Source organism: Pseudomonas sp. KSR10 (genome assembly GCF_022355455.1).
In the GTDB taxonomy this organism is placed as follows: Bacteria; Pseudomonadota; Gammaproteobacteria; order Pseudomonadales; family Pseudomonadaceae; genus Stutzerimonas; species Stutzerimonas stutzeri_E.
The window spans coordinates 56438-113820 of record NZ_JAKOEN010000004.1 but is presented as its reverse complement, the minus strand read 5'-3'; the positions used below and the strand labels follow the sequence as shown (position 1 = coordinate 113820).

Annotated in this window: 49 protein-coding genes and 2 pseudogenes (1 of these 51 cut by a window edge); 21 read left to right on the top strand and 30 right to left on the bottom strand. The window is 60.5% G+C overall.

Features of this window, described 5'->3' with window-relative positions:
- Nucleotides 1–523: 523 nt before the first annotated feature.
- A complete protein-coding gene (locus MCB86_RS01340; protein WP_239609251.1) occupies nt 524–1786 on the top strand; it encodes an OprD family porin in 1263 nt (420 codons plus the stop codon).
- A 70-nt stretch (nt 1787–1856) separates the two neighbouring features.
- Here the strand turns inward: MCB86_RS01340 and pcaD are convergent, their stop codons facing one another.
- The 7 genes from pcaD to MCB86_RS01305 all read right to left on the bottom strand — a co-directional run bounded on the left by pcaD (nt 1857) and on the right by MCB86_RS01305 (nt 9999).
- A complete protein-coding gene (gene pcaD / locus MCB86_RS01335) occupies nt 1857–2645 on the bottom strand; it encodes a 3-oxoadipate enol-lactonase (RefSeq protein ID WP_239609249.1) in 789 nt (262 codons plus the stop codon).
- 313 nt (nt 2646–2958) lie between these two features.
- Complete coding sequence (pcaF, locus tag MCB86_RS01330) at nt 2959–4164, bottom strand: 3-oxoadipyl-CoA thiolase (RefSeq protein ID WP_239609247.1); 1206 nt, start codon at nt 4162–4164, stop codon at nt 2959–2961.
- Nucleotides 4161–4943: a CoA-transferase subunit beta gene (locus tag MCB86_RS01325; protein ID WP_239609245.1), complete on the bottom strand. Its 783-nt coding sequence runs from the start codon at nt 4941–4943 to the stop codon at nt 4161–4163. Before MCB86_RS01325 ends, pcaF begins: the two co-directional genes overlap by 4 nt.
- The gene (locus MCB86_RS01320; protein WP_239609243.1) at nt 4940–5797 is read right to left on the bottom strand and encodes a CoA transferase subunit A; all 858 of its coding nucleotides are present in this window, start codon (nt 5795–5797) and stop codon (nt 4940–4942) included. The genes MCB86_RS01325 and MCB86_RS01320 overlap by 4 nt, the downstream gene beginning before the upstream one ends.
- A 172-nt stretch (nt 5798–5969) precedes the next feature.
- Nucleotides 5970–6779, bottom strand: coding sequence for an IclR family transcriptional regulator C-terminal domain-containing protein (locus MCB86_RS01315; RefSeq protein WP_196298654.1), 810 nt, complete (start codon nt 6777–6779; stop codon nt 5970–5972).
- A 234-nt stretch (nt 6780–7013) separates the two neighbouring features.
- Entirely contained in the window at nt 7014–8945 is a 1932-nt protein-coding gene (locus tag MCB86_RS01310; RefSeq protein ID WP_045161874.1) for a PAS domain-containing sensor histidine kinase, read from the bottom strand.
- Nucleotides 8946–9090: 145 nt separating this feature from the next.
- Entirely contained in the window at nt 9091–9999 is a 909-nt protein-coding gene (locus MCB86_RS01305) for a LysR family transcriptional regulator (protein WP_239609241.1), read from the bottom strand.
- 102 nt (nt 10000–10101) lie between these two features.
- On the opposite strand from MCB86_RS01305, the gene MCB86_RS01300 reads away from it, so the two are divergent.
- Complete coding sequence (locus MCB86_RS01300; RefSeq protein WP_239609238.1) at nt 10102–11361, top strand: SGNH/GDSL hydrolase family protein; 1260 nt, start codon at nt 10102–10104, stop codon at nt 11359–11361.
- Between the two features lie 75 nt (nt 11362–11436).
- Here the strand turns inward: MCB86_RS01300 and MCB86_RS01295 are convergent, their stop codons facing one another.
- Nucleotides 11437–12336, bottom strand: coding sequence for a LysR family transcriptional regulator (locus MCB86_RS01295; protein ID WP_045161871.1), 900 nt, complete (start codon nt 12334–12336; stop codon nt 11437–11439).
- Between the two features lie 153 nt (nt 12337–12489).
- Between MCB86_RS01295 and MCB86_RS01290 the strand changes: the two genes are divergently transcribed.
- From MCB86_RS01290 to MCB86_RS01275, 4 genes are all read left to right on the top strand, one after another.
- The gene (locus MCB86_RS01290; RefSeq protein WP_239609236.1) at nt 12490–13188 is read left to right on the top strand and encodes a CoA transferase subunit A; all 699 of its coding nucleotides are present in this window, start codon (nt 12490–12492) and stop codon (nt 13186–13188) included.
- Between the two features lie 24 nt (nt 13189–13212).
- Complete coding sequence (locus MCB86_RS01285) at nt 13213–13872, top strand: CoA transferase subunit B (protein WP_045161869.1); 660 nt, start codon at nt 13213–13215, stop codon at nt 13870–13872.
- Nucleotides 13873–13948: 76 nt separating this feature from the next.
- Nucleotides 13949–15130 (top strand): acetyl-CoA C-acetyltransferase, encoded by a 1182-nt coding sequence (locus MCB86_RS01280; RefSeq protein WP_239609234.1) that lies wholly within the window; start codon nt 13949–13951, stop codon nt 15128–15130.
- A gap of 163 nt (nt 15131–15293) precedes the next feature.
- Entirely contained in the window at nt 15294–16634 is a 1341-nt protein-coding gene (locus MCB86_RS01275; RefSeq protein ID WP_239609232.1) for a short-chain fatty acid transporter, read from the top strand.
- Between the two features lie 401 nt (nt 16635–17035).
- Here MCB86_RS01275 and MCB86_RS01270 read toward each other — a convergent pair whose 3' ends face one another.
- Nucleotides 17036–18718 (bottom strand): methyl-accepting chemotaxis protein, encoded by a 1683-nt coding sequence (locus tag MCB86_RS01270; protein WP_239609229.1) that lies wholly within the window; start codon nt 18716–18718, stop codon nt 17036–17038.
- A 665-nt stretch (nt 18719–19383) separates the two neighbouring features.
- On the opposite strand from MCB86_RS01270, the gene MCB86_RS01265 reads away from it, so the two are divergent.
- The 4 genes from MCB86_RS01265 to MCB86_RS01250 are packed head-to-tail and all read left to right on the top strand — an operon-like array spanning nt 19384 to nt 24173.
- Nucleotides 19384–20922, top strand: coding sequence for an MBOAT family O-acyltransferase (locus MCB86_RS01265; protein WP_239609227.1), 1539 nt, complete (start codon nt 19384–19386; stop codon nt 20920–20922).
- Between the two features lie 22 nt (nt 20923–20944).
- Nucleotides 20945–22864 (top strand): HAD-IIIC family phosphatase, encoded by a 1920-nt coding sequence (locus MCB86_RS01260; RefSeq protein ID WP_239609225.1) that lies wholly within the window; start codon nt 20945–20947, stop codon nt 22862–22864.
- Nucleotides 22861–23109 carry an acyl carrier protein gene (locus MCB86_RS01255; RefSeq protein WP_045161863.1) on the top strand — a complete coding sequence of 83 codons (249 nt, stop codon included), beginning with the start codon at nt 22861–22863 and terminating at the stop codon, nt 23107–23109. The genes MCB86_RS01260 and MCB86_RS01255 overlap by 4 nt, the downstream gene beginning before the upstream one ends.
- Before the next feature lie 2 nt (nt 23110–23111).
- A complete protein-coding gene (locus MCB86_RS01250; protein ID WP_239609223.1) occupies nt 23112–24173 on the top strand; it encodes a hypothetical protein in 1062 nt (353 codons plus the stop codon).
- 60 nt (nt 24174–24233) lie between these two features.
- Here the strand turns inward: MCB86_RS01250 and fahA are convergent, their stop codons facing one another.
- Nucleotides 24234–25556 carry a fumarylacetoacetase gene (gene fahA / locus MCB86_RS01245; RefSeq protein WP_239609221.1) on the bottom strand — a complete coding sequence of 441 codons (1323 nt, stop codon included), beginning with the start codon at nt 25554–25556 and terminating at the stop codon, nt 24234–24236.
- A gap of 16 nt (nt 25557–25572) precedes the next feature.
- Nucleotides 25573–26877: a homogentisate 1,2-dioxygenase gene (gene hmgA / locus MCB86_RS01240; RefSeq protein WP_239609219.1), complete on the bottom strand. Its 1305-nt coding sequence runs from the start codon at nt 26875–26877 to the stop codon at nt 25573–25575.
- Between the two features lie 116 nt (nt 26878–26993).
- Between hmgA and MCB86_RS01235 the strand changes: the two genes are divergently transcribed.
- On the top strand, nt 26994–27794 hold the full coding sequence (locus MCB86_RS01235) for an IclR family transcriptional regulator (protein WP_045161860.1): 801 nt from the start codon (nt 26994–26996) through the stop codon (nt 27792–27794).
- Between the two features lie 168 nt (nt 27795–27962).
- Here MCB86_RS01235 and MCB86_RS01230 read toward each other — a convergent pair whose 3' ends face one another.
- Nucleotides 27963–28952 (bottom strand): zinc-dependent alcohol dehydrogenase family protein, encoded by a 990-nt coding sequence (locus MCB86_RS01230; protein WP_239609217.1) that lies wholly within the window; start codon nt 28950–28952, stop codon nt 27963–27965.
- A gap of 107 nt (nt 28953–29059) precedes the next feature.
- Here MCB86_RS01230 and MCB86_RS01225 point away from each other — a divergent pair, with 107 nt between their 5' ends.
- The 3 genes from MCB86_RS01225 to MCB86_RS01215 all read left to right on the top strand — a co-directional run bounded on the left by MCB86_RS01225 (nt 29060) and on the right by MCB86_RS01215 (nt 31722).
- The gene (locus tag MCB86_RS01225) at nt 29060–29977 is read left to right on the top strand and encodes a LysR family transcriptional regulator (protein ID WP_239609216.1); all 918 of its coding nucleotides are present in this window, start codon (nt 29060–29062) and stop codon (nt 29975–29977) included.
- A gap of 165 nt (nt 29978–30142) precedes the next feature.
- Nucleotides 30143–30688, top strand: coding sequence for a DUF4256 domain-containing protein (locus MCB86_RS01220; RefSeq protein WP_045161857.1), 546 nt, complete (start codon nt 30143–30145; stop codon nt 30686–30688).
- 119 nt (nt 30689–30807) lie between these two features.
- A complete protein-coding gene (locus tag MCB86_RS01215; protein ID WP_045162060.1) occupies nt 30808–31722 on the top strand; it encodes a LysR substrate-binding domain-containing protein in 915 nt (304 codons plus the stop codon).
- Between the two features lie 112 nt (nt 31723–31834).
- Here the strand turns inward: MCB86_RS01215 and leuD are convergent, their stop codons facing one another.
- The 9 genes and pseudogenes from leuD to MCB86_RS01170 all read right to left on the bottom strand — a co-directional run bounded on the left by leuD (nt 31835) and on the right by MCB86_RS01170 (nt 41553).
- On the bottom strand, nt 31835–32443 hold the full coding sequence (gene leuD / locus MCB86_RS01210) for a 3-isopropylmalate dehydratase small subunit (protein ID WP_239609214.1): 609 nt from the start codon (nt 32441–32443) through the stop codon (nt 31835–31837).
- Between the two features lies 1 nt (nt 32444).
- Nucleotides 32445–33866, bottom strand: a complete 1422-nt coding sequence (gene leuC, locus MCB86_RS01205; protein ID WP_239609212.1) for a 3-isopropylmalate dehydratase large subunit — start codon at nt 33864–33866, stop codon at nt 32445–32447.
- Nucleotides 33867–34453: 587 nt separating this feature from the next.
- Nucleotides 34454–35743: an MFS transporter gene (locus MCB86_RS01200; RefSeq protein WP_239609210.1), complete on the bottom strand. Its 1290-nt coding sequence runs from the start codon at nt 35741–35743 to the stop codon at nt 34454–34456.
- A gap of 74 nt (nt 35744–35817) precedes the next feature.
- Complete coding sequence (locus MCB86_RS01195; RefSeq protein WP_239609208.1) at nt 35818–36186, bottom strand: ethanolamine utilization protein EutQ; 369 nt, start codon at nt 36184–36186, stop codon at nt 35818–35820.
- Nucleotides 36183–37511 carry an FAD-binding oxidoreductase gene (locus MCB86_RS01190; protein WP_239609206.1) on the bottom strand — a complete coding sequence of 443 codons (1329 nt, stop codon included), beginning with the start codon at nt 37509–37511 and terminating at the stop codon, nt 36183–36185. The genes MCB86_RS01195 and MCB86_RS01190 overlap by 4 nt, the downstream gene beginning before the upstream one ends.
- Before the next feature lie 10 nt (nt 37512–37521).
- Nucleotides 37522–38748: an FAD-dependent oxidoreductase gene (locus MCB86_RS01185; RefSeq protein ID WP_239609470.1), complete on the bottom strand. Its 1227-nt coding sequence runs from the start codon at nt 38746–38748 to the stop codon at nt 37522–37524.
- Nucleotides 38737–38901: pseudogene (locus MCB86_RS01180) on the bottom strand (rubredoxin); the annotation flags it as partial. The gene MCB86_RS01185 and the pseudogene MCB86_RS01180, both read right to left, overlap by 12 nt.
- A gap of 5 nt (nt 38902–38906) precedes the next feature.
- The gene (locus tag MCB86_RS01175) at nt 38907–40352 is read right to left on the bottom strand and encodes an aldehyde dehydrogenase family protein (RefSeq protein WP_239609204.1); all 1446 of its coding nucleotides are present in this window, start codon (nt 40350–40352) and stop codon (nt 38907–38909) included.
- Nucleotides 40353–40362: 10 nt separating this feature from the next.
- Nucleotides 40363–41553: an aromatic ring-hydroxylating dioxygenase subunit alpha gene (locus MCB86_RS01170; protein ID WP_239609202.1), complete on the bottom strand. Its 1191-nt coding sequence runs from the start codon at nt 41551–41553 to the stop codon at nt 40363–40365.
- A gap of 409 nt (nt 41554–41962) precedes the next feature.
- On the opposite strand from MCB86_RS01170, the gene MCB86_RS01165 reads away from it, so the two are divergent.
- Nucleotides 41963–43669 carry a BCCT family transporter gene (locus tag MCB86_RS01165; RefSeq protein ID WP_239609467.1) on the top strand — a complete coding sequence of 569 codons (1707 nt, stop codon included), beginning with the start codon at nt 41963–41965 and terminating at the stop codon, nt 43667–43669.
- 74 nt (nt 43670–43743) lie between these two features.
- On the opposite strand, the gene MCB86_RS01160 is transcribed toward MCB86_RS01165, so the two are convergent.
- Nucleotides 43744–44652, bottom strand: coding sequence for a LysR substrate-binding domain-containing protein (locus MCB86_RS01160; protein ID WP_239609199.1), 909 nt, complete (start codon nt 44650–44652; stop codon nt 43744–43746).
- Between the two features lie 567 nt (nt 44653–45219).
- Nucleotides 45220–46589 (bottom strand): annotated as a pseudogene (locus MCB86_RS01155) (IS1182 family transposase).
- 366 nt (nt 46590–46955) lie between these two features.
- On the opposite strand from MCB86_RS01155, the gene MCB86_RS01150 reads away from it, so the two are divergent.
- The 4 genes from MCB86_RS01150 to tcyN all read left to right on the top strand — a co-directional run bounded on the left by MCB86_RS01150 (nt 46956) and on the right by tcyN (nt 50285).
- Entirely contained in the window at nt 46956–47954 is a 999-nt protein-coding gene (locus tag MCB86_RS01150) for a D-cysteine desulfhydrase (RefSeq protein ID WP_045161839.1), read from the top strand.
- A gap of 110 nt (nt 47955–48064) precedes the next feature.
- Nucleotides 48065–48862, top strand: a complete 798-nt coding sequence (gene tcyJ / locus MCB86_RS01145) for a cystine ABC transporter substrate-binding protein (RefSeq protein WP_045161838.1) — start codon at nt 48065–48067, stop codon at nt 48860–48862.
- Nucleotides 48859–49527 carry a cystine ABC transporter permease gene (tcyL, locus tag MCB86_RS01140; RefSeq protein WP_045161837.1) on the top strand — a complete coding sequence of 223 codons (669 nt, stop codon included), beginning with the start codon at nt 48859–48861 and terminating at the stop codon, nt 49525–49527. The genes tcyJ and tcyL overlap by 4 nt, the downstream gene beginning before the upstream one ends.
- The gene (gene tcyN, locus MCB86_RS01135) at nt 49527–50285 is read left to right on the top strand and encodes an L-cystine ABC transporter ATP-binding protein TcyN (protein ID WP_045161836.1); all 759 of its coding nucleotides are present in this window, start codon (nt 49527–49529) and stop codon (nt 50283–50285) included. The genes tcyL and tcyN overlap by 1 nt, the downstream gene beginning before the upstream one ends.
- 292 nt (nt 50286–50577) lie before the next feature.
- Here tcyN and MCB86_RS01130 read toward each other — a convergent pair whose 3' ends face one another.
- From MCB86_RS01130 to MCB86_RS01120, 3 genes are all read right to left on the bottom strand, one after another.
- Nucleotides 50578–51057, bottom strand: a complete 480-nt coding sequence (locus tag MCB86_RS01130) for a VOC family protein (protein WP_045161835.1) — start codon at nt 51055–51057, stop codon at nt 50578–50580.
- Between the two features lie 133 nt (nt 51058–51190).
- On the bottom strand, nt 51191–51850 hold the full coding sequence (locus MCB86_RS01125; RefSeq protein ID WP_045161834.1) for a glutathione S-transferase family protein: 660 nt from the start codon (nt 51848–51850) through the stop codon (nt 51191–51193).
- A gap of 413 nt (nt 51851–52263) precedes the next feature.
- A complete protein-coding gene (locus MCB86_RS01120) occupies nt 52264–52692 on the bottom strand; it encodes a DoxX family protein (protein ID WP_045161833.1) in 429 nt (142 codons plus the stop codon).
- A gap of 305 nt (nt 52693–52997) precedes the next feature.
- Here MCB86_RS01120 and MCB86_RS01115 point away from each other — a divergent pair, with 305 nt between their 5' ends.
- Nucleotides 52998–53660: a hypothetical protein gene (locus tag MCB86_RS01115; protein ID WP_155397614.1), complete on the top strand. Its 663-nt coding sequence runs from the start codon at nt 52998–53000 to the stop codon at nt 53658–53660.
- Between the two features lie 284 nt (nt 53661–53944).
- On the opposite strand, the gene MCB86_RS01110 is transcribed toward MCB86_RS01115, so the two are convergent.
- Both MCB86_RS01110 and MCB86_RS01105 read right to left on the bottom strand, forming a co-directional pair.
- Nucleotides 53945–54412 (bottom strand): GNAT family N-acetyltransferase, encoded by a 468-nt coding sequence (locus MCB86_RS01110; protein WP_045162058.1) that lies wholly within the window; start codon nt 54410–54412, stop codon nt 53945–53947.
- Between the two features lie 91 nt (nt 54413–54503).
- The gene (locus tag MCB86_RS01105; RefSeq protein ID WP_045161831.1) at nt 54504–55277 is read right to left on the bottom strand and encodes a helix-turn-helix transcriptional regulator; all 774 of its coding nucleotides are present in this window, start codon (nt 55275–55277) and stop codon (nt 54504–54506) included.
- A gap of 233 nt (nt 55278–55510) precedes the next feature.
- Here MCB86_RS01105 and MCB86_RS01100 point away from each other — a divergent pair, with 233 nt between their 5' ends.
- Nucleotides 55511–56722: an MFS transporter gene (locus MCB86_RS01100; protein ID WP_275589372.1), complete on the top strand. Its 1212-nt coding sequence runs from the start codon at nt 55511–55513 to the stop codon at nt 56720–56722.
- 23 nt (nt 56723–56745) lie between these two features.
- Here MCB86_RS01100 and MCB86_RS01095 read toward each other — a convergent pair whose 3' ends face one another.
- A complete protein-coding gene (locus MCB86_RS01095) occupies nt 56746–57342 on the bottom strand; it encodes a TetR/AcrR family transcriptional regulator (protein WP_239609197.1) in 597 nt (198 codons plus the stop codon).
- Between the two features lie 5 nt (nt 57343–57347).
- Nucleotides 57348–57383, bottom strand: partial view of a beta-ketoacyl-ACP synthase II gene (gene fabF / locus MCB86_RS01090; protein WP_239609195.1) — the 3' portion only. Its footprint extends 1254 nt past the window's final position; 36 of the gene's 1290 nt are visible here — the last part of the coding sequence; its start codon lies beyond the right edge, outside the window — the gene reads right to left on this strand; its stop codon occupies nt 57348–57350.

Genomic DNA, 57383 nt, shown 5'->3' with positions numbered 1-57383 from the left:
AGCTCGCCGCTGATGGATGCCTGTCCCGAACCCTATGCCGTGATCGTGCCATGGGCGATACGAGCGCGGCAGCACCGATCCGACGCGGGCTGCAGGCAGATCGCCGTGCCGTCCGTGATATTGGACAGCAATGAATCCGCCGTTCTGAGCATGCCCAATTCGTCGGACAACTTCAGCTGCCCAGAAGCCATGAAGCTGCTGTCCAGATTGACGGGGCACACCTCTCTGGCTCGCTCCTTTCAGGCACTACCTGATGCTTTTTTTTCTTGAGCCGTCAGTGCTGGCACGGCATTCGCTCTAACCCAATCCATCGAAACCAAGCGATCACTCTGCTGGCATAGAGGCCCTTCACGCGCGGCTGGCTATAGAACAAGAACAGAAAGGATCGCCCACCGCTTGCGATCCGCCCCACCCGCCTGCGCGCTCACGGTTGCCAGCACATCGGCACGGCGTCAGCGCCGTGGAAGAACTCCGTCGTTGATTCACCCGCAACGCTGCACCCATAACAACAAGAGGAAACACCATGCATCATGACCGCAAGACCATCTGCCAACTGCTGTGCGCAGGCGCCGCTCTGAGCATCGCCGGGCCAGCCAGCGCGGCCTTCATCGACGACAGCAAGGCGAGCGTCGAGCTGCGCAATTTCTACATGAACCGTGATTTCCGCCAAAGTGGCGCGTCCCAGTCCAAGGCCGACGAGTGGGCTCAGGGCTTCATCATGAAGATCGAGTCGGGCTACACCGATGGGCCGGTCGGCTTCGGCATCGATGCTCTCGGCCTGCTCGGCGTCAAGCTCGATTCAAGCCCGGATCGCTCCGGTACCGGCATCCTGCAGCGCGACCGGGAGACCAACCGCGCCCAGGACGACTACGGCTCGGCCGGTCTGACGGCCAAGGCCCGGATCTCCAACAGCACCTTGCACGTCGGCACGCTGCAACCGGTCGTCCCGGTATTGATGCGCAACGACAGCCGCCTGCTGCCCAATACCTATCGAGGAGCCTGGTTGCAGAGCAAGGAAGTCGACGGACTCACGCTCGATCTCGGCAAGCTCGACCGGATCAACTACCGTGACTCGTCCGATAATGAAGAAATGACCGTTTTCAACGGCGGCCGACGCAACATTACCTTTGGCAACAAGACCACCAGTGACGAGTTCCTGTTCGCCGGAGGCAGGTATCAGTTCAGCCCGGAACTGACCGGTAGTTATTACTACGGCGGGCTGGACGGCATCTACGATCAGCACAACTTCAATCTGGTGCATGTGCTACCGATCGGCGACAAGCAGAGCTTCAAGACCGACCTGCGCTACGTGCGCTCCACCGATGATGGCGGCAGCAATGTCGACAACAATGCCTTCGGCGCCCTCTTCACTTACCGGATCGGCGGACACGGCTTTACCGGTGGCTACCAGAAAATGAGCGGCGACACCGGTTTCGCCTACGTCAGCGGCGGCGACAACGCGCTGATAAACCTCCTACAGATCAATGACTTCGGCAACCAAGATGAGAAGTCATGGCAAGTTCGTTATGACTACGACTTCGCCGTACTGGGCGTTCCCGGCCTGAGCCTGATGACCCGCTACGTCACGGGCGACAACGTTGATCGCGGAGCTGGCCTGAGCGAAGGCAAAGAATGGGAGCGCGACACCGACATCGCCTATGTGGTCCAGAACGGTCCGCTGAAGAACTTCGGCATGAAGGTGCGCAACGCCACTGTGCGCAGCAACTTCGGCGCCGATCTGAACGAAACTCGCCTGATTCTCAGCTATACCCTGGCGCTCTGGTAGTCGAAGGGCGCACACCGCCCCCTCCCCGTTGACCTTTACCGGGCCGCCATGGCCCGGTTTTTCATTTGGATCAACTGCGGAGAAAGGCCAGTACACGCTGGGTGAAGTCGTCACCCGCCTCGACGCAGGACAAGTGCGCCGCCTCCAGTTCCACCAACTCGGCACCAGCGATACGGTCCTGCATGAAGTGTCCATGTTCGGGTGTGGTCACCGGATCCTGGTGGCCGCAGACGATCAGCGTGGGAATCTTGATCGCGCCAAGCTGCTCCCGATAATCGGCGTCGCGCACCGCCGCGCAGTTGGCCGCGTAGCCGGCCGGTGAGGTGTTGGCGATCATCTGGGTGAGACGATGGGTCTGAACCGGCTCGCGTCCGGCGAAGGTCGGCGTGAACCAGCGGGCGATCGAGGCATCACGCATGTCGCGCATAGCCTGTTCGCCGCCTTTCAGTACGGTGTCGATGCGCTCGTTCCACACCTCGTCGGTACCGATCTTCGCGCCGGTGTTGCAGATCACCAGCCGCGTCAGCCGCTCGCCCGCGTTGATCCCAAGCCACTGGCCGATCAGCCCCCCCATGGACAGGCCGCAGAAGGCGAAACGGTCGATCCCCAGGGCATCTACCAACCCCAGCACGTCACGGCCAAGCTGCTCGATGCTGTATGGCCCCGGCGTAGCGGCTGAACCGCCGTGCCCGCGGGTGTCATAGCGCAATACGCGAAAGTGCTCGCTGAAGGCCGGCACCTGCGCGTCCCACATTTCGAGCGTGGTCCCAAGCGAATTGGACAGTACCAGGACCGGCGCGTCGACCGGGCCATCGAGACGGTAATTCAGTTCGCCATCGGCGAGTTTTACGCTGGGCATCTGAAAGCCCTCCTCGAGTTGAGATGTAACGATAGCCGCGGAGCGAGACAGGCGCAGTGCCTGCAATCGAAGCGTAGTCATGGCGCGGCAAAAGCCCATCGATGCGGCGCAAGCCATGCTGGGCTAACGCCCACCCTAGGGAATTGGCGTTGCAGCCGTTGTAGGGTGGGCCGGACGGCGCTCCGCTTCAGCCCACCATAGGACCGTAGGATGGGTGCAACCCATCAACCTGATTCGTGCAGTGATCAAGCACAGGCCGGGCACATAGTCGTCCGCCAATCCAGGCACGCCTGATGAGTTCCCTGGGGGGTCGTCAGACCCTTTCCAGTGCCAGCGCTAGACCCTGTCCCACGCCGACACACATGGTCGCCAGGCCGAGCTTGCCATCGGTCTTCTCCAGCGCGTGCACCGTGGTCAGCACCAGCCGCGCACCGCTCATGCCCAGTGGGTGGCCGAGGGCGATGGCGCCGCCCTGCGGGTTTACCTTGGGGCTATCATCTTCCAGTCCCAAATCGCGGGTGACCGCCAACGCCTGTGCGGCGAAGGCTTCGTTGAGTTCGATCACGTCGAAATCGCTCACGGCTAGATTCAGCCGCTCGCACAGTTTGCGTACCGCCGGTACCGGCCCGTAGCCCATGACCCGCGGCGCCACGCCGGCACTGGCCATGCCGAGTACCTTGGCGCGCGGGGTGAGGCCGTACTTCTGCACCGCCTCGGCGCTGGCGAGAATCAGTGCTGCCGCCCCGTCGTTAACGCCTGAGGCATTGCCCGCCGTGACCGTCTTGTCCGGGCCGTTGACCGGCTTGAGTTTGGCCAGTGCCTCGGCTGTGGTATCCGGGCGGGGGTGCTCGTCGGTATCCACGACGGTGTCACCCTTGCGCCCCTGAATGACAACAGGAACGATCTCTTCAGCGAAAAACCCCGCAGCCTGCGCCCTGCCAGCGCGCTGTTGGCTGCGCAGGGCGAAGGCGTCCTGATCCTCACGGCTGATCTGGTGTTCTTCGGCGACGTTATCAGCGGTCTGCGGCATGGCATCGACGCCGTACATCTCTTTCATCTTCGGGTTGATGAAGCGCCATCCGATGGTGGTGTCCTCGATCTTCTGCGTGCGGCCGAACGCCGTATCAGCCTTGCCCATCACGTAGGGCGCGCGGGTCATGGATTCGACGCCACCGGCAATCGCCAGCTCCATTTCGCCGCAGGCGATGGCACGGAAAGCGCTGCCCACGGCATCCATGCCCGATGCACAGAGGCGGTTCAAGGTCACGCCCGGCACGGTTTCCGGCAACCCGGCCAGCAGCGCGGCCATGCGCGCCACATTGCGGTTATCTTCGCCGGCCTGGTTGGCACTGCCCATGAAGACCTCGTCGACCGCGGCCGGATCGAGCCCGGGATTGCGTTCGAGCAGCGCCTTGATCGGGGTTGCCGCCAAGTCGTCTGCACGTACCGCAGCCAGGGCGCCACCAAAGCGGCCGATGGGTGTACGTACCGCATCGCAGATAAAGACGTCGCGTGTCACTCGTCACCTCCAGATTGTCCGTGGGCGGCGGCGGTGCGGGCTTCCAGGGCGCGCAGAGCCTCCAGTTCAGTCTTGGTGGGCGGTGCTGTTTCGCTCAGGGTGTCAGCGAAACGGATGGCCCAGCCGGTGTTCTCGATCACCTGCTCGCGGGTCACGCCCGGGTGCAGCGAGGTCACCACGAATTCGTTGGACCCGGCTTCCGGCTCCATGATGCATAGGTCGGTGATGATGCCCACCGGCCCATCGCCTGGCAGGCCGAGCTGCTTGCGGTGGTCGCCGCCCTCGCCAAAACCGACCGAGGTAATAAACGCCAGCTTGTCGACGAAGGTGCGGTGCGACTGCTTGAGAATGATTAGCACCTGCTTGGCCGACCCCGCAATTTCCGGCGCTCCGCCCGCCCCTGGCAAGCGAACTTTCGGTTGGTGATAGTCACCGATCACCGTGGTGTTGATGTTGCCGTACTTGTCCACCTGCGCAGCACCGAGAAAACCGACATCGATACGCCCGCCCTGCAGCCAGTAGCGGAAGATTTCGGCGGTGGGCACCACGGTGTCGGCGGTCTCGGCCAGTTCGCCGTCGCCGATGGACAACGGCAGCACAGAGGGCTTGGCACCGATAGGGCCCGATTCGTAGATCAGCACGACGTCCGGTGCATGGGTCAGGCGCGCCAGATTGGCAGCCTTCGACGGCAGGCCGATACCGACGAAGCAGACGCTTCCATCGCCCAGGCGGCGGGAGGCGGCCACGGTCATCATTTCGTTGGTCGAATAGTCCATCACTTGGCCTCCTGCTGCGCGGCCAGCTTGGCCTGGAATGCTTCAAAGTTCTCGGTGCCGTGAATGAATTCGTCGACCCAGGCGGTGAAGGTCTCGCGGTGGCGAGCGATCGGATCCCACTGCTGATAGAAGCGGTTGTCGCGCTCGTAATAGCCATGCGCGTAGGACGGATGCGCTCCGCCCGGTACCTGGCAAACGGCGCTCAGCGCCCAGGTCGGCAGTACGCATGCGTTCATCGGCGCCTGCAAATCGTCGACGACTTCTTCGACAGTGACGATGCAGCGCTTGGCAGCCAGTGCTGCCTCCTTCTGCACACCGAGAATCCCGGCAATCAGCACGTTACCCTTGCGGTCGGCCTTCTGTGCGTGGATCACCGTGACATCCGGGCGCACGCTAGGCACGGCCGCGAGCTTTTCCCCGGTGAACGGACATTCGATGGACTTGATCATCGGGTTCACGTTTGGCAGGTCGGAACCCAGGTAGGCACGCAGCACGGCAAACGGCAAGCCGGACGCTCCGGCCACATAGGCGTTGGCCAGGTCGGCGTGGCTGTGTTCTTCGATTTCCAGCGGCTGCGGCCAGCCTTTTTCCACCGCGTCACGCAGGCGATGCAATGAGCCGACGCCAGGATTGCCGCCCCAGGAAAACACCAGCTTCTTCGCGCAACCCGCACCTATCAGCAAGTCATAGACCAGATCGGGCGTCATTCGGACCAGGGTCAGGTCCTTCTTGTTCTGACGGATGATCTCGTGCGCGGCAGCGGTGGGAATCAGATGGGTGAAACCTTCAAGGGCAACGGTGTCGCCGTTGCTGACGAAGCGATCGATTGCTTCGTTTAGGGATAGGAGTTCGGCCATGGTCATGTCTCGTATTGATGTCCTAATCACGAACGAATCCGTGTCTGAGGCAAACACTAAACATCGAGCCGGCACAGAACAATCCGATAATCGATTCACCGTTCGATTATCGAACAGAACATCTGATTACCCGAGCACGTTATTCCCCATTGAATTGTCGGCACGGGCTCGATCAATGGAACAGTCGGGTGCTCAGTTCCTTGCTCGCCTCCAGTAAGACCGGCAGGAAGCGCGTTTCCAGTTCCTGCTTGGTCACCCGGCTGGCATGAGTACCGACATTCAGCGCAGCCAGCACCTGACCGGCGGAATCCTTCAGCGGCACGGCCAGCGAACGCAGGCCGACTTCCAGTTCCTGGTCGATGATCACCCAACCCTGCTGGCGGATTTCCTCGATGGACGCTCGGATGGCCTCCGGCGTGTGTAGCGTGCGGCTGGTCTTGATCTGCAGATTGGCATGTTCCAGATAGTCTTCCAGCGCCGCGTCATCCAGCGCAGCCAGCAGAATCCGTCCCATGGAGGTGCAATAGGCCGGCAGTCGGCTGCCCACGCTGAGATCGACCGAAATCAAGCGTTGCGGCGTGGCCGAGCGTGCTACGTAGAGCACCTCGTCGCCCTCCAGGGTCGCCATGGAACAAGCCTCATGGAGCTGATCGCTGAGGCGGTCGAGGATCGGCTGTGCGGTGACCGCGAGAGGCGTTGAAGACAGATAGGCGTGGCCCAGCGTCAGCACCTTGGGCAGCAGCGAGTAGGTACGTCCATCAGTGGTGGCGTAGCCGAGCTTGATTAGCGTGTGCAGGCAACGCCGTACCGCCGCGCGGGGGATCTCGGTGCGATGGCTGATCTGGGCAATGGTCAGATGGCGCTTGCGCTCCTGAAACGCGTGAATCACCGCCAGTCCGCGTGCCAATGAGGTCATGAAGTTCGGGTCGCCGGTCAGCGCTTCGATTCGCTTGGCCGGCGACGCAATGATGGCCGGTGCCATCGGAACACTACGAGGACAGGATTCGTCGTTCATGGGCGGACAGCCTTGTCGGAATGCGGTGTTCGATTATCGTCCAGCTGATCGATAATCGCAAAATCAGCTCTAGATCAGCGCTCCGCCATAGCGGGCCGGGTTACGGCAGCTGCCAGCTGAAGTTGAAATTGAAGTTGAAGATCAGAGTGCCTTGACGCGCCGCAGAACGAGCCCCGATAGGTCTGGTTCGATGGGATGGCGTCAGATCTGGCTCATCGCCGAAGCGATGCTTTGCGCCAGCATGTCCTGGTTGAATGGTTTGTCGAGTCGGGGAAGACTACCGGCCAGGCCGCTCAGGTTGTCGGCGTAACCGGTGGCGAGAATTATCGGCAGCGCCGGATACCGCTGCCTGATGACTTCGGCCAATTGTGATCCGGTCATCTGAGGCATGGTCTGGTCGGTCAGCACCAGATCGACGACGTGCTGCGCCAGTACTTCCAGAGCAAACTCCGCTGAACTCGCCTCGTATACATTGCATTCGAGCTCTTCGAGCATCGCGGCGGTCGTCATCAGCACCAGTGGATCGTCATCTACCACCAGAACATTGAGCGCCACAGGCCGCCGTGGCTCAGACACGTCAAGTACGGCTCCTTCAAGCGGCATACCGGCGCTTGCCGCAAGCGGCAGCCACAACTCAGCAGTGGTGCCACGGCCCTTCTTGCTCTCGAGCACCAGCCGGCCACCCGATTGCGCGGCAAGACCGTGGACAATCGAGAGACCCAGCCCCGTACCCTTGCCGACATCCTTGGTGGTGAAGAAAGGCTCCATCGCCTGCGCCAGTGTCGCCTCGTCCATGCCTTCGCCCTCGTCCGTCACAGCCAGGCATAGATAGTTTCCCGACGCTAACGGCCCGTCAGTCGAATCGAGCCTGTGCTCCCGCGCGGAAATCGTAACGGTACCGCCTTCCGGCATCGCGTCCCGGGCGTTGACCGCCAGATTGAGCAGCGCCATTTCTAACTGATTGACATCCGCCAACACCGGTTTGAGCGAGAGAGGGAAACGGGTTTCGATTTGAATTCGCGGACCGAGCGATTGCCGAAGCAGGTCAGCCATACCCTGCACCAAAGCCGGCACCTCAACGGCTTCAAGGTGCAGTTCCTGGCGCCGCGCGAATGCCAACATACGCTGGGACAAGGCGATGCCGCGCTGAGCGCCATGAATGGTGTTATCGAGCAACGGGACGATCGTAGGGTCATCCGCAACCCGTCGACGCACGATTTCCAGCCCGCCCAGAACGGCCATAAGCAGGTTGTTGAAATCGTGGGCGATGCCGCCGGTAAGCCGGCCGAGCGACTCCATCTTCTGTGATTGAAACAGCGCCTCGCGCGCCTTCTCCAGTTCGCGCTGTGCCTCGACGCTTTCGGTGATATCGCGGGTAACCTTGGCGAAGCCAATCAGGGTACCGGTATCGCTGCGGATCGGGTCCACCGCCACGTTGGCCAAAAAGCGCGAGCCGTCCTTGCGCACACGCCAGCCCTGGCTCTCGAACCGCCCCTCCTGCAGCGCGGTTGCAAGGCCGCGCTGGGGGGCGCCGTTTTGTCGGTCCTCCTCAGTGAAGAACACCGAATAGTGCCGACCGATAATCTCCTCGGGCAGGTAGCCCTTGATACGTTGAGCCCCCTGATTCCAGTTGGTCACCACCCCTTCCGGGTCAAGCATGTAGATGGCGTAATCAGTGACGCTCTGAACCAGCAAGCGGAACTGCTGTTCGCTCTGTTTCAGCGACTCCTCAGCCAGCTTGCGCTCGGTCAGGTCCCGGGTGATCTTGGCAAAACCGAGCAAAGTACCGGTAGACGACCAGATCGGATCGACCACCACATGACACCAGAAGCGCGTACCGTCCTTGCGCACGCGCCAGCCTTCCCCTTCAAAGCGCCCTTCGGCCGTAGCGGTATCCAGCGTGCGCTGCGGCATTCCAGCAGCACGATCGTCGTCGGTGTAGAAGCGGGAGAAGTGTTGGCCGAGGATTTCAGCCTCTTCGTACCCCTTGAAGCGCTTCGCACCCGCGTTCCAACTGGCGACTCTGCCATCGGGGTCGAGCATGTAAATGGCGTAATCGGTCACTGCGTCGATCAGCAGACGGTATCGATCCTGCACGTCTATCGGCGCATTCGAAGATCCAACCTTATGCATGAAAAATATCCACAGCCGACTAATTCAGTCGGGATTATGACCAGCCCCATGGAGAAAAGAAAATTACAGGAGGTTCTCTAGGCCACAGGCTGGGTATCGAGAGGATCGTTTGTGCCCTTTCGCTGACGAATCATCCGCCACGCCACTAAACCCGCTCGAAGCCAGGCAGAAGCGGTACGCGCTGCTCAAGAAACTCCAGCAACAGACGCGCCCGCAAGGGCTGATAGCGTCGCTGGGGATAGATCAGAAATGCCTCATGGATTTGCCCTCGCCACTGGGGAAGCATCCGTACCAGCGCGCCCGACTCGATCAGATCACCCACCAGCCAGGCCGGCGCGAAGCCGACCCCGGCACCGAGCAACAGGCTTTCACGAATCGCCAATGAGCTATTCGCCGTATAGCGGCTCTGCGGGGTGATGCGAGCCGTCGCTCCATTTTCGTGCGTCAGCTCCAGCGTTTCGCCCGCCGCCAGCCAGGCGAACCGGAGATAGGGTAGCGCGAGAATATCCTCGGGCCGCTGTATGTCGGCGGCCGTTTCGAGAAGCTCCGGCGCGACCACCAGATACCTCGGTGACGTTGCCACCCGGCGCGCCACTGCATCGAGCGGAAGGTCGCCGCCCAGGCGCAACGCAACATCGATGGATTCCTCGGTTAGATCGACGAAACGGTCATTGAAGCTCAACTCGACATCGATTGCCGGATAGCGCCGCATGAACTCCACCATCAGCGCATTCAGACGGAGCACACCCAGACTGACGGGCACATTGACGCGCAGATGACCTTCCGGCCGCTCAGTCTGCCCCCTTACCTCCGCCACTGCCTCGTTGTATTCGTCGAGCACGCGTCTGGCTCGTTCGTAGAAGCGCTTACCCGCCTCAGTGGGCACAAGGTGGGTGGTAGTGCGATTCAGCAGGCGTGTACCTAGATGCCTTTCAAGCGACGCCACCGTCTTGCTGACGGTCGGCTGGGTCGTCCCGAGCTCACGCGCCGCCGCTGAAAGACTGCCCAGCTCCACGGCCCGAACGAACTGATGCATTGCGCCTAGTGTGTTCATGGCATTCCATTTTCGAATGATCGGCATGCCATTCTGCGCTCTACCGTAGCCAATCGGAATAACCCAACCTGACCGGACTTACCCCTGTCTCGGAGTCACCCGGTGAAGACACAGACGCTTCTTTCATCCGCTGTGATGTCGCTCGGCCTGCTTTGCATCACCGCGGCAGACGCCAACGCAACCTGGTACAGCACCTGGACCGCCGCGCCGCAGCCGATATGGCGCTCCAGTATTCCTCTGCCGACTGGATTGCCGGCCACACTCGAAAAACAGACCATTCGCCAGATCGTTCGTGTCAGTACGGGCGGCAATCGGGTCCGGGTCGTGCTTTCGAACCGGTACGGCACGGTACCGCTGACCATCGGCGCGGCATCCGTGGCGCTGACAGTAGAGGGTGCCCGCGTAAGTCCCGATTCTGCGCGGGCGCTGACCTTCGCCGGCCACAGCGCAGTGACGCTGCCGCCTGGCGCAAGCTGGACCAGTGACCCTGTCGAGCTTGCCGTACCGGCGTTAACCCGACTCTCGATCAGCTTGTACCTGCCGGAACCAACGCCCCCAGCCACAATGCACTGGGATGCCAGACAGACCGCCTACCTCGCTCCGGGCGATCGCGTCCAGGCAACGGATCTGCCATACGACTCGACATTTACGTCTGGGCTGCTGGTCACGGATGTGTTGCTCGAAACCCCGTCCCCAGTTCGTACGATTGCGGTGTTGGGCGACTCCATCACCGATGGCAACGGGGCCAGTCCGGATGCATTCAAGCGGTGGCCGGACTTTTTCGCGGAGCGTGTGGCCAACGACGGCATCGCCGTGCTGAACGCCGGTATCTCCGGGGCACGTCTGCTCGAAGATGGGATGGGTGACAACGCGCTGGCGCGCTTCGAACGCGACGTCCTGAGTAAGCCGCATATCGAAACGGCCGTGGTGTTGCTGGGAATAAACGATATCGCCTGGCCTGGCAGCACCTTCGCGCCGAATGCGCCCGCGCCCAGCTTCGAAGCGTTGATAGCCGGTTATCGGCAGTTGATCACGCAAGCGCATCTTCGCAACGTTCGCATCGTCGCGGGGACGCTGCTGCCATTCGAAGGTGCGCTACCGGACTCCCCCATCCACCACTATTACTCACCGGAGAAAGAGCGTCTGCGTCAGCAGGTCAATGAGTGGATTCGCACCAGTGGCAGTTTCGATGCGGTGCTGGACTTCGATGCCTGGCTACGTGACCCCACTCACCCGACACGGCTTCTCGCGCGGTACGACTCGGGCGACAGGCTTCATCCCGGCGATATCGGCAATCAGGCGATGGCCGAACGAATCGATTTGCAACTGCTGCTCGGCAAATCGCCACGCGACGCTCGATAGCGTGGCCATTGGCGGCCCCGCCTCAGCGTGCTTGCGCAGGCGCCGCAAACCGCGATTTCCGCAGCTTTGATCTCTTCAGCGCAAAAGACCTGGATACCCCTGTTCAGCGCGCAAGGTATCGGCAATGGCCTGGGCCGCCACCGACAGTTCGTGGCCGGGCTTGGTCAGAATACCGACCGGCTTTTCGATCACCGGATCACGTAGCGCCACGCAGCGCGCACCGAGTTCCAGCATTTGCGCACGGCACAGCGCCGGTACGGCACTGACTCCCAGACCGCTGGCGACCATGCGGCCGACCGTGGCCAACTGATGACTCTCGAACTGCACCGGCAGCTGGCGTCCGCGCTGGCGCAGGTGGTCTTCGAGCATGAAGCGCACGGTGGAAGGCCGCTGCAAGGTGATGAAGGGATATCCGAGCAAGGCGTCCCAGGCGATCTCGGGCTGAGACGCGAGCGACGATTCCGCCGGCACGACGGCAACGAATCGATCGGTGTATAGCGACGTGAAGGTCAAAGGTGCGCTCGGCTCAGGCTCGAACGCGATGCCCAGCTCCACCTGACGATCGCGGACCATTTCCATTACCTGTTCGTTGATCACGTCATGCACCGTAACGCTGATCGAGGGGTATTGATCGCTAAAGGTTCGTAGCACCGCTGGCAGCAGGTTACCGGCAAACGAAGGCATCGAGGCCAGCGCCACCCTGCCCTGTTTCAAGGTGAAGCGCTGGCGCAACTCATCCTCGGCGTTGTCCCAGTCGGCCAGTAGCCGTCGCGCTAGAGGCAACAATGCTTCGCCCTCCGGCGTGAGGCTGACGGCCCGCGTGGTTCGGCTGAACAAGCGGCCACCGAGCCCATCCTCCAACGCCTTGATGGTCAGGCTCAGAGCCGATTGCGAGAGATGCAGGCGCTCGCAAGCCTGGGCGAAGCTAAGCGTGTGAGCCACCGATAGAAAGGCGCGTAATTGTTTGACGGTCATGGAAGTGTCCGAGCGAATAGACGTACCAACGCCGTAGATTATTCTGTTTTTCCAATTAATAACGCTTAAAAATCAACTTAACAAATCATATCTCTGCAGGAACACTCGACGGCAACGACTCTCACGTCCTCCAACAACAAGAAGGAATGGTTTATGGCTGGTTTCGACAAGCGCGTGAATTCCTACGCCGAAGCCCTCGACGGTCTACAGGACGGCATGACCGTACTGGCCGGCGGTTTCGGCCTGTGCGGTATTCCAGAAAACCTGATCGCCGAGATCAAGCGCAAAGGCACTCGCGACCTGACAGTAGTCTCCAATAATTGCGGTGTCGATGGTTTCGGCCTCGGCGTGCTGCTGGAAGACCGGCAGATCCGCAAGATGATCGCCTCTTATGTCGGCGAGAACGCCTTGTTCGAAAAGCAGCTGCTCAATGGTGAGCTGGAAGTCGAGCTGACGCCTCAGGGCACGCTCGCCGAGAAGATGCGCGCTGGCGGTGCTGGCATTCCGGCCTTCTATACTGCGACCGGTTATGGCACCCCCATCGCCGAAGGCAAGGATGTACGCGAGTTCAATGGTCGCCCGCACATCCTCGAACACGCCATCACCGGCGACTTCGCCATCGTCAAAGGCTGGAAGGCCGACCGCTACGGCAACGTCATCTACCGCCACACAGCGCAAAACTTCAATCCGCTGGCCGCCGCCGCCGCGAAGATCACCGTGGTCGAGGTCGAGGAGATCGTCGAGCCCGGCGAGATCGACCCCACCCAGATCCACACGCCTGGCATCTACGTCGATCGCATCATCTGCGGCACCTTCGAAAAGCGCATCGAGAAGCGCACCGTCCGCGCCTGATCAAAAGAATAAGAGGAACAGACCATGGCACTTTCCCGCGAACAAATGGCCCAGCGCGTCGCCCGCGAACTGCAGGACGGCTACTACGTGAACCTCGGCATCGGTATCCCGACCCTGGTCGCCAACTACGTGCCCGAGGGCATGGAAGTAATGCTGCAGTCGGAAAACGGCCTGCTCGGCATGGGCCCCTTCCCCACCGAAGAAGAGCTCGACGCCGACATGATCAATGCCGGCAAGCAGACCGTCACCGCGCGCATCGGCGCCTCTATCTTCAACTCAGCGGAATCCTTCGCGATGATCCGCGGCGGGCATATCGATCTCACCGTGCTCGGTGCGTTCGAGGTCGACGTACAAGGCAACATCGCCTCCTGGATGATCCCTGGCAAACTGGTCAAAGGTATGGGCGGCGCGATGGATCTGGTCGCCGGTGCCGAGAACATCATCGTGCTGATGACGCACGCCTCCAAGGACGGCGAGTCCAAGCTGCTGCCCAAGTGCACCCTGCCGCTGACCGGGGCGGGCTGCATCAAGCGCGTACTGACCGATCTGGCCTATCTTGAGATCGAGAACGGTGCCTTCGTCCTCAAGGAACGCGCACCGGGCGTGAGCGTCGAGGAAATCATCGCAAAGACCGTCGGCGAATTGGTGGTACCGGACCATGTGCCGGAAATGACCTTCGGCTGATCCAGTGCCGATAAAGGCCTCGCGATGAGAAATCATGCGAGGCTTTTCCCGTTTATAAGATGAGAGGAAAAACGCCATGCAAGACGTCGTTATCGTTGCCGCCACCCGTACCGCCATCGGCTCGTTCCAGGGCGCATTGGCCAACATCGCCGCGCCGGATCTGGGCGCGGCCGTGATCAAGCGTCTGCTCGAACAGACCGGACTGAATCCCGCCGACGTCGATGAAGTCATCCTTGGCCAGGTATTGACGGCTGGTTCCGGTCAGAACCCCGCTCGTCAGGCTTCGATCAAAGCCGGCCTGCCTCACGCCGTGCCGTCCTTCACGCTGAACAAGGTTTGCGGTTCCGGCCTCAAGGCGCTGCATCTGGCCACCCAGGCCATCCGTTGCGGCGACGCCGAGGTGATCATCGCTGGCGGCCAGGAGAACATGAGCCTGGCGCCCTACGTCCTGCCGAAAGCCCGCACCGGCTTGCGCATGGGCCATGCTGAGTTGGTCGACTCGATGATCAGCGACGGCCTCTGGGATGCCTTCAACGACTTCCACATGGGCATCACCGCCGAGAACTTGGTCGACAAGTACCAGATCAGCCGCGAAGCCCAGGATGCCTTTGCCGCATCCTCGCAGCAAAAGGCCGTGGCCGCCATCGAGGCCGGGCGTTTCAAGGACGAAATCACGCCTATCGAGATTCCGCAGCGCAAAGGCGAGCCCCTGCGCTTCGACACCGACGAGCAGCCACGTGCCGGGACCACCACCGACGCCCTGGCGAAACTCAAACCGGCATTCAAGAAGGATGGCTCGGTCACCGCCGGCAATGCCTCCAGCCTTAACGATGGCGCCGCCGCGGTGCTGCTGATGAGTGCCGACAAAGCCAAGGCGCTCGGCCTGCCAGTGCTGGCGCGAATCAAGGCCTACGCCAACGCTGGCGTCGACCCGGCCATCATGGGCATCGCGCCGGTATCGGCGACCCGTCGCTGCCTGGACAAGGCCGGCTGGTCGTTGGACGAACTGGACCTGATCGAAGCCAACGAAGCCTTCGCCGCCCAGGCGCTGTCGGTGGGCCAGGAGCTGGGCTGGGATGCGAGCAAGGTCAACGTCAATGGCGGCGCGATCGCTCTGGGGCACCCCATCGGTGCATCGGGCTGCCGCGTGTTGGTCACCTTGCTGCACGAGATGATGCGCCGCGACGCAAAGAAGGGCCTCGCCACGCTGTGCATCGGCGGTGGCCAGGGCGTTGCGTTGGCGCTGGAACGGAGCTGAAGCGGCGCGGTTCAGATTCAAGCAGGCCTTCATCCCCGCTGTTCGGTCGCGTAGACGTCCGGGCAGCGGTAGTTACAGCAACGCGCTTCAGTAAGCGCCGCCAGGCTGCCGCGTTACTCCTGCGGCCGGCGATATCCAAAAGAAAAACAAACAGGATCCAACGATGCTCCACACCATCACAGCAATGAGCGTGAAACTGGTTCAGCGCTATCTTCCCTCACCGTTCGTATTCGCCATTCTGCTCAGCCTCATCGTGCTTGCCGCCAGCATGCTGGTCACCGGTCAGGGTTTGCCTGCCATGGCTAAGCACTGGGGTACGGGCTTCTGGAACCTGCTGACCTTCGCCATGCAAATGGCCCTGATCCTGGTCACAGGTCATGCCTTGGCCAGCGCGCCCTTGATTCATCGTCTTCTCGCCGGTTTGGCGCGAACCGCCAAGACACCTGGCCGCGCCGTGGTATTGGTCACCCTGATTGCACTGGCCGGCTCCTGGATCAACTGGGGCTTTGGCCTGGTCATCGGTGCCGTGTTCGCACGCGCACTGGCGCGGGAGGTCAAGGGTGTGGATTACCCGCTGCTGGTCGCGGCGGCCTACTCCGGCTTCCTGATCTGGCATGGTGGGTTGTCCGGCTCCATTCCACTGTCCCTCGCCACCGGTGGCGCGGACCTGGAGCGCATGAGTGGCGGCGTCGTGACCGCTGCAATAGGCGTTGGCGATACCCTGTTCACCCCCATGAACCTGACCATCATTGCCCTGCTCGTCATCGGCCTACCCATCCTCAACTGGGCCATGCATCCGAAGCAGCCGAAGGTCGCCGACCCCGCTATGCTGCTCGATCCCGCACACGAGCCATTGCCTCGCAGCACCCTGGCGCAGCGCCTGGACGACAGCCGTATCCTCAACCTGATCATCGTCGCGCTGGGTGTCGTCTACTTCGGTTACTACTTCGCCGAGAACGGCTTCGCGCTGACCCTGAACATCGTCATCGGTCTGTTCCTGTTCATCGGACTGGCATTGCATGGCTCGCCAGAGCGCTACATGCGCGCGGTGCAGGACGGCATCGGCGGGATCAGCGGTATCGTCATCCAGTTCCCCTTCTATGCGGGGATCATGGGCATGATGGTCGGCGCCAACGCTGACGGCCTGTCGCTGGGCAAGCAGATCACCGATACCTTCGTCGCCTGGTCCTCGGCCGACACCTTCCCAGTGCTGGCCTTCCTCAGCGCCGGCCTGGTCAACGTCTTCGTGCCATCCGGCGGTGGCCAGTGGGCCGTGCAGGGTCCGATCATGCTACCAGCGGGCCAGGCACTCGGTGTGGCACCCGCCGTCACAGCCATGGCAATCGCCTGGGGCGACGCCTGGACCAACATGATTCAGCCGTTCTGGGCGCTGCCGATCCTCGGCATCGTTGGCCTGGGTGCGCGCGACATCATGGGCTACTGCCTCCTGATGCTGGTCTACTCGGGACTGGTGATTGCTGGCTGTCTGTATTTCTTCGGCTGACACATACGAGCCAATCTTCAGCCTCACGTAGGGTGGATCTCGCTAAACCGATCCACCGATCCACCGATCCACCGAACGGCGCCACGGTGGATGTAAAAAGCGACATCCACCCTACCGGGCATAGGGCGGATCACGCTCCACCGATCCACCGAACGGCGCCACGGTGGATGTAAAGAGCGAAATCCACCCTACCGGGCGTAGGGTGGATCACGCTTCACCGATCCACCGAGCGGCGCCACGGTGGATGTAAAAGCGACATCCACCCTACGGAGCTGAACCTCTTCGGCTGCTAGTGACCGGCACTTTGAGAACGGACGGCCTTCATGAAAAACCCCGCAAAAGCGGGGTTTTCTTTGAGGCCGAGCTGATCTGGCGAAGCAGCGCGTCAGATCAGGCTACGATCAGATACGGAACTGCCGGACCAACCCACCCAGACGTTCGCCAACATCGGCCAGATTGCGCGCGGTGCGTGCGCCCTGCTGGGTTTCCTCGGCGACATTTTCCACCGCCGTAGCGATCTGGTGCACGCTGCGGTTGATCTCTTCAGCGACCGCGGTCTGCTCCTCGGCGGCGCTGGCGATCTGCGCGTTCATACCGTTGATGGTGGCGATCAGGTGCGCAATGGCATCCAGCGATGCACCAGCCTGGTTGGCCTGCGCGCTGCTGGCGTCACCCGCCTCACTGGAACGGCTCATGGCGGCCACGGCCTGCTTGGTCCCGGTCTGCAGGCGATCGATCATGCCCTGAATTTCTTGGGTGCTCTGCTGGGTCCGGCTGGCCAGCGCGCGAACTTCATCGGCGACCACGGCAAAGCCGCGGCCCGCTTCACCAGCCCGCGCAGCCTCGATGGCGGCGTTCAGCGCCAACAGATTGGTCTGTTCGGCGATCGAGCGGATCACGTCGAGCACGCCGACGATGGCATGCACGTCCTGTTGCAGCGCGTCCAGCGACGTACCGCTGGTGCGGATTTCTTCTACCAGCGAGTGAATCTGACGAATGCTGGAGTCCACCACGGACTTGGCCTGTTGGCCTTCCTGGTCGGTCTGCTGTGCGGCTTCGGCAGCCCCCTGAGCGCTGTGTGCGACTTCCTGGGCGGCGGCGGACATTTCGTTGATCGCCGTGGCGACCTGATCGGTTTCCTGCCGCTGGGTTTCCATCGCGGTTTCGGAACGCTGCGCCTGTGCCGCTACTTCGGCGACCATGCCCGTCAGTTGCCCGGTCATCTCCGCGACCTGGCTGACCATGGTGTGGATCTTGCCCACGAAGCGGTTGAAAGAACTGGCCAGCTGGCCCAGCTCGTCGTTACGGTCTTCCGGCAGGCGGTGCGTCAGGTCGCCTTCACCGGCAGCGATGTCGTCCAGTTGCGCACGAATCACCTGGATCGGCTTGACGATGGAGTTGCTGATGACCACGCCAGCGATGCCCAGCGCCACCAGCATCACGCCGGCGATCCCGAGGATGCTGGTCAGGATCGAATTGACCCGGCTATCGATTTCCTTGCGGACCTCGTCCAGCGCCAGTTCGATACCGTCCAGATTGACTGCCGTGCCCAACGCCATGTCCCACTTGGGCAGGTAGTAGCTATACGCGAGCTTGGGTACCGATACTTTTTCGTTGCCGGGGAGCGGCGAAGAATAGTTCACGAAATAGGTGTTGTTCTTGGCTACCGCCACCAGCTCACGGTTGATGTAAACACCGTTCGAGTCGCGGCGATCGTTCAGATTGGCACCGACATCCACCGGGCTGTCGCCACGGAACAGGCGGACCACGTTGGAGTCGTGACCGAAGAAGTAACCGTCCTTACCGAACTTGATCTTCGACAGAATGGCGATGGCCTGAGCACGGCTGGCCATATCACCCTGCGCCGCAGGCTCGTAGAGGTGAGCGACACTGCTCACACCGATGCGTATGTAATCCTCGAGCCGGGCACGGCTCTCGTCGATCATCCGCTCGCGAGTGCTTTCCAGCTCCTCGTCGGCAAGCGAGTGAAGGATTTTCGCCACCGCGCCACTGAGTACCAGCGCAAACAAGGCAACGGGTATCAGTGCGAGCAACAGCACCTTCAGTTTCAGGGTCATGCGCATAAGAAGCTCTCGATGAATGATCGGTACTCATTCATCGGCTGAGCAGTTAAATACTTCAGCACCCGCATGCAGAAAACCCCCGATCACCCCGGCTTCTGTGATCAAGGTCAACTTGTCGATCAGTATCAGCGTTTGGAGCAGGCGTTCCGACTATGCGTCCGCTGCGGAAGGTATTCGGATGACACGGCCTGAATCGACATTTCCTACATCGCCACGGGAAGGAACGCGACGGCGTGGCCGTGGCAATTTCCGGCCGTTGTCGAGCCATGCGCTAGCTGCGAGTTCACTGCGCTCAAGCGCTTCTTTTTTTCTGTATGTGACGACACGTCACGGCGACACCATCCGTCTTCGCTCGCAGAGGCTTTGGAAGCCCCGTTTCGCTTGATATCAGGGGGATATCCACTCGTCCGGGTAGAGTCCCAGCCAGATGAGCGGCGCAACTTTTTCTTACAACTCCGTGTCATTGTTAACAGACAGAGCCGAGCATTCCGTGCAGTGAAAAGGACTGGGTCTGCCGCAGCGCCGCCCTAAACGGCCTGCAACCGGGAGAGTTTCAGCGGGCGCACCGTTAGATTGCGATTTATCGGGCTTCGCGATTCATCCGTACAAAACACCGCTCTATTCCGAAGGGCGGTCGTGGATGTTCAGGGATAAGGAAATGGACGATGCTCTTCAACTCCATGGTATTCATCGCCGGGTTTCTTCCGGTGGTTCTTCTGGGTTTCATTGTTCTAGCAGGTTCCGGTAGGCAGCGTTACGCAGCCATCTGGCTGACGTTGGCGTCGCTTGTTTTCTACGGCTGGTGGAATCCCGCTTACGTGCCGCTGTTGGTGGGCAGCATGGTGGCGAACTACTTCATCGGCGGCTACCTGATGCGCCGGCCCTCGCGGACGGGTTTGATTCTTGGCGTCGCCGCCAACGTGGCACTGCTCGGCTACTACAAATACACCGGATTTCTGTTCGGCACGCTCGATGCCACCTTTGGCCTGGGCTGGTCGGTAGGCGACATCATTCTGCCGCTGGCAATTTCCTTCTTTACCTTCCAGCAGATCGCCTACCTGGTAGATGCCCATGACGGTGAGGTGACCGAGCACGACTTCGTCAACTATTGCTTGTTCATCAGCTTTTTTCCGCAGCTGATCGCGGGTCCCATTACCCATCACGGTGAGATGCTCAAGCAGTTCAACGACGGCAGCACCTTCCGCCCGCGACTCGACAACATCTCGCTGGGGCTCACCATATTCCTGCTTGGCCTGTTCAAGAAGGTGATCATCGCCGATCCGTTGGGGGCGAAGACCTCCCCGATCTTCACCGTAGCCAGCGACGGTATCGTGCCGGCCTTCTACGATGCCTGGTTCGGCGCCCTCACCTATACCTTGCAGATCTATTTCGATTTTTCCGGCTACAGCGACATGGCCATCGGCCTGGGACTGTTGTTCGGTCTGCGACTGCCAGTCAATTTCAACAGCCCGTTCAAAGCGCACAACGTCATCGATTACTGGTCGCGCTGGCACATGACCCTCACGCGCTTCCTGACCGCCTATATCTACAACCCCATCGTCATGCGGATCACACGCTCGCGCATGGCCGCCGGCAAACCACTGCCGCGCCGCGGCAAGATGAGCCTGAGCACCTTCGTCGTGCTGGTCGCCTACCCCACCGTGCTGACCATGTTCATCTCGGGCGTCTGGCATGGCGCGGGCTGGCAATTCGTCGTATTCGGCCTGCTGCACGGCTTCTATCTGGTGGTTGCCCACGGCTTCAGGGCGCTCAAGGCGCGCAAAGGCCTGCCAATGGACAGCGAGAACGTCCTCTATCACGCCGCGGCCGTGCTGCTGACGTTTCTCTGCGTCGTGGTCGCCATGGTGTTCTTCCGCGCCGACAGCGTTGCGACTGCGATGACGATGCTGTCCGGCATGGCCGGACTGAGCGAGCAGAGTGTCAAGTTCGACAAGTCTGACTACTTCCCCGTGGTGATTCTGCTCGCGTTCGTCTGGCTGATGCCCAACGTGCAGCAGTGGATGTCGCGCTTTCGCGCCGCGCTGGATGCGCAGCCTCGCGAGCACTGGCTGTTGCGCTGGTTTCCGATTGCTTTGTGGAGCCCGACGCCGGTGATTGGCTTAGCCGTTGGCGTGCTGGGATTCTTTGCGCTGGCCGTGGCGTTCTCTGTGGCTCCAACCGAGTTTCTCTACTTCCAGTTCTGATATTCAAAGGAGTGAATGGCTAATGGATCAGCTTCTCTGGCTACCGCAGCATACTGACCTCAGCGCCGCCATCGGCGAGGCCAAGCGCGCTACCGATCCGCTCGCACGGCTCGTCGAAGCCATCCGGCTGGCGGGCTATCGTCGCGACTTCACCCAAACGATTCGCCTGGACCGGCTGGCAAGCGAAGGGCTGCATGCCATAGCCAACAGCGAAACGCCCACAGCGGGATTGCGCTCCCTGCGGATCGCGCTGCTGTCATCACATACGGTGGACCACCTCGTTCCGGCCATCCGGGTCGCCGGCCTACAGCGGCGCCTGGCGATCTCGGTAAAGGTTGCGCCGTATGGCATGTACCGTCAGGCGTTGCTCATGGAAGACGCTGAACTGGCCCGCTTTGCTCCGCAGTTGATCGTGCTGGCGCTCGATGCCCGCGACGCGCCGCTGCGGCTGCCCCTGGATGCCTCGCAGGAAGAGGTCGAGGCGGCGGTGACCGAGCGTGTCGACGAGTTGCGCCTTCTTTGGCGCCGCGCCCGCGAGCGTTACGCCGCGCAGGTGGTGCAACAAACCATCGTACCCGCCGACCCGCCGCTCTTCGGCTCGTTCGAGGCCCTGGTGCCGGCCTCGCCCGGTGCCGTGATCGAGTGCTTGAATGCAGCCATCCGCGCCGCGGCCCGCAAAGACGGCGTGCTGCTGATGGACCTTGCCTGGGAAGCGGCACGTGGCGGCTATGGTGATGGCTTGGCCGAACCGCTGCGCTGGCACCAGGCCAAGCAACTGGTCAGCCCCAACCTCGCGCCGCTGTATGGCGACCAGTTGGCTCGCATCGCCGCGGCGAGCGTCGGCCTGTCGCGCAAATGCCTGGTGCTGGATCTGGACAACACGCTGTGGGGCGGCGTGATCGGCGACGACGGCGTCGACGGCATCCATCTCGGCCAGGGCTCGCCCAGCGGCGAGGCCTATCTGGCGTTCCAACGCTATGCGGCCCTGCTGGCCCGGCGCGGCATCATCCTTGCGGTGTGCAGCAAGAACGACCTGAGTGTGGCCGAAGCAGCCTTCAACCACTCGGAGATGGCACTCAAGCGCAGCGACATCGCAGCGTTCGTGGCGAACTGGGAAGACAAGGCCGGCAACCTGCGGCGCATCGCCTCGATGCTGGACATCGGCCTGGACAGCCTCGTCTTCGTCGACGACAACCCGGCCGAGCGCGACATCGTGCGGCGTGAGCTGCCGGAGGTCGCGGTGCCCGAGCTGCCGGACGATGTAGCCGACTATCCTGCCCGCGTGGCGGCGGCCGGCTACTTCGAGGCGGTCTCCTTCACCTCGGACGATGCCACCCGCGGGCGCAACTATGCACTGAACGCCGAGCGCAAGGCAGCGATGAGCCAGGCGACCGACATGGAAGGCTACCTGCGCGGGCTGGAAATGGTGCTGACCGCCACCCCGATCGGCACTGCCGAGCTCGCCCGCAGCACTCAGCTAATAAACAAAACCAACCAGTTCAACCTCACCACCCGCCGCTACAGCGAGGCAGAAGTCGAGCGTATCGCCGGCGATCCACGCTCGGTGACGCTGGCGATCCGGCTGGCCGATAAATTCGGCGACAACGGCTTGATCAGCGTGGTGCTGGCGCGCCCTGATGCCAGTGTTGGGGCGGATGAACTTCTGATCGACAGCTGGCTGATGAGCTGCCGGGTGCTCGGTCGACAGGTCGAAGACGCGGTGCTCGAGGTGCTCGCTCGCGCGGCCGTCGCAGCCGGCTATCGCGCGCTGATTGGCGAGTATCGCCCGACCGAGCGCAACGGAATGGTCGCCGAACACTATCCGCGGCTCGGATTCGCCCAGCATCCAACACCTGCCGATGCGACGAGCGACGCGACCTTCTGGCGCTTCGCACTCGACTCTATCCGCACTCCCCATCATTTCATCGAGGTATCAGCATGACCGAAGCAGAAGTACTCAAGGCGCTCACCCCGGTTTTTCATGACGTATTCGACGACGACAGCATCGTGCTCTCACCGGACATGACCGCCAACGACATCGAGGGCTGGGACAGCCAGACCCACGTCATGCTCACCGTTGCGGCCGAACAGCGCTTCGGCATCAAGTTTCGGACCGCCGAGCTGGAATCGCTGCGCAACGTAGGCCACTTCGCCCAGGTCATCAGCGCCAAACTCGAAGGAAAATAGCCATGGCCCATACCGCTGAATTTCCCAAGGACGGAAGCACCATCGAAAGCGGAAAAGCAAGCACGGCCAGCGCGCCGGGCCAGGTGCGTTCGCGGTATCTACTGTCCTTGTTCGCCGGCTTGTTCGGTGCGTTGGCCCTGTTCTGTCTAACGCTGCTGGTGCTGGACCGAACCGGCAATCTGCCGCCGCCGGCCTTCTCGAACATCTCCTGTGCGGACGAGAAGCTCAGCTTCATGCGCGACAACCCGATTCAGTCACCGAACCTTCTGATAATCGGTTCGTCTGTGGCCTGGCGTCACGTCGACGGTAATGTGCTGGTGCAGACGATGCCGGAAATCCGCCCCATGAACGGCGCGTTCTGCGGTCTTTTCGCCAATCAGTCCACGTACGTGGGCAATTGGTTGCTCGATCGCGAGCCCAGCATCCGCAGCGTCGTAATGATCGCTGACCCACAGGATTTCGCTGGCTGCTGGCGCGTGCCGACTGCCGTGTTCAACCGCGAGCACGTCGATCCCTACGTCTATGAAAAAGCATCTCCCTGGAGCCACTACCTGCGCTATTTCTCACCGAAGTCACTGGTACGCAACGCACTGACGGTGAAGGCCCAACGAGCCGGACAGATCGAGTGGGATCCGCTGGTATTCAACCGGTTCGGCGATGGCCCGCTGGATACCCCCAACACTCGCGAGTTGTTATATGGCCGTCCGGAGCCGCTGGATCGCAGCTGCTTCAAGGCGCTAAGGGACATGGGCACACGCCTGCAGCAGGAAGGTCGGCGGCTGATGGTCGTTTCAACCCCGCTGCATCCGGAATGGAAAGAGAAATACGACCCGGACGGCACTTTTCTGGCCGACTTCGACAGGCGCGTCCTGAACTCTATCAGTGCCACCGGTGCTACCTACTGGAACGCCGACAAGGATTGGAAAACACCGGTAACCTCGTTCGTCGATGCTGTTCATTTGCGCTGGTCGGCGGCCCAAGAATTCACCGCCGCGCTCGCCGAGCAGATGCGCAACGCAGCGACCGGCCCGGCACCATCGATGGAAACCGCCCGGGTGCCCTGATAAATCGGCGCGAAAAAAGCCCGGTTGCCGGACCGGCAACCGGGCTTCATGAGAACCGCTTCAGCGCGAAGCGGGTAGCACCCGACCGCGGCATTCGCCGAACCCGATTGCGCCATACCCCTCGCGCTGGCAGCGCGCCCTGAAGATGATCTCATCGCCGTCTTCGAGGAAGGTACGGGTTTCGCCGCTCGCCAGTTCCAGCGACTGTTTGCCGCCCTGGGTGATCTCCAGCAGGCTCCCGCAGCTATCGGTGGTCTCACCGGACAACGTGCCGGAGCCGAACAGATCGCCCGGCTGCAGGCTGCAGCCGTTGACGCTGTGGTGGGCGATCATCTGAGCCACGGTCCAATACATGTTGCGCGTGCTACTCAGGGTGATGCGCTGCGCCGGCAGATCCTTGTCGCGCATGGCCTGGGTCTGCAGCAGCACCTCCAGCTCGATGTCCAGAGCGCCCTGCCGCTGATCCTTTTCGTCATACAGATACGGCAGCGGCTGAGGATCGCCTTCGGGACGCGCCGGCTGCGCGCAGCGGAACGGTTCCAGGGCCTCGGGCGTTACCACCCAGGGCGAGACGCTGGTGGCGAAACTCTTGGACAGGAACGGCCCCAACGGTTGATATTCCCAGGCCTGCAGATCGCGCGCCGACCAGTCGTTGAGCAAACAGTAACCTGCCACGTGAGCACCCGCTTCGCTGATCGAAATCGCCTCGCCTCGGGCATTGCCTTCCCCGATCCAGATTCCCAATTCCAGCTCGTGATCCAGGCGCTTGCTGGGGCCGAAATTCGGCTCGCTGGCGCCAGGCGGCAGCGTCTGGCCATTGGGCCGCTTGACCGTGGCGCCGGACACATCGATGGTCGATGCACGACCGTGATAGCCGATGGGTACGTATTTGTAGTTCGGCAACAAGGGATTATCCGGGCGGAACAACTTGCCGACGTTGTTGGCGTGGTGGATGCCCACATAGAAGTCGGTGTAGTCGCCCACCTTGGCCGGGAGATGCATCTGACATTGGCTCATCGGCTGCAGCAGGGTTTCGCCCATGGCGCGCAGACGATCACGGTGCTCGCAGGTCTCGGCGAGCAAGCCTTGCAACGCCTCGCGCAACGCTTTGCGAGCCGACGCCCCCAGCGCGAAGAAGGTGTTGAGGCTGCTGGCGCTGGCGGCCTTCGCCGCTTCGGCGGCGCGCCCTTCGAACAGGCCTGCATCGCAAGCTGCGGCCAGGTCGAGAATGCAGTCGCCGATCGCAACGCCGCCGCGCGGTAGCCCGCCGTTCCGGCTGAAGACCCCCAGCGGCAGGTTGGCGAGGGAAAAATCCGAATGGCCATTAGCCGATTCGACCCAACTGCGTAGTCCCTTTTCCGCGGTTATGTTTTGTTCGGTCATGGTCTGTGCAGTCCTGTTATTTCTGTTTCTTGTCGAAAGTCTTGGCCAGGCCAGCCCAGCAGCTGTCGTAATCGTCCTGCAGTTGCGGGCTTTCCAACGCCTGGCGCGTGGGGCGAAGCACCTGGCCGGTTTCGAACATGAAGGCCATGGTGTTCTCGATCTTGTGCGGTTTGAGTTCGGCGTTGATCGCCTGTTCAGTCGACACGTGATCCGGGCCGTGGGCGCTCATGCAGTTGTGCAGCGAAGCACCACCGGGCGAGAAACCGTCGGCCTTGGCATCGTAGGCGCCATCGATCAGGCCCATGAATTCGTTCATCAGGTTGCGGTGGAACCACGGCGGTCGAAAGGTGTTTTCCGCCACCATCCAGCGTGGCGGGAAGATCACGAAGTCGATGTTGGCCATGCCGTGGATGGCGCTGGGCGAGGTCAGTACGGTGAAGATCGAGGGATCCGGGTGGTCGAAGCTGACAGTGCCGATCGTGTTGAACCGGCGCAGATCGTACTTGTAGGGCACGTTGTTGCCATGCCAGGCGACCACGTCCAGCGGCGAGTGCCCGAGCTCGGTGGCCCAGAGTTCGCCGAGGAATTTCTGCACCAGCTGAACGGGTTCGTCGCGCTCTTCGAATTGCGCAACGGGCGCCAGGAAGTCACGCGGATTGGCCAGGCCGTTGCTGCCGATCGGCCCCAGATCCGGCAGACGCAAGGCACAGCCATGGTTCTCGCACACGTAGCCGCGGGCAGTCGTGTCCAGCAACTCGACGCGAAAGCGCATGCCGCGCGGGACTACCGCGATCTCAAGCGGGCCCACCTCGAGCACGCCCAGTTCGGTGACCAGCTTCAGCGCACCTTGCTGCGGCACCAGCAACAGTTCGCCATCAGCATTGAAGAAGACTCGCTCCATCGACACGTTCGCCGCGTAACGATAGATGCTCGCTCCCGCCGGCTGGTCGGGCTCGAAATTGGCCGCCACACACATCAGACCATCGAGGAAATCCGTCGCGGTCTCAGGGAATGGCTCGGGGTTCCAGCGCAGCCGATTGGGTGTGACCGGTCCCAGCTCGCTGCCGAGCTGACGATCCAGACGCTGATACTGGCCATGGTTGGCCGAAGGACGGATTCGATACAGCCAGGTCCGACGCGCTTCGCTGCGGGGCACGGTGAAGGCCGTGCCGGAGAGCAACTCGGTGTAGAGGCCGTACGGCACCTTCTGCGGGGAGTTCTGGCCGACCGGCAGCGCGCCCGGCAAGGCCTCGCTACTGAATTCATTGCCGAAGCCGGACAGATATCGAGCAGTTTCACCAGATTGTTGTTGTCGTTGCATAGCCGTATCTCTTTAGCGTAATGCGTTTACGCAAAAAGTAATTTGAACTCACCGAGGCGTCAAGCTATAAACAGCGCCTTCAGAAAAGTGGCCGCAGACACAGGACAGCTGAACTCATGGCAGACAGCAACGCGGATACGGCGCCTCGCCGACAGAAAGTACAGGCCGCCGAGGTGGGCACGGACATCCTCACTGCATTGGCCGAACTGGCTCCTGCCACGTCACTGTCGCGCCTGGCCGAACACGTCGGCATGCCCGCCAGCAAGGTCCATCGTTATCTGCAGGCGCTGATGGCCAGCGGCTTCGCCGAGCAGGATCCGCTGACCAATCACTACGGCTTGGGCCGCGCTGCCTTATTCGTCGGGCTGGCCGCGCTGGGCCGGCTGGACGTGGTCAAACTGGCCACGCCGCATCTGGCGCAACTGCGCGACGAGCTCAACGAAACCTGCTTTCTCGCCGTCTGGGGCAACCGCGGGCCGGCCGTCGTGCATGTCGAGCAGGCGGTCCGGGCCGTCACGCTGGTGACGCAGGTGGGCTCGGTGCTGCCGCTGCTGGGTTCGTCCACCGGTTTGGTGTTCAACGCCTTCATGCCGAATGCGGAAACGGCCGAGTTGCGCGAGGAAGAAATGAAGCTCCCGTCCGCCCCTTCCTCCACCGCCCTGTTCGCCACCATGAGCGAACTGCAACGCACCCACATCCAACCCGTGCACGGCCTGCTGATGGCAGGCGTCAACGCACTGTCCGCGCCGCTGTTCAGCGGCAATCAGCGGTTGGCGGGCGTCATCACGATAGTCGGCGCCGAGCCAGGCTTCATGGCAGAGGTGGATGGCGAAGCGGCGCAGCGCTTGCTGGGCGCGGCTAGGAAAATCAGTGCCCGGATGGGAGCGGGTTCGTTCACTCCATCGGCGGATGAATGAACCGCGGGAACGAACCACCGGATACCAGGCACCAGGGCACGTCGCAGAAACATAGCGCGTGGAGCTTGGCGGCAGCTTCCCACCAAAGCAGATGACGGGGCGAGCAGTGAAGCGACATCTGCACCACACCTTGCTCGCCACCACCCATAGCCCGCACCGCCCTGGCACCTATAGCGTAACCACGACCTTGCCAAACTGCTCGTTCGATTCAACGAAGCGATGCGCTTCAGCTATCTGCTCGAAGGGAAACACCTTCGCGATCACCGGACGCAGCACCCCTGACTCCAGACCGTTGAGAATAAAGGTCTTGGCCGCCTGGAGACGTGCGCGGTCAGTGGTGATCTCGTGCACGAGGTAACCACGCAGAGTGAGCGACTTGCTGAGCACCGTGAATAGCGGGAACGGTGTTGGCTCCGGGCTGAGCCCACCGTGTTCGAGGAGAATACCGCCTTGCGCCATCGCTTCGGTCAACGGCTCGAACAGCGGGCCGCCAATAGGGTCCAGCACTACCCGTGCACCCCTTGGGCCTGTGATTTCCTTGAGACGGACAGCAAGATCCTCCTCTGCCATCGCAATCACATGGCGGGCACCGGCCGCACTCAAAGCGGATCGTTTGGCTGATGTGCGAGTGACGGCGATTGGCGTTGCGCCCACCAGATTGGCGATCTGGATAGCCGCCAGGCCGACGCTGCTGGAGGCTGCCGTCACCACCACGAAGTCATCCTTGCCGAGCTCGGCGATGTCCACCAGCGCGCCGTAAGCGGTGAGGTACTGCATCCAGATCGCCGCAGCCTCCTCCCAGGCAAGAACAGGCGGATGCTTGACGATCAGTTCGGCAGGAAACAGCGCCAGCTCGCCATATGCGGGCCAACGGACCATGGACTGCGGCGGCACTACACTGACCGCGTCCCCTGGCTCCAGCCCTTCCACCTCTTCACCCACACTCTCGACGATGCCCGCCGCCTCCAGTCCAAGCCCCGAGGGGAAGATGGCTTGCTCGATATAACGCCCCTCGCGCAACAGCGTTTCCGCCCGATTGATTCCCAACGCCTTCACGCGTATCCGGACTTCTCCCCGTCCCGGCTTCGGTATATCCACCTGCTCGATGCATAGGACTTCGGGGCCGCCATGTTCGTGAAACCGCACTGCTCGCGTCATTTCCTGCCTCCAAAATAGAAACCAAATGGATGCAATAAACTATCCCAAGCCCGGAGGTGCGTGATAAACGACGGATAAGATAAAACACTCGAAACCAGGAGTTTCCAATGGACCGACTCACCAGCATGGCGGTATTCGTCAGGGTCGTCGAACTCGGGTCTTTCGCTGCCGCAGGCAACGCTCTGGACCTTTCCGGGCCTATGGTGGGCAAGCACATTCGCGCGCTCGAAGAGCGCCTCGGCGTGCGGCTGATTTCCCGGACCACGCGGCGCCAAAGCCTGACGGGTATCGGCAATGCCTACTACGAACGCTGTCGGGCGATCCTCGCGGAAGTGGAACTGTCCGAGGCGCTCGCCGCTGACCATATGGCCGAGCCAAGGGGGAAGCTGAGAGTCACGGTGCCTGTACACTTCGGTAGACACTGCGTCGCGCCGGTTCTGCTGGAACTGGCCCGGCAATACCCCGCCCTCGAACTCGATATCTCTTTCAACGATCGGCTCTCGGACCTGGCCGAAGACGGCTTCGACCTTGCGATCCGCACCGGCGTCCCGGCGGATAACACCAACCTGGTGGCGCGACGCGTTGCAAGGCAAACCATGGTGGTCTGCGCCGCCCCCGGCTATCTCCTGGAACATGGCAAGCCACAGCGGATCGAGGACCTAAGCGAGCATCAAGCCATCGCCTATCGACGCTCAGGCCCGGTGGCGCCCTGGCTATTTCCCCACGATGGTCAAGCACCTCTGGAAATTCTGCCCCGTTACCGCCTATGCCTGGACGACCTCGACGCGATAGCTGACGCAGCAACCACTGGCATCGGCCTGGCCTGGCTTCCCTACTGGCTGGTACATGAACGCATCCTTGCCAACACACTGGTGCAGGTGTTTCCCCAGCAGCCAGGCCATCTCTACGATGTGTACGCGCTCTGGCTGCAAACCCCACGGCTACCGTTGAGAGTGCGTCTCGCCGTCGATGCATTGGCCGCACAGCTGCCAGGCAGTGCCCCACTCATCCGCGACGTCGAATGAATCTGCAGACACATCGGTCGGTCCGTCATGCCTCGGGCAAAACAGACGGAACAAGACCGCTACGAGCACCTGCTAATCTGCCAGTCATTTCATCAGTCGCACGGCTCGGATGGGTTCTGCGCTGAACGATCGTATTCGAGATGACACGTCAGGGAGGTTGCGGACATGAATGCAAAGCAGCGAGAGGCGCTAATTGGCACGCTGAAGGTTCGCTTCGAGGCGAACATGTGCCGGCATGAAGGTATTGAATGGCCTCAGGTGTGTACCAGGCTGGAGGCTTCGCCGGAAAAACTGCAAGCGCTGCAGAACATGGAGAGCACTGGCGGCGAGCCAGACGTGATAGCTCGCGATACGGACACGGGCGAGATCATCTTCGTCGACTGTTCTGCCGAAAGTCCCGCTGGCCGTAGAAGCCTCTGTTATGACCGGGCGGCCCTGGACTCAAGAAAGGAGAACAAGCCGGCCAACTGTGCTACCGAGATGGCTGCCGACCTGGGCATCGAGATTCTGACGGAAGCCCAGTATCGGGACCTGCAGAAACTAGGCTGCTTCGATGCCAAGACCTCCAGCTGGGTGCAAACACCCTCTGCCATCAGAAAGCTTGGGGGTGCGCTCTTTTGTGACCGTCGCTATGACTGTGTTTTCGTTTATCACAACGGCGCGCAATCTTATTACGCCGCGAGGGGGTTCCGCGGCACGTTGGTGGTCTGAGCAGGCGGCCAGCTTGGATGTTTGGTGTGTGGATTTAGGGGAGCGGACTCGTCTGATAAGCCCAGCTGTCACCATGTTATATTCACCAAACGTGAAACAAATAGGTGGAACATGGCGCCGTGAACACACTTCGTGATCAATTGCCATTACCGGAAGACCTGCGGGTTTTCCTCACGGTAATTCGCAAACAGAGCTTTGCCGGGGCTGCGGATGAGCTTGGGGTATCCCCCGCCTATATCAGCAAGCGCGTCCAAATTCTGGAAAGCGCACTGAAAGCGCGGCTGCTGCACCGCACCACTCGCCGTATCGCTTTGACTGAGGATGGCGAACGCGCTCAACGCTGGGCCGTGCGCATCCTGGGTGATTTGGACGACCTGTTCGACGAACTCTCGCAAGCACGGCAGACCCCGAGGGGATTGCTGCACATCAGCAGCTCGTTCGGATTCGGCCGTAACCACGTCGCGCCAGCCATTTCCTTATTGGCGGAGAGCTATCCTGAATTGGAGATCCGCCTGGAGGTGTTCGACCGCGTCGTTGACCTGGTCGGCGAAGGGTTCGACCTTGAGATTCGCGTCGGCGACGACCTGCCGGGGCAGCACATCAGCAAACGCCTGGTGACCAACAAACGGATTCTCTGCGCCACACCCGAATACCTCGCTCGGCGCGGCACGCCGCAAAGCCTCGACGACCTCCAACGCCACGATTGTCTGGTATTGAAAGAGCGTAACAACGCATTTGGCGTCTGGGCGCTGGATCGTGCCGGCAAGCAGCATAGCGTTCGCATCAGCGGCCCGCTGTCCTCGAACAACGGAGAAATCGTGCTGCAATGGGCGCTGCACGGTAGAGGGATTTTGCTGCGCTCGTTATGGGACGTGAGGCCGCTGCTGGAAACTGGCGAGTTGGTACAGGTGCTACCGGACTACAGCCAGAGCGCGAACGTCTGGGCAGTCTACCCGACGCGTCTGTCCAACTCGGCCAAGCTAAGGGTCTGTGTGGAATTTTTAGAAGAACACTTCCGCGCGATTTCACTGTAATCCGCACAGTACTGTGCGACGCGCCGACGCGAATGACGTCTCACAGGCCCCGCTGGGGCTGGTTCGCCCTGGGCCAAGCCGGGCCGAAGCCAGGGCCGGACCAGGGCATTAATCAGGCGAGCCAGGGGTTGGCCTGCAGGTGCCGGATCTCGAACGCCTTGATCTGATCGGTGCGCTGCAAGGTGCTGCCAATGGCGTCCAGCCCGAGCAAGAGGGCTTCTTTGCGCAACGCGTCGATGGCGAACTCGATCGACCGTCCTTCCTGAAGCACTATCTTCTGTTCGCCGAGGTCGATGCGAATCGTCGCGAACTCAGGCCGGGTGACCAGTTGCCCGACCTCACGCAGTTCCGCATCGCTCAGCTGGATCAGCAACAGGCCATTGCGCTGACAGTTATCGAAGAAGATCCCAGCGAAGCTGGTTCCGATCAATGCGCGGATGCCGAGCTGCTTGAGCCCCCAGACCGCATGTTCGCGGCTCGAGCCACAACCGAAATTGGGCCCGACGACCAGAAAACTGGCCTCGTTCCAGGGCCGCTGATTGAGCACGAAGTCCGGGTTCGGCTCACCGTTCGGCAGCCAGCGCAGATCGAAGAACACGCCGCGATCGAGACCGTTGCGGTCAATACCCTTGAGGAACTGCTTGGGCATGATCACATCGGTGTCGACATTGGCCGCCAACATGGGGGCAGCCGTGCCGCTAATGGTAACGAAGGGTTCCATCTCAAGCCTCCTCGGACAACGAACGAACATCGGTCAAACGGCCCGACACCGCAGCGGCAGCGACCATCGCAGGGCTCATCAAATGCGTACGCGCTCCTGCCCCCTGACGGCCCTCGAAATTCCGGTTGGTACTGGACGCACAGCGATCACCGGGAGACAGCACATCGTCATTCATCGCCAGGCACATCGAGCAACCTGACTGGCGCCATTCGAAACCCGCATCAAGAAAGATTTTGGCAAGCCCTTCGGCTTCGGCTTGGGCACGTACCTGGGTGGAGCCAGGAACGACCATGGCCCGTACGTGAGCCGCCACTTTGCGGCCACGCACGACACGCGCCGCATCGCGAAGATCCTCGATCCGCGCGTTGGTACAAGAACCGATGAAGGCGTGGCTGATCTCGATATCCGACAAGCACTCTCCCGGTTCGAGCCCCATGTAACGCAGGGCGCGCTGAATATCCTGACGGCGGACGGCATCGGGCTCATTCAGCGGGTCCGGAACCCGGTCACTGATTGCAGCCGCCTGATCGGGACTCGTACCCCAGGTGACCATGGGCTCCAGCGTGCCGACATCCAGATCGATGTCGGCGTCGAATTCAGCGCCCGGGTCGCTGTAAAGCTCACGCCAGCGCGCCACGGCCTGTTCCCAGAGCGCGCCTTCTGGTGCACGGGGTTTGTCCGCGAGATAGGCGTAGACCTTTTCGTCCGGCGCCATGAAGGCGCCACGCGCACCCGCTTCGACCGCCATGTTGCAGATCGTCATCCGAGCTTCGACACTCAAGGCTTCGATCGTGGGTCCGGCAAATTCGATCGCGTATCCGGTCGCGCCAGCCGCACCGATGCGGCGGATCAGCGCCATGATGATGTCCTTGGACGTCAGGCCGTTACCGAGCTCGCCCCGCACGTGCACGCGCATGGTTTTCAGGCGCTTGTAGACCAGCGTCTGGGTTGCCAGCAGGTGTTCGATTTCGGACGTGCCGATGCCAAAGCCAAATGCACCCAGCGCGCCATAGGTGGTGGTGTGGCTGTCCCCTGCTGCGACCACCATGCCGGGCAGGATGAAGCCCTGTTCAGGGGCGACGACGTGTTCGATGCCCTGTCGCTTGTCCAGCACATCGAACAGCTCGATACCGAAGTCGCGACAGTTCTCCCCGAAGTAGGAAACCTGCCGCGCACCGCCTGGATCGGGCATCGTGGCGATACGGTCCGGGCTCGTTGGGTTGACATGATCGACGACTGCCAACGTGGCTGCCGGGCGCCAAACCTTGCGGTTGGCATGCCGCAGGCCGCTGAAGGCCTGAGGGCTGGTGTATTCGTTGGCGACTTGGCGGTCGATGTAGAGCAATACATGGCCTTGGTCGTCGAGATTGCAGACCGTATGGGAATCGATGTGCTTTTCGTAAAGAGTCCTGGGGCGATTCATGGCTGTTCTCGCTTGAGCTTGTTATGCGAGTGTCCGAAGACATCACGGCGCCTACGGCTAGGCCTGCTCGGCAAGATCATTGAATGCAATTCGTAACTCAATATCGTATCTGAGTTTCTTGAATTCATGATTCGTGAATAATCATTCCATACTGAATGGTTGAACGGCTCACGAACGTTCCGGCAAAACAAAGCCCAGCTCAAAGGCTGGGCTCGTTTTCTGTTCTGGAACGGATTAAGGGAGCGGATTACCCAGACCCGGCTCATTCGGGTCGAACTCTGGCGCTTTTCCCGGCTGATCGGTGGGCCTTGTGCCATTACCAGAACCTGGCTGGACGTCTGGATTATCCGTGATGAAATCAGGCTCAGGGGAATGACTGGGGTTCTGGTCCTGCCCCGGCACGGGCTGCCGGTCATGGGGTCTGTCGAGCGGATCTATACTCATGAATCACCTCCGGTCGAGCCGTGAATGGCTCACAAATTCGAGGCTGTTTCATTCGATAAGTGCGGGCCGCATGTCGCGCAGCAACCGATGCGCCGCCCCATGTATCCAATGGCAATCGCCCGATCGACCGAACACTGAGCTCATTACGCCGGGCGCTCGACTGACGCCTCCTCGTGGCTTTGTGACGAAGTTCCCTCCTCCGCAACCGCGCTCTGCTCCACGGATGCAATGATCGCCGAGCTCGCCAGGGCGTTGGGCATGACGGGCTGATGCAACGGTGCGTCTTCACGCAGATGGTCACCTTTCACCTTGCGCTGGCTGACCGCGACCGCCAGTAGCGCCGCGCAGACGGCGAGATAAGCATAAAGCCAGGACGAGCCATACAGGTGCATCACGCCCCCGGCGATCAGCGGACCGAGACAGGCCCCGGCGCCGAACGTCAGCAATACCATGCCCGCCAACGGGACTCGCAGCTCCGACTCGATGTTGTCGTTGGCCAAGGCAGCGCCGAGCGGGTAAAGACAGAACTGAAAAAAACCTACCGATGCGCTGAAAACCAGCAGCCACGGCAGTGTCAACTGGACGATCCCCGCTAGCGGCAGGCACGCGATGGATAAAAGTAGCGCAACGACGCGAATGAGGCTGGCGCGCGGCAACCGATCGGAAATCCAGCCGAGCGGCCATTGCGCCAGCAGGCCTGCGCCAATCGCCAGCGCCATGAACTGCCCTACTTCTGCGGTCGATAAGCCCAACTTCCTTGCATAGATCGCGGACAAGCCGAAGAAGCTGCCGTTGATCATGCCGGACACCAGGATGGTGGCGAGCGACAGAGGAAGCCGCCGAAGGAACAAGGTGATCGAAATGGGTATGGGCTCCACCGCAGCGGGATGCAGGCTACGGGTCAATGCGACCGGCACCAGGCACAGCGAGAAGGCTATCGCGACAACGATCAGCACCTGCGATCCGAGATCGCCGTTGACCGTCAAGGCAAGTTGCCCAAGCGCCATCCCTACGTAGCTGGCGACCATGTACAAGGCCAGCGCCCGGCCTCGGTGCTCGCTATGTGTCTGCTCGTTCAGCCAGCTCTCCAACACCATCAATTGGCACATCGTGGCCGCACCCATGACGCAGCGTAACAGCAGCCAAATGCCGAGATTGTCGAAAAACGCGTGGGAAAGCACCACGGCAGCAATGATGCCTGCGCAGGCCGCGTAAGTCCGAATGTGCCCCACGGTCTGAATAAACCGGGAACCGATACTCGCCCCCAGCACCATGCCAAGCGAGTTGGCCGCCATCAGCGCACCGCCACCGAGTCCTTCGCCACCATTGCCGGCCATGCTCAGTGCCAGGTACGTCATCATCAACGTAGCCCCGAACTGCATTAGCACCGTCGCCAGATAGAGCGCACCGAAGCTTCGTGCAAGCATCAACATGTTTTTGATTTCCAGCTGAAATGAAAAGCGCCGCCGCCCCTGTAAAGGAGTGGCGGCACGTTATCGCTGCAACATTACTCGAGCCCGTGACGAGCCTTCCAGTCGCCTGGGTGGACGACGTAGCCGAACAGTGCCTGCCCCCCATAAACCAGCTCAGTTCCCTCTGGAATCCATAGCAACTGGCCGGGACGGACGCGATACACCTCGCCGTTCGCCTTCAGCTCGAAAAGTCCTTCTATGACGAAAATCACCTCATCGTAGAGGAGCGTCCACGCCACTTCTGCACCTTCCCAACGTGCGAAGCCGATGCCCATGTTCGATGAGATCTCGTTGCTCACCGCACGCGCCACATAGGCCGCGCCAGGCGGGCCGCCTCGCAAGGTGAATGCCAGATCCTCGTGATCGATGTGCAACACGGGGGATTGCGACGCGGGGCGGATCATAGCTCGCTCCGGCTGTTCCAGGCGGCCAGGCGAATTCGCGAACGCACGCCCAGGCCGAGAAACGGCTCAGGAGGATTGAGCGAAGGCATCCCGGTGACCGTGCGAATATCGTTCAGCTGAGAGGACTCCACCCCGGATACAAGGTCAGCCAGGAGCGTTCCGGAGATGGTGCCCCATGCCGCGCCGACCCCATTGTCGCAAGCAGAGGCATACACCCCTTTCTCCAGCTCGCCGAAGAAGTTGGTGAAGTTACGCGAGATAGCGTACACACCGCCCCAGGTATGACTGAAGGGCACAGCGGCCAGCTGCGGGAAGCGCTTCAGGAACGCTGCACGATGCGCTTCGCGGACCTTTTCGCGCATGCCGTCGCTCGTGCTGCGGCCATATCTGGGCACATGCTTGTAGGTGTTGCGGATGATCAGCCGACGGTCCTGCGTCATACGCACCGTTGTGCCAGCGTGGTCAGCCGGGGTAAGGCCCCAGTCCAGCTGCCCGCCATAGGCCACCATTTCGTCGTCCGTGAGCGGGCGCGTCCAGCTAGCGAAGGTCATCACCGGCAGCAAGCGATTGCGCAGATAACCGAACTCACGGGTAAAGATGCTGGTTGCCAGCAACAGTTGATTGCAGTGCGCTGTGCCCTGCCGCGCATGCAGCAGCCATCCCCCCTTCCCGTCCCGCTCCAACCGATTGATGGGCGACTCTTCCAGCAATTCCACATTTGCCGGCAAGGCGTTGGCCAGCCCGGCGACCAACGCCGCCGGCTGCATGAGATAACAGCCCGGCGTGAAGATCGCGCCGCTGTAATGATCGGTCCCGAGGGTCTTTGCCAGCGCTTTTCGTTCGACATCCTGAAACGGCTCGCCGAGATCGGAGAGCAGATGCCGGAAATGCTCGAGATAGGCCAGGCCTCGCTCGCCCACCGCCCCTTGATACTTACCGGCGTGGGACCATTGGCACTCGATGCGATGCTGCTTGACCAGCTGCTCGAGCTGGCTGATCGCAGCACGGTTGAGGCCAAGCAGTCGCTGCTTGTGAAGCGGATCGGGATGCTCCAATGCGAACTTGTGCGGCAGATCGATCACAAAACCCGAGTTGCGACCCGAAGCACCGTAGCCAACGCGCTGAGCATCAATCAGCAGGATGCGCGCCTGAGGGTTGAGCACCGCCAGCCGCCGGGCCGCCGCCAGCCCGGCGAAGCCGGCGCCTATAACCGCGTAGTCGGCGCGCTGCTGACCGTCGAGCCGTTTGATTGCCGCCCGTTCCGGCAGGTTGGCGTACCAACCGCATGTGCTGTCGTCGTGCGGTAGGTTGATTGTTGTAGTCATCAGGATTCCCTCAGGCAACCGCACGATCAGTGGTATGGCACGACTGCAGCCAGGCATTGCGCTGGGTTTGCGCTTCCTTGCCGAGCAGTACGAACCCGCGCAGATGACCCTGCGTGTCGTAGAAGCCGGCGCTCATGCCATCGGTTGTGGCTGTGCATTTCCAGTCTCCCTCACAGCCTGATGCAGGCGGCAGCACGCTGAGTGGCGCAGCCGGCGTCTTCACAATGATCGGCATGTGCGGGTAGCTGACCCGGGTCGGCTGGCCGAGCAAGGTCCGGCTGAGCGCTTGCAAGCCTTGGTTGATGGGCGCGAGGTACGGCAGCAACTGCCCATCGATCTCGATGCAATCACCCAGAGCGAAGACGCCCGGCTGCGAGGTGCGCATGTGGTCGTCCACCTGGATACCGCGGCCGATCGCCAACCCGGCGCACTCCGCCAGGGCGACGCTTGGTCGAAGCCCAACAGCCGACAGCACGATGTCCGCCTCCAGCTGCATGCCATCGGCGAGGAGCAGCCGATAACCAGCATCGGTCTTATCGACACGCTTCAGGGTGTTCTGCAGATGCCATCGCACCCCCTGCGCCTGCAAAGCGTTTTGCAGTTGCGCACCGACTTCCTGGGGCAGCAGCCGCTCCATTGGCCAGCGCCCCAGCCCGATGACACTGACCTCGAAACCACTGGCGGCCAGGTCGTTGGCAAACTCGCAACCGATCAGGCCGTCACCGAGTATCGCAATGCGCCGCTTGCCGACCAGGGCGGTGCGAAACGCCTTGTAATCCTCGAGGTTGTTCACGCTGACGATGGCTCCCCGGTTGCCGTCGATCGGCAGGCGAATCGGTTGCGCACCGCTCGCCAACACCAGCTGCCCGTAGGCCAGATCGCCCAGGTTGGTATGCAGCGTTTTCGTAGCGGTGTCGATACGCTGGACCTCACAGAAGGAACGCACGCTGATCTTCAGGCGTTTCTCGATGGCGAACGGTGCTTCGCCGCTGAGCGTCTCGATGCTCTTGCCCTGTGCCAGGCCAATCGACAGCGCGGGCTTGGAATACAGATGACCGCATTCGCAGGTGATGACGATGATTTCCACTTTCTCGTCAGCCTTGCGCAGCGCCTGGACGAGACCGTAACCCGCATGGCCGCTGCCGATGATGACGATGGGCTGCTGCGGTTGCGCAAACGTCGGCACCGGAACGGGCGCCTCGCTGACGGCTGCCACCACCTCGCTGACGTCTAGCATCTCGAAATCGCTCTTGCCCACCCCGCATTCGGGGCACAGCCAGTCCTCGGGCACGTCCTCCCAGCGTGTGCCAGCCGCGATACCGTCCTGCGGCCAGCCTTTCGCCTCGTCGTAGATCAAGCCACATACAACGCACAACCATGTCTTGAACATGACGGTCACTCCTGCGCTACGCGAATCGCCACGTTCTTGGTGCGAACGTAGCTGTACAAAGCCTCTTGCCCCTTCTCACGGCCGAACCCGGACAGGCCGACCCCACCGAAGGGCGTCTCGATGCCACCGGCATACCACTCGTTGATGAATACCTGGCCGGACTTCAGCCGGCGCGCGCAACGCATGGCCCGGCTCAGGTCCTGGGTGAACACACCGGCGACCAGACCGAACTCCGTGCCGTTGGCGATTTCGATTGCCTGCTCTTCGGTATCGAACGGAATGATCGCCAGCACCGGCCCGAAGACCTCTTCCTGCGCGATGCACATGTCCGGCGAAACGTCGCGGAACACGGTCGGGCGCATGAAGTGGCCGGCGCGATCATTGAAGGCCTCGCCGCCGGTCGCGACGACCGCGCCCTCGGCAACAGCGCGCTGGCAAAGGGTCTGAATGCTGTCCAACTGACCGGCGCTGATCACGGGGGTCAACTCGGAATCATCCTGTCCCAGACCGACCTTCAAACCTTCGGCCAGTTGAACGACGGACTCGATCACCTCTTCATAGATGTCGCGCTGCACCAGCAGACGAGACATCGCGGAGCAGACCTGACCGGCGTTGAAGAAGATGCCGCTCTTCACGCTGCTCAGCAGTTGCGCCAGGTCGGCATCAGCGAACACCAACGCGGCCGACTTGCCACCCAGCTCCATGACGCTGGGGATGGCCCGCTCCGCCGCGGCACGCAGAATGCTCTGCCCCGTCGGCACCGAACCGGTAAACACGATCTGGTCCACCGAGGGGTGGGAAACGAGGTGCGCGCCGATCTCACGGCCGCGCCCGCAAAGCAAGCTAACCGCACCACGCGGCAGGCCGACCCGATTGATCGCCTCGATCAGCATGCAGATGCCCAGCGGTGACAGTTCCGGCGACTTGACGATCACCGCGTTGCCGGCCGCGAGGGCGGGCGCCAGCGAACGCGCACAGATCGAAACCGGGAAATTCCAGGGGACGATCTGCACGGAGACGCCCATCGGGTCATAGACGGTGAAGTCCATGTAGTCGTCGCCCAATGGAATCGAGGCGCCTTCGATCTTGTCGGCCATGCCGGCGTAGTACTCGAAGTAGCGCGCAGCTTCGATGAACTCGTCTCGTGCATCGCTCAGGCTCTTGCCATTTTCCTGGCAGAGCACCCAGGCGCCCTCTTCGGCCACCGAGCGAACTTCATCAGCAATCGCCAGCAGCCAGCTGACGCGTTGCGCCGGGCGCACTTTGCTCAACGCGCGACTATCCACGCAGCGCCGAGCGGCGACCAGCGCGCGCTCGGTATCGGCGATGCCGGCCTCGGCGATGGTCGCCAGGGGCTCTCCGTTGCCGGGGTTGTTCACGGTCAGGTGCCTATCGCTGTCGCACCACTCACCGTCGATGTAATTAAGCCAATGGGAAGCTAACGAATTCATGCGAGCGTCCTCAGACCGACCGTTGAGCGGCGAGGAACTCGCGTGCCGCCCATTTGTGGAAATGATGGGTGGGGACGTCCATTTCAGGAGAGAACACGCCGCCGGTGTAACCCGGAGATTGCCGACCTTTCTGCATGCCTTCGACCGAGGCGATGTCTTCGGCGAATACCACTTTCCAGGATTCCAGAACGGCGTTGCGGCAACCGGCGTACTCATCCTGCAGCGCCTCGTCTCCAACGTAGAACACACGCAGATGCTCGAGGGTGCGGCCCGGCGCGATCGGTTCGAGCTGCATGGCAAAAGCATGATCCGCCTGTATGCCCAGCAACACGTTGGGGAAAAACGCCACGTATTCAGCATTCTTCAGACGATCCTGCGGCCAGCTCGGGAATTTAGGCAGGTGCGTGCCAGCCACGTCGGACAGGTTGTAGGCGTAGCTGCCCTGTCCGGCAAAGCGCTCGTTGAACAGGATGTTGTAGTGGTCTTCCAGGCGGGAATAGGGGTTCAGGCTCGGGTGAACCCATGGCAAGTGGTAGGCCTCGCAGTAGTTTTCAACGGCCAGTTTCCAGTTGCAGGCGATATCCAGCATGGTCGCATCCTGGCCGGGCCGGCTGCGCAACAGCGACATGCCGTCCTGACCCAGGAACTGCGACCAGCGCGCAGTCAACGGAGCGAGCATTGTCTCCAGCGGCTCGGCGTCACCGGACAGGTTGACGAATACCATATCCATCCAGATGGCACTGCGGATGGGCTTGAGGCCGTGCTTCTCGCAGGCGAAGCGCTCGTCCTTGTGCTGGTTGATGCCGCCGACATGCGGCGTGCCGCGCAGGCTGCCGTTCAAGTCGTAAGTCCACGAGTGATAGGGGCAACGAATCACGCCTTGTACTTCACCGGCCTGCTCCACCAGCTTCATGCCACGGTGGCTACACACGTTGTGGAACACGTGCACCAGCCCTTCACGGTTGCGCATGAGCAGCAAAGGCAGGCCCATGAAATCGACGGGCTTGACCGATCCGTTTTTAGTCAGGTCGCTAGCGAAACCGACGCACGCCCAAGTGTGGCCGAACAGGGTGTCGCGCTCGTATTCGAAAATGCGCTGCTCGGTGTAGAACTCGTTGCTCAGGCCAGTCGCTTGATGGATGGGGCCGAGTACGGTTTCCAGCTGCTGGATCGGGATACGTTGAGAGATGGCGTTGTTCATTGTTTTGTCTCCCCTCATGGGCTTGTTTTCTATTCTCGGAAGGCACGCAAGCCGTATCCGTTGTCGCCGAGTGTGGAAAACGCACACTACTGCCACAAACGATTTTTTCTCGCCCAATTAGTGAGAAATTTGCATGAATTACTTTTCTGGCTTTCCTGCATTCACGAGGGAGTCGAAAAAGAAGAGGTTCTCTTATTGATTCCGATAACTCATGAATCAATGAAAATAAATAAGTTGTGCCGCCAGAGTCCCGAAGTTCATTTTGTCGCGGCAAGCGGGGCCCAAAAAAACACAAGCACACCGCCCACCTGACCAGCCGAAATGTGGCAAGACGCCACCGTGAACGGTTGGTTTGCAGCAGAGCCCCGCACGACAAGAACCCTTAACAAAAACAAAAGGGGACATTCCGATGCGTGCACAGACAGGCCTTTTCAAGGGCCTTAATCCCACCGTAACCGTTGCGTCAAAGCTGTTGGTCATTAGCTTCGTCCTGCTCTGCGTCATACTTGCAGAACAAGCTGGCGCATTCTTTCAACACACCTCCGATGCGATCCTGAGCCACTTCAAGTGGTTCTATCTAAGCCTGGTCACCGGCGTCCTTGGGCTGCTCGTGTACCTGATGCTCAGCCGGTTCGGGCATATCAGGCTGGGCGCCGATGACGAAACGCCGGAATTCGGATTCACGAGTTGGATCGCTATGCTGTTCAGCGGCGGCATGGGCATAGGCCTGATCTTCTGGTCCGTCGCCGAGCCCATCTGGCATTACTCGTCGAACCCTTTCACCGTCGATATGAGCGACGAATCGGCCACCATGGCGATGCGCCTGACACTCTTTCACTGGGGCCTGCATCCTTGGGCGATCTTCACCATCGTAGGACTGTCCCTTGCCTACTTTGCGTATCGCAAAGGCCTGCCGCTCAGCATGCGCTCCATCTTGTATCCGTTCATTGGCGACAGGATCTACGGCCCGATCGGTCACGTAACCGACATCCTTGCCGTCGCTATTACCGCCTTTGGTGTTTCGACGTCACTGGGACTGGGTGTTACCCAGATCAATACCGGCTTCAATCAGGTATTCGGATTGCCCGTCAGCTTCGGTGTACAGGCGATGCTGATCGGACTGATCAGCTTGTGCGCCATCCTTTCGGTCATGTCCGGCGTCGCCCGAGGCATTCGCCGCCTATCCGAATGGAACATGCTGCTGTCGATTCTGCTGCTGGTCGTGGTGCTTGCGATCGGCCCAACGCGCTATTTGCTGAACCTGATGCTCGAAAGCTCCGGCGATTATCTGCAGAACCTGGTAGGGCTGAGCTTTTGGACAGACACGCAGAAAGACAGCGGCTGGCAGAACTGGTGGACGGCGTTCTACTGGCCTTGGTGGATGACTTGGGGGCCCTTCGTCGGACTGTTCATTGCGCGGGTATCGCGTGGTCGCACGATTCGAGAGCTCATTGCAGGCACCCTGCTCGTTCCAACCCTGGTCACCATCGTCTGGATGTCAATCCTTGGCGGCTCCGCCCTGAAAGCCGAGCAGGAAGATCGTCAAGCTCATCAGCAACAGGTCGAGCAAGGCGTGTTGACTGGTGACGCCGCGACGTTTACCGGGGGTGACATCCTGACCGCGACCAAAAAGGAAACCACGTCGGCGATGTTCACCCTGCTGTCGAAAATCGACATCGGGCTGATCGGCCAGGGCCTGAGCATCCTGGTCTGTCTGCTGCTGGCCACCTACTTTGTGACCTCCGCCGACTCAGGAACACTGGTGCTCTGTACGCTCTGTGCAGAGGGGCACCCGGAACCGCCCCAGGGAATCCGTGTGCTATGGGGCATTCTACAAGCGCTGATCGCCATGGCCCTGCTCTACGCCGGAGGTTTGAAAACAGTCCAGATGGCTTCGATCGCCGCAGGTCTGCCCATCGCCGTGTTCATGTTGATCATGAGCATTGCCCTGATGCGCTGTTTGCGCCAAGAAGGCTTCGCCGGACTTCCACGGCCATTGGCAACCGCATCTGCAGTTCCACCTCAAGCGCACCCCAAAGAAGGCAAGGACGCGACGATCGCCCTGAATCTAGGAAGTGCTAATCCTGTGGTCGTCCACGCACAAAAAGCCAGTTAGCCACTAACGTCCAGCGAAGCTCACGGACCTCAGGGCCGCCGATAATGAATCGGCGGCCTTTTCTTTTTCCTGCGTCAGGGATGGACCGGCAATTGATCCATCAGCCAGGCATGGAACAGCCTGACGCTCGGGCGAGCACGGCCCCGTTCCAACGGCTCGAGAAGGCAGAACTGAGCATCGGTGGTCAACGAGGCTTCGATCGGACGCACCAGGTCGCCGCTCTGCAAATGGCTATCGACCAGATTCAACCACCCCAACGCAATCCCCTGCCCACTCAAGGCAGACTGGACCAACATCGAATAACTGTTGATATTGATCCGGCGCTTCGGCTCCGGAGGCTTGCTTCCGAGTCGCTCGAACCACTCGTTCCAGCCGATCCAATCCCTTTGCGAGTCTTCGAGCCACAGCCAGGTGCATCCAGCCAACTGATCGATATCACGCAGCTCTGGGTGCTTCGCCAAGTACTCGGGACTGCACACCGGGAACACCTCCTCCCGGAACAGAGGAGTCACCAACATGTCGTTCGGCGTGCTGCGGCAGTAGTAAAGCGCGAGATCGCATTCCAGACGTGAATAACTCTTCACGTGGTCATGGGCGATGATGCGAAGATCGATGTCCTCGTTCGCACGCTGAAACTCTGTGACTTTGGGCAACAGCCAAAGCGAGGCCATTGCCGTACTGGTAGCCACCGTGACCTGCTGCGCGCCTCGCCAGTGCCTGATCTCACCTGTGGCCTTGGCAACATCGAGCAAGGCCGATCGCACCGTTTCATAGTACTGAATCCCGGTCGGCGTCAGGCGCATCGAGCGAGTCGTCCGCTCGAACAGACCTTTGCCCAGATACTCTTCCAACAGCCGAACCTGCCGGCTGATAGCACCTTGCGTAACGTTCAGTTCACTTGCCGCCGAGGTAAAGCTCAGATGGCGGGCAGCAGCTTCGAATGCCACCAGGCTGTTGAGTGGGGGAAGCGGCTGGATCTTCATGATTCACGGTCTGGGAGTTATTTTTGTCGAGCAAGCTTATCGCGTCGTGACTGAGAGCTACAGCAATCGCACTCTCTCCAACCTACGATTTATTTTGGACCGTCTCAGGCTGCTCGCCACCGGCAGCAGCTGACCGCACGGCTGCCTGTCAGATGTGATATCCGCAGCCAGATGCGGGTGCGATGTTATCGGCTCACTAGGGCAACAAACAAAATCCATAAACCGCCAACAGCGATCATCTAACAGCTTTGGCCTGTCTCAACAAATAAACTTAGCCTGAGCTGTTTGTGACTCGGTATTAGCCCAGACCAGCGACTATCCATAAAGAAAAACCGAGAGCCCGCCAAATACAAAAGAGGCAATGCTACTGGCGTAAGATGACGGACAACGAAAGGCCGCTTTCGGCCGATTCTGTTGAAAAAGCAGGTTTAGCGGCAGCCAGGCGGTCGGATGTACCGGCTGTCGAAGTGGCTGCAAGCCACTTCAAGTTGCCTTTCGGCGTTTCGCTGAGCGTCATTGCTCAGCTCTGAGGGTTAATTTGAGGGTTTCTGCTCGCAGCAGGCGTACCTATCCCATTAATGGTGGCCCTTGAGGCAAAAGCTTGGCCATGCGGCGCAGGTTCTGCACCGTCGCCGCCAGGGTGAATTCATCAGTCGCACCCGTCAGACCGCGCAGCCGTAAGCGATCAAGTTTCATTATCCGCTTGAGGTGGGCGAATAGCATTTCCACCTTCTTTCGTTCGCAGCGAGAGACTAGGTATTCCGGTGTCTTGGCGATACGTCGAGCCACGTCGCGGGCAGCCTCATGGATGCTGCGGACGATCTTCCGAGTCGGCGTGTTGGGGCAGCACTTCGCTTTCAACGAGCAGGTGGCGCAGTCGGTTTGGCTGGAGCGGTAAATGATGGTGTTGGCCTTGGTCACCCGCGATCTTTTCTGGGTGAAGGCGCGCCATTCACTGCGTAGTGGTTTGCCGGCTGGGCAGCGATATTCATTGGCTTCCTGGTTCCAGTGGAAGTCGTTACTGGAGAGGCTGTCGTCCTTGCGCTCGGTCTTGTCCCACACCGGAACATGCGGCTCGATGTCCTTTTCTTCTACCATCCAGGCCAGCATCGGGGCGATGCCATAAGCGGTATCGCCGATAAGGCGTTCCGGTGTGAGATCGAACTGCGCTTCGACACGCTCGACCATCGTCCTGGTCGAATCGACTTCGGCGGTACGGTGCGCCGAGGTAGCTTCCACGTCCATGATCACACCGTGCTCAGTGTCGATCAGGTAATTCGTGGAGTAGGCAAAGAAGGCCGGGCCGCCTGGTGCTGCTGTCCAACGGGACTGAGGATCGGTGAGCGAAATTTTCTTAGGAAGAGCCTCAGCCAGCGCCTCTTCATCAAGGGCTTCGAGGTACTCGCGCACGGCGCGACTGCTGAGCTTTGGATCGTTCCAATCGACTTCATTACCCGCCATGCCACATTGGCGGCTAGCATCGGCCTTGATGATGCTGGCGTCCACAGCGAAGCCTTCGCCTTTGACCAGGCCAGCCGCCATGCAGCGACGCAGCACCTCATTGAACAACCAGCGGAACAGGCCACTGTCACGAAAACGGCCGTGTCGGTTCTTCGAGAAGGTCGAGTGATTGGGTACTTCGTCTTCCAGACCCAGCCGGCAGAACCAGCGATAGCCAAGGTTCAGGTGCACCTCTTCGCACAATCGACGCTCGGAACGAATGCCATAGCAGTAGCCGACGACGAGCATACGCACCATCAATTCCGGGTCAATCGAGGGACGCCCGATGGGGCTATAGAAATCCGCCAGGTAGGCGCGCAGATCACTGAGATCCAGGCATTGGTCGATGCTGCGCAGGAGTGTTGGGGCGGGACGTGATCTTCCAGATTGAACGAGTAAAACAGGCGCTGCTGCCCTCCCGGTAACTGTCCCATCATGCTGTTCGCCCCCACGCTCACTGACAGAGCAATTTTGCCGAAGGCATGGGGAAGCAGCTACTTTTTCAACAGAATCGGCCGGTTGAGGCCATTCGAACTATGTAGAGATCGGTCAGCAAGCACTTGCTAGCAACTACACCCCAGCATGTTTGCCCTCCCCCACCCCGCGCACGACAAGGGCTTGCTGATGCAGGCCTCGAACCTTTAAGAGCATTGGCAAGGTTCTACCGGTCCAACGGCCATCCTTTGGTCCTTACATTCCCTCAACGACAAAAAATGCAGCGCCAACCCGCCGGATATCGGCTTGCGGCAGTTATGGATCGCCTTCTACAGTGATCACTTATCTCTGTGCAGAAGCCTGCTCTCATGCTCACCGACGCCCTCGCCCGCTTCCCTCGCCTTGAGTTGGTTGCCGCAGCCACACCTCTCGAACATTTACCGCGTCTGTCACGTCACTTGGGTCGGGATGTCTGGATCAAGCGCGACGACCTCACCCCGCTGGCCCTCGGTGGCAACAAGGCGCGCAAGCTCGAATACCTAGGCGCCGATGCCCTGGCCCAAGGTGCCGAAGTGTTGGTCACCGCCGGTGCCATCCAGTCCAACCATGTACGCCAAACCGCGGCGCTGGCGGCCAGGCTCGGTCTGGGTTGTCTGGCGCTGCTGGAGAATCCGCTGGGTACCACCGAGAGCAATTACCTAAGCAACGGCAACCGCGTGCTGCTCGACCTTTTCGGCTGCGAGATCGAAGCTGTCGCCAATCTGGACAACGCCGACGAACTGCTAGAGACCGCCGCCGAGCGCCTGCGCAACGCCGGACGCAAACCTTACGTGGTGCCCATCGGCGGCTCCAACCCGCTCGGCGCACTGGGTTATGTGCGTGCCGGCCTGGAGCTGGCCGAGCAGATGCACCGCAAGGGTGAGGATTTCGCTGCTGTGTTGCTCGCCTCCGGAAGTGCCGGAACCCACAGTGGTCTGGCCTTGGCGCTGGAACATGCACGGCCAGGCAGTCGGGTGGTCGGCGTCACCGTATCGCGCCCGGAGGCGACCCAGCGGCCGAAGGTCGAAGGCCTGTTGGAGCGCACCGCCGATCTGCTCGGTGTCGACGTGCCGGCGGGGCTTCAGATCGAACTCTGGGACCAGTATTTCGCGCCGCGCTATGGCGAGCCGAATACCGGCACCCTGGCCGCCATCCGCCTGCTTGCCGAACAGGAAGGCGTGCTGCTCGATCCTGTATACACCGGCAAGGCCTTCGCCGGCCTGCTCGACGGCATTGCCCAGGGTGCCATCCCTGGCCGGGGTCCGCTGTTGTTCCTGCATACCGGCGGTGCCCCGGCGCTATTTGGCTATCATCCATGGGCACTGTAGTGCGTTACATATTCCAAAAATAGCGGACATGATATTTTCTAATTATTTTATCGAATAAACCTACACGCTTAGAGTTGACCGACACTCACCTGCCCATCCCGAGGCCCACCATGAAATTCACAACGCTGCGTCGTCGTTTTCTGCTCGGCACCCTGAGCCTTCTGCTCGGCTCCAGCCTGTTCTCCCCGGTGTTCGCCGCCGATCTGCTGGATGAGGTAAAGGCCAACGGCACCCTCAAGGTTGGACTGGAAGGCACCTACCCGCCCTTCAACTATCAGGACGAAAGCGGCCAATTGACCGGCTTCGAGGTCGACTTCGCCAAGGCGCTGGCCAAGGAGTTGGGAGTCAAGGCCGAGTTCCAGCCGACCAAGTGGGACGGCATACTCGCCGCTTTGGAATCCAAGCGCCTGGACGTGGTGATCAACCAGGTGACCATCTCCGAGGAACGCAAACAGAAGTACGATTTTTCCACGCCCTACACCGTCTCCGGCATCCAGGCACTCACCCGTAAGGCTGATGCCGACAGCATCAAGAATCCCGCTGACCTGGCTAGTAAGAAGGTCGGCGTCGGCCTCGGCACCAACTACGAGCAATGGCTCAAAGAGAACGTGCCACAAGCCGATATCCGCACCTACGATGATGACCCGACCAAGTTCCAGGACCTCAACGTCGGTCGCATCGACGTGATCCTGGTCGACCGCCTGGCGGCCTTCGAGATGGTAGAAAAAACCGGAAATCGCCTAGCCGTGGCCGGTGATGCCTTCTCCCGCCAGGAGTCCGGCATCGCGCTGCGCAAGGGCAACCCGCAACTGCTCGCCGCCATCGACGCGGCCATCGCCAAGCTGCGCGCTGACGGCACTCTGAAACAGCTCTCCGAGAAGTGGTTCAAGGCTGACGTCACGCAATGATCGATGACAGCCTGCAGTTGGTGCTGGACTCGCTCCCCTTCCTACTGAAGGGCGCGTGGTGGACCGTGGTGCTGAGCCTGGGCGGAATGTTCTTCGGCCTGCTGCTGGGCTTCGGCCTGGCCCTGCTGCGACTGTACGGCTACTGGCCGCTGCAGTGGCTGGCTCGGATCTACGTGTCGTTCTTCCGTGGCACGCCGCTGCTGGTGCAGCTGTTCATGATCTATTACGGCATGCCGCAACTGGGCATCCAGCTCGATCCGCTGCCGGCCGCGCTGATCGGTTTCTCGCTGAACATGGCGGCCTACACCGCCGAGATTCTGCGCGCCGCCATCGCCTCCATCGACCGTGGCCAGTGGGAAGCGGCCGCCAGTATCGGCATGAGCCGCGCACAGACTCTGTATCGGGCCATCCTGCCGCAGGCCGCACGCACCGCCCTGCCGCCTCTGGGCAACAGCTTCATCTCGCTGGTCAAAGACACCGCCCTGGCCGCCACCATCCAGGTGCCAGAGCTGTTCCGCCAGGCGCAGCTGATCACTGCTCGCACTTTCGAGATTTTCACCATGTACCTGGCCGCCGCGCTGATCTACTGGTTGCTGGCCAGCGTGCTGGCGTACTTCCAGGGTCGCCTGGAAGACCGGGTCAACCGCCACGAGCAGGACGCCTGATGATTACCGTGCGTAACCTGAAAAAATCTTTCAACGGCCAGGACGTCCTCAAGGGCATCGACCTCGACATAGCTCCCGGCGAAGTGCTGGCGATCATCGGCCCCAGCGGTTCGGGCAAGACCACCCTGCTGCGCTGCCTCAATCTGCTGGAGCAACCCAGCGGCGGGCAGATCAGCGTCGGTGCGATCCACATCGACGCCGATAAACCGCTCAAGGCGCAGCAACGACTGATTCGCCAGCTGCGCCAGCACGTCGGTTTCGTGTTCCAGAACTTCAACCTGTTCCCCCATCGCACCGCCCTTGAGAATGTCATCGAAGGGCCGGTGCAGGTAAAGAAGGAGCCGCGCGCCCAAGCGCTCGAACGCGGCCGCGCTTTGCTGGCCAAGGTCGGCCTGGCCGGCAAGGAAGACGCTTACCCCAAGCGTCTCTCCGGCGGCCAGCAACAGCGCGTGGCGATTGCCCGTGCACTGGCCATGCAGCCGGACGTGATTCTGTTTGATGAACCGACCTCGGCGCTCGACCCGGAGCTGGTCGGCGAAGTGCTCGCCACCATTCGCGGCTTGGCCGAAGAAAAACGCACCATGGTCATCGTCACCCACGAGATGAGCTTCGCCCGTGACGTGGCCGATAGGGCGATCTTCATCGATGACGGAGTGATCGTCGAACAAGGCGAGGCCAGGCAGTTGCTTAGCGCGCCGCAACACGAACGCACAAGACAGTTCCTCAGCAAGTTCATCGGCAACCATCCAGCGCACTAGACCAGCCGCCGTCCGCTTCCTTCCCCTTCAAGGGCATGGGCATTCCATGCCCGAGTTTTCCGAGGTGAACTGTGGATACGGCTTGTTGCTCAGTAACGGCGCTAATGAAGGTGTACGTGCCAGCAGCTTCAGAAGATAGCTCGAAGTAGTCAAAGCGCTGGGAGTGGGGTGCACCGCTGTCGTAACGCAACGCGGTAAACACGCCTGCTCCTCTCAACGGCCCCCGCAGCTGCAGAAGCAGTATCTGCAGCCAATGGGTGAAACCTTGACGGCACTCGATGCTAAATGCCGATCAACCCTTCAACGCCGCTTCGATCGCAGCAATGTCGATCTTTTGCATGCCCATCATTGCTTCGAACGCGCGCTTGGCCGCTGCTTGATCAGGGCTGGTATAGGCGGCCGTCAATACGCGTGGCGTTATTTGCCAGGACAGGCCCCATTTGTCCTTGCACCACCCGCATGCGCTTTCTTCGCCGCCGTTACTGACAATCGCATTCCATAAGCGGTCCGTCTCGGCCTGGTCGTCGGTTGCAACCTGGAACGAGAACGCCTCGTTGTGTTTGAACGCCGGCCCCCCGTTAAGCCCGAGGCAAGGAATGCCCATCACCGTGAACTCGACAGTGAGCACATCGCCCTGCTTGCCCGACGGAAAGTCGCCTGGCGCGCGATGGACGGCGCGCACCGCGCTGTCCGGGAAGGTTTCGGCGTAGAAGGTTGCGGCCTCCAGTGCGGTGCCGTCATACCAGAGGCAAACGGTGTTTTTGCTGATCATGTTGGGTCTCCATGCTTGGCTGATAGATGAGTTCGTGAAGCCGCGGCAGGGTACTGCTTATCCCCCCGCGCTCGCCTCGAAGCTGCCGATAGACAACGCTAGTAACAGACTAGAAATAGCGCCAACCGCGGATCTACCCGGCCACCGTCGCATCGCCGGTAACGGCCTGGCTTTCAAGCGCCGCGAATGCCTCTGCAATGGTTGGCGGTGCCTTGGGCCGGGCGTACATCGACTGCAGGTACGCTTTCAGCCGAGGCGCGCCCTCGAGCATCTTCTCCTCGTTCGCCCAGTCCAGCGTATAAGCGGCGTTGAAGTCGGCCACGCTGATCCGGTCGGCAACCAAGAATGCGCGGTCCCGCATGTGTCGCTCGAGCACCGCCACCATCTCCAAGCATTCCAGCTTCGCCAGCTCGATATCCTGAGGCAACCGTTTCTCTTCCGGGTACAGGAAAGTGTGACGCACGATGCGCCATAGGGGCTGCTCGATCTCAGTCATCAGAAAGAAAATCCAGCGATACATCTGGGCCCGATCCTCTACCGACTCCGGGATGAAACCCGCCTGGGGATATTTCTCAGCCAGATAAAGCTGAATCGCGGCCGACTCGGTTACCACGAGGCTTCCGTCGACCAGCACCGGGACTTTGGCGGCGGGGTTGAGCGCCAGAAATTCCGATTGTCGGTTTTCACCTTCAAGGATGCCCACCGGGAGCATCTCGTAGTCCAGGCCTAGCTCGTTGAGTAACCAGATAACGCGCAACGCGCGGGTCGGGGGTGTTCCGTACAGTTTGATCATGGTCAGCTCCGTCGGTTTAGATACCGCAATTTCGATAACTGCTGGTCTAGTCGTACGGGCGTCTGTGAAATCGACACGTCCGAAAATTTGTCGCGTCCGATTTAACCAATGGATGCATAGCGCTACAGGTGTGTCGCGTATCGGCTATGTCTTACTGCTCCGAGTCGTCTGGCAACGTTTCGATAGCGTGCCGGTGGCCGATCGAAGCGCATCTGCCTGATTGTCGGACCGTTGCGCGCACAAGAGCCTGGCAATAACCAGGCTCTTGTGCGGTCGCGCTCTTTGTCTGGCGTCGACTCCAGCGCTCGCGCACCGGGCCGTCGACCTGGGCTGGGGCACTCGCTCGGCGTTGATCCTCCCCTACTCTCGTCTCGACAGGGGGGAGGACTTCACCCAGCGAGCAACCGGTGAGATCAACCGCGGCGCGCGTCCAGACTGAAACGACCGCCACCGAACGCCACCACTTGCAACAGCCCACCCGCCATGGCGAGGTTCTTGAAGAAGTGAATGAACTGATTCTGATCACCTAGCTGGTTATGGAACGCCAGCGCGGTCACCACGCTGAACAATGCGAGACCCGCAGCTACCAGTCGAGTCCGATACCCGAGCACCAGGGCGATGCCGCCAACCAGTTCGATCAGAATGGCAAGCGTGAGAGCCAGCGCCGGGAACGGCAAGCCGACGGATTCGATATAACCGATCATTCCGGCAGGCGCGCTGACTTTCGAGAGCCCCGACAGAATGAAGATGGCGCTCAGCAGAACGCGTCCGGCGAGTGCCGTCGAAGCGAAAGCGGAAGTGGCGTTGTGGGTGGTGCTGGAGCCTGCGATTGAATGGGTCATGTCGTATTCCTCTGAGTGGGCCACCACCTTGGTGAGCCGCAATGAGGAAATGATGCACGGGAGCTTCTTAACTAAATAGCCGTTAAATTTAGATGATTAGGTTCCATAAAATAGAACAGGGCTGAAAGGGACGGCCGACTTGATCGGTCGACGATGTGCAAGCAGAGCAAGCCAAGCTTTATGAGCACCCACTTCACCCTTCACCCTTCAACCTTCAACAACAGGCGCGGGATAACCATCGTCCTAGTGGATGACGATTGGTCGTCTAATTATAATTGGTTTTTCAAAATCGAGATCTTTGTAACATGGAACCAATGATTAAAAAAATAGCAAGCACGCTGAAGGCCATTATTAAACATAAATTTCGGGCCACAGCAATATTAGTAATACTTGCATTCACCCTTTTCGGTTATTGGCTTATCGACCTCCTAATTGATGGAGATTACTTTACTAAATATAAAGAGTTAGATCCGTTTGCTAAAGAATTAGTCTCGATAGAGGGCTGGTGGCTTGAAACCCTAATAGGGGGTTGCGTCCCAATGTTCCTTGTTTTTGGCATACAGTTCTATTTGCTTAAATTTGACTTAGAGCCGGAGAAAAGAGAATTCATTTTCGCCGCCCTTCCGTTTATACCTAAACTAAAGTGGCTCACGAATAAGCCCATTATTTTTATGCTCGGCACAAGCTCAATATTTTTAGGAATGGTGTTGTATCTCGGAATTGAGGGGAACACGAAATACTTAGCAGCCTTGTTCATACCGGCATTATTGTTTTTATTTATTTACTTACTGAGAATAAGCTCATCACAAATTTCATCAGGTGAGGGTTTTTCCAAGTTCACTCATAAAAAATGTGTATCCATTGGCTGGGCCTGCATTGTTCTTTCTTTTTCCTGCTGGGTATATGCCGATGTTATTTTGCCTTTCAGTGACGCACTGAAACTCTGGAGTGAGCTCAACAAAAGCTAACAAGACGTATGGACAAGTCCCCACAACCAGTAAGAAAAAGCTTTTCCGATCCTATCGTCAGCGCGGATGCATTCATATATCCGGCGTGTTCCGGGCGATGCCCTGGCATTCTGTAGTTCGCGCAACAGGGGCCAAGCGATCAGGCGATCAAACGATCGCGAAAATCATCTTTGTTATTGGTCTTGTTCTGCTACTGGACTCGCATGTTCCGACAGCCTCGCTCTCACTACACCAATTAACCTTGATAACCCGCAGCTCTTGGCAGCGACGAGCTTAACCCGCATTTAAGCAAAATCAGAATTCATCAAGTAACGCTCCATTACGATGGTTCGCTCCTCGCCGTGAAAGGCCTCGCGTACAACAGAGTAGCCAAGCTTTTTATAGAAGCGCTCTGCTGTGATCGAAGATGGAACTCGCAAGACTTCGATTCCCAGGCCCCTCGCTGTTTGCTCGAGGGTGCTCATGAGTTGGCTGCCAATACCTTGTCCGTGCGAGGACGGATGGACAAATACGGTCCTGACAACTTGGTCATCGAGGCTGGCAGTCCCAATAACTTTGCCCGCTTCTAGAGCGACAAAAACCATGCGCTTGGATATCAACGCTGCGACAGCGTTCGGCGAAAAACTTTTCTCGACCTGCTCGATTACAGCCTGAGCATAATCCTTGGCGTTGGTGGTTCTCAGGGCTGCGATGATGACTTCGCTTATGCCTTCAGCATCATCTTCGTTGGCGGTTCTAATCTCGATTGCCATCCATCCCTCGCCAGACATCGCCGCTATTCTCCAAACAGTCCGTCCCAACACCAATAGCGTATGTGAAGCCGCCAGAACTTTAAGCTGGCGCTCATTTGAAAAAGTGACTTGGCGTCGTCCCGAACTGTTTTTTGAACATGGTGGCGAACGCGCTAGGACTGTCGTAACCCAACGCGCCTGCCACGTCGATGATTTTCTCGCCTACGGCGATGCGCTCAAGCGCCAACAGCAGCCGCGCTTGCTGGCGCCACCGACCGAACGTCATGCCGGTTTCCTTGCGAAAGAGCCGCTGGATCGTCTTCTCGTCGAGATTCAGCCGGTCGCTCCACGTCGACAGCGTTGAACCATCACTCGGGTCAGATTGCAGGGCCGAACAGATCATTTTGATCCGTCGGTCGACCGGCTGGGGCAATTGCAGAGGCAAAGTCGGCAACAGGGTGAGTTCATCGAGGATCAATCGCATGAGCCTCGCCTCGCGCGAGTCATCCTCGTAGGGTGCCGTTATCGCGACCGAGCGCTTGATCAGCTCGCTCAGAAGCGCGGAGATGCTTACGGCTCGGGTTTCATTCGGCAGTTCACGAAACAGATCAGGCCGCACAAAAACGCTACGCATCTTCACCGAGCCAACGCAGCGAATCGAATGTATCTGCCCGCTCGGCATCCAAATGCCCCGGCTGGGCGGTACGGTCCACTGGCTCACTGCGGAATGCACAACCATCACGCCTTCGATGGCGTAGATCAGTTGGTGCTTGGCGTGTGAGTGGGGTTCGATAAACCAGCCTTCCGGATAATCGGTGGCGCTGCTAATGACCGGCCAGGGCACTTCGTCCACCGCAGCCAATAATTCTTTCAACGGCTTGGGCATAATTCCCTTTTTGCGAGAGCTCTCGCCCATATCAAGCAAGACAGACAATTTATTGGAAACCTAGGATAGCGCCAGGTCCCGTGGCCAGACAGCAACACTGAAAGGAGAACGCGATCCGCGATCCATACGGCGCCTGATTTTAACGCCTGCCGAGCCGCGAATGCCGACGCCTTGCTGTATGGCCTGGTCGGACACTCACCCTAATGTTCCCTTCCCTGTGCGGATGATTTGCGATGTCCAGCAGCATTACTCCCTCGGCGACCGCCTCGGTAGCCAGCCAAGCCAGTCCCCTGGTCATGCGCGTGATCGGTGCTTGCGCCTTGGCGCATCTGATCAACGACCTGATTCAGGCCGTGCTTCCCTCGATCTATCCCATACTCAAGGCCAACTACGGCCTTACCTTTACCCAGGTAGGGCTGATTACACTGACCTTTCAGCTCACCGCGTCCTTGTTGCAGCCTTGGGTCGGCTACCACACCGACCGCCATCCCAAGCCCTGGCTGCTGCCAGCGGGCATGGTCTGTACGCTGCTCGGCATCGTCATGCTCGCCGTTGTGGGCACCTTCCCTGCGATCCTGATCGCCTCGGCGCTAATAGGCATCGGCTCCTCGACCTTCCACCCGGAAACATCGCGCGTGGCACGTCTGGCCTCGGGTGGTCGTTATGGCCTCGCACAGTCGACCTTTCAGGTCGGTGGCAATGCCGGCAGTGCCTTCGGCCCGCTGCTCGCCGCAGCCATCGTCATTCCGTACGGGCAAGGCAGCGTTGCTTGGTTCGGCCTGTTCGCGGTGTTCGCCATCCTAGTGCTCTACGGGCTCAGCCGCTGGTATCGAAATCACTTGAATCTGTTCAAGCTCAAGCAGGGGGGCAAAGCGACCCATGGGCTTTCCAGGAGGAGAGTGACCTTTGCGCTGGTGGTGCTGGCGCTGCTGGTGTTCTCCAAATATTTCTACATGGCCAGCTTTACCAGCTATTTCACCTTTTACTTGATTGAGAAGTTCGATCTGTCCATCGCCAGTTCCCAGCTTTACCTGTTCCTTTTCCTCGGTTCCGTCGCCGCTGGCACCTTCTTCGGTGGCCCCATCGGTGACAGGATCGGCCGCAAGAAGGTGATCTGGTTTTCGATTCTTGGTGTCGCCCCTTTCACTTTGGCGCTGCCCTACGTCGATCTGTTCTGGACCGGGGTGCTGAGCATGATCATCGGCTTCGTACTGGCCTCGGCGTTCTCTGCCATCGTGGTCTTCGCCCAGGAACTGGTGCCGGGCAATGTCGGCATGATCGCCGGCGTCTTCTTCGGGCTGATGTTCGGTTTTGGCGGTATCGGCGCGGCACTGCTCGGGCATCTGGCAGATGTCCACGGCATCGAATACGTGTATCGGTTGTGTTCCTACCTGCCACTGCTCGGAATTCTGACGATTCTGCTGCCGTCGACCAAAGGGGTGTGAGCCGTGTGTTCCGCTCCAGCGAGCTAGCAGCTACGCAGATCGAGGTCGCCATATGCTCGGACGAAGAGATCCACGGCGGCGGCGACACGGGATTCGCTTGTCGGCATGACGGTATTCGAGTCGAGGCTGCCAACGGCCAATAGCAGAAATTGCGAGGCCGCTTGCGCAGGATCGCTACAACCTGTGCAGCGGGACAATACCTTTTCAAGCTGCAAGCGGTACGGGCGGTGGCGGCGCCGCCACTGTTTGGGTGGAATGCACGCAGACTGCGAAAGAATGCGCGCAACCGTCAGCGAAGCCGGATGTGTGGCGTGCCGAACCAGCGCTTGCGCAATTGCGTTCAGCTGCATGCGTAACTGCCCATCGGGAGTATTCACCGATACCGCGTCGGGGAGTTCATTCAATCCGTCATGCACGACGGCTCGAAACAGCTCGGCCTTGCTGCCGAAACACGCATACAAGGTTCCCTTCGTCACGCCCGCGGCTTCAGCGATCAAAGCCATGCTGGAAAGCTCGTAGCCGAGCGCCGTGAAGGTGTCGCTCGCCGCGTGAATCATCTCTCGCCGCTTGACCAACCGGGCCTGTTGCGATCGATCGGGAGCGGGCACAGTCTGGGCCAAAGAATTCACCTGGAAGAATCCCAACGACGGAACAGCGCGCT

Bases quoted from the DNA above. Each gene is read 5' to 3' on its own strand.
- MCB86_RS01340 (WP_239609251.1), top strand. From the start codon at position 524: ATGCATCATGACCGCAAGACCATCTGCCAACTGCTGTGCGCAGGCGCC.
- pcaD (WP_239609249.1), bottom strand. From the start codon at position 2,645: ATGCCCAGCGTAAAACTCGCCGATGGCGAACTGAATTACCGTCTCGAT.
- MCB86_RS01320 (WP_239609243.1), bottom strand. From the start codon at position 5,797: ATGGCCGAACTCCTATCCCTAAACGAAGCAATCGATCGCTTCGTCAGC.
- MCB86_RS01315 (WP_196298654.1), bottom strand. From the start codon at position 6,779: ATGGCACCGGCCATCATTGCGTCGCCGGCCAAGCGAATCGAAGCGCTG.
- MCB86_RS01310 (WP_045161874.1), bottom strand. From the start codon at position 8,945: ATGCATAAGGTTGGATCTTCGAATGCGCCGATAGACGTGCAGGATCGA.
- MCB86_RS01305 (WP_239609241.1), bottom strand. From the start codon at position 9,999: ATGAACACACTAGGCGCAATGCATCAGTTCGTTCGGGCCGTGGAGCTG.
- MCB86_RS01295 (WP_045161871.1), bottom strand. From the start codon at position 12,336: ATGACCGTCAAACAATTACGCGCCTTTCTATCGGTGGCTCACACGCTT.
- MCB86_RS01290 (WP_239609236.1), top strand. From the start codon at position 12,490: ATGGCTGGTTTCGACAAGCGCGTGAATTCCTACGCCGAAGCCCTCGAC.
- MCB86_RS01285 (WP_045161869.1), top strand. From the start codon at position 13,213: ATGGCACTTTCCCGCGAACAAATGGCCCAGCGCGTCGCCCGCGAACTG.
- MCB86_RS01280 (WP_239609234.1), top strand. From the start codon at position 13,949: ATGCAAGACGTCGTTATCGTTGCCGCCACCCGTACCGCCATCGGCTCG.
- MCB86_RS01275 (WP_239609232.1), top strand. From the start codon at position 15,294: ATGCTCCACACCATCACAGCAATGAGCGTGAAACTGGTTCAGCGCTAT.
- MCB86_RS01270 (WP_239609229.1), bottom strand. From the start codon at position 18,718: ATGCGCATGACCCTGAAACTGAAGGTGCTGTTGCTCGCACTGATACCC.
- MCB86_RS01265 (WP_239609227.1), top strand. From the start codon at position 19,384: ATGCTCTTCAACTCCATGGTATTCATCGCCGGGTTTCTTCCGGTGGTT.
- MCB86_RS01260 (WP_239609225.1), top strand. From the start codon at position 20,945: ATGGATCAGCTTCTCTGGCTACCGCAGCATACTGACCTCAGCGCCGCC.
- MCB86_RS01255 (WP_045161863.1), top strand. From the start codon at position 22,861: ATGACCGAAGCAGAAGTACTCAAGGCGCTCACCCCGGTTTTTCATGAC.
- MCB86_RS01250 (WP_239609223.1), top strand. From the start codon at position 23,112: ATGGCCCATACCGCTGAATTTCCCAAGGACGGAAGCACCATCGAAAGC.
- fahA (WP_239609221.1), bottom strand. From the start codon at position 25,556: ATGACCGAACAAAACATAACCGCGGAAAAGGGACTACGCAGTTGGGTC.
- hmgA (WP_239609219.1), bottom strand. From the start codon at position 26,877: ATGCAACGACAACAACAATCTGGTGAAACTGCTCGATATCTGTCCGGC.
- MCB86_RS01235 (WP_045161860.1), top strand. From the start codon at position 26,994: ATGGCAGACAGCAACGCGGATACGGCGCCTCGCCGACAGAAAGTACAG.
- MCB86_RS01230 (WP_239609217.1), bottom strand. From the start codon at position 28,952: ATGACGCGAGCAGTGCGGTTTCACGAACATGGCGGCCCCGAAGTCCTA.
- MCB86_RS01225 (WP_239609216.1), top strand. From the start codon at position 29,060: ATGGACCGACTCACCAGCATGGCGGTATTCGTCAGGGTCGTCGAACTC.
- MCB86_RS01220 (WP_045161857.1), top strand. From the start codon at position 30,143: ATGAATGCAAAGCAGCGAGAGGCGCTAATTGGCACGCTGAAGGTTCGC.
- leuD (WP_239609214.1), bottom strand. From the start codon at position 32,443: ATGGAACCCTTCGTTACCATTAGCGGCACGGCTGCCCCCATGTTGGCG.
- leuC (WP_239609212.1), bottom strand. From the start codon at position 33,866: ATGAATCGCCCCAGGACTCTTTACGAAAAGCACATCGATTCCCATACG.
- MCB86_RS01200 (WP_239609210.1), bottom strand. From the start codon at position 35,743: ATGTTGATGCTTGCACGAAGCTTCGGTGCGCTCTATCTGGCGACGGTG.
- MCB86_RS01195 (WP_239609208.1), bottom strand. From the start codon at position 36,186: ATGATCCGCCCCGCGTCGCAATCCCCCGTGTTGCACATCGATCACGAG.
- MCB86_RS01190 (WP_239609206.1), bottom strand. From the start codon at position 37,511: ATGACTACAACAATCAACCTACCGCACGACGACAGCACATGCGGTTGG.
- MCB86_RS01185 (WP_239609470.1), bottom strand. From the start codon at position 38,748: ATGCTAGACGTCAGCGAGGTGGTGGCAGCCGTCAGCGAGGCGCCCGTT.
- MCB86_RS01175 (WP_239609204.1), bottom strand. From the start codon at position 40,352: ATGAATTCGTTAGCTTCCCATTGGCTTAATTACATCGACGGTGAGTGG.
- MCB86_RS01170 (WP_239609202.1), bottom strand. From the start codon at position 41,553: ATGAACAACGCCATCTCTCAACGTATCCCGATCCAGCAGCTGGAAACC.
- MCB86_RS01165 (WP_239609467.1), top strand. From the start codon at position 41,963: ATGCGTGCACAGACAGGCCTTTTCAAGGGCCTTAATCCCACCGTAACC.
- MCB86_RS01160 (WP_239609199.1), bottom strand. From the start codon at position 44,652: ATGAAGATCCAGCCGCTTCCCCCACTCAACAGCCTGGTGGCATTCGAA.
- MCB86_RS01150 (WP_045161839.1), top strand. From the start codon at position 46,956: ATGCTCACCGACGCCCTCGCCCGCTTCCCTCGCCTTGAGTTGGTTGCC.
- tcyJ (WP_045161838.1), top strand. From the start codon at position 48,065: ATGAAATTCACAACGCTGCGTCGTCGTTTTCTGCTCGGCACCCTGAGC.
- tcyL (WP_045161837.1), top strand. From the start codon at position 48,859: ATGATCGATGACAGCCTGCAGTTGGTGCTGGACTCGCTCCCCTTCCTA.
- tcyN (WP_045161836.1), top strand. From the start codon at position 49,527: ATGATTACCGTGCGTAACCTGAAAAAATCTTTCAACGGCCAGGACGTC.
- MCB86_RS01130 (WP_045161835.1), bottom strand. From the start codon at position 51,057: ATGATCAGCAAAAACACCGTTTGCCTCTGGTATGACGGCACCGCACTG.
- MCB86_RS01125 (WP_045161834.1), bottom strand. From the start codon at position 51,850: ATGATCAAACTGTACGGAACACCCCCGACCCGCGCGTTGCGCGTTATC.
- MCB86_RS01120 (WP_045161833.1), bottom strand. From the start codon at position 52,692: ATGACCCATTCAATCGCAGGCTCCAGCACCACCCACAACGCCACTTCC.
- MCB86_RS01115 (WP_155397614.1), top strand. From the start codon at position 52,998: ATGGAACCAATGATTAAAAAAATAGCAAGCACGCTGAAGGCCATTATT.
- MCB86_RS01110 (WP_045162058.1), bottom strand. From the start codon at position 54,412: ATGGCAATCGAGATTAGAACCGCCAACGAAGATGATGCTGAAGGCATA.
- MCB86_RS01105 (WP_045161831.1), bottom strand. From the start codon at position 55,277: ATGCCCAAGCCGTTGAAAGAATTATTGGCTGCGGTGGACGAAGTGCCC.
- MCB86_RS01100 (WP_275589372.1), top strand. From the start codon at position 55,511: ATGTCCAGCAGCATTACTCCCTCGGCGACCGCCTCGGTAGCCAGCCAA.